At 72.5% G+C, this 55,185-nt stretch carries 56 protein-coding genes and 1 pseudogene (1 of these 57 running past the window's edge); 35 read left to right on the top strand and 22 right to left on the bottom strand.

Annotated features, from left to right (window positions below; translation table 11 throughout):
* The 7 genes from mshB to AC07F3_RS21340 all read left to right on the top strand — a co-directional run.
* Positions 1-598 carry the 3' portion of an N-acetyl-1-D-myo-inositol-2-amino-2-deoxy-alpha-D-glucopyranoside deacetylase gene (gene mshB / locus AC07F3_RS21370; RefSeq protein ID WP_479116047.1) on the top strand. 293 nt of this gene lie to the left of the window's left edge, so 598 of the gene's 891 nt are visible here — the last part of the coding sequence; its start codon lies beyond the left edge, outside the window; it ends in the stop codon at positions 596-598.
* A gap of 10 nt (positions 599-608) precedes the next feature.
* Positions 609-998: a DUF6113 family protein gene (locus tag AC07F3_RS21365; RefSeq protein ID WP_479116046.1), complete on the top strand. Its 390-nt coding sequence runs from the start codon at positions 609-611 to the stop codon at positions 996-998.
* 168 nt (positions 999-1,166) lie between these two features.
* Entirely contained in the window at positions 1,167-3,230 is a 2,064-nt protein-coding gene (locus AC07F3_RS21360) for a peptidoglycan binding domain-containing protein (protein ID WP_479116045.1), read from the top strand.
* 142 nt (positions 3,231-3,372) lie between these two features.
* Positions 3,373-4,308: an ABC transporter ATP-binding protein gene (locus tag AC07F3_RS21355; RefSeq protein ID WP_469835178.1), complete on the top strand. Its 936-nt coding sequence runs from the start codon at positions 3,373-3,375 to the stop codon at positions 4,306-4,308.
* Positions 4,305-5,045, top strand: coding sequence for an ABC transporter permease (locus tag AC07F3_RS21350; RefSeq protein ID WP_479116044.1), 741 nt, complete (start codon positions 4,305-4,307; stop codon positions 5,043-5,045). The genes AC07F3_RS21355 and AC07F3_RS21350 overlap by 4 nt, the downstream gene beginning before the upstream one ends.
* 5 nt (positions 5,046-5,050) lie before the next feature.
* Positions 5,051-6,247: a sensor histidine kinase gene (locus AC07F3_RS21345; RefSeq protein WP_479116272.1), complete on the top strand. Its 1,197-nt coding sequence runs from the start codon at positions 5,051-5,053 to the stop codon at positions 6,245-6,247.
* A gap of 63 nt (positions 6,248-6,310) precedes the next feature.
* A complete protein-coding gene (locus AC07F3_RS21340) occupies positions 6,311-6,949 on the top strand; it encodes a response regulator (protein WP_479116043.1) in 639 nt (212 codons plus the stop codon).
* Between the two features lie 61 nt (positions 6,950-7,010).
* Here AC07F3_RS21340 and AC07F3_RS21335 read toward each other — a convergent pair whose 3' ends face one another.
* The 4 genes from AC07F3_RS21335 to AC07F3_RS21320 form a co-directional block, all read right to left on the bottom strand.
* Positions 7,011-7,502: a hypothetical protein gene (locus AC07F3_RS21335; RefSeq protein ID WP_479116042.1), complete on the bottom strand. Its 492-nt coding sequence runs from the start codon at positions 7,500-7,502 to the stop codon at positions 7,011-7,013.
* Positions 7,503-7,654: 152 nt separating this feature from the next.
* A complete protein-coding gene (locus AC07F3_RS21330) occupies positions 7,655-8,305 on the bottom strand; it encodes a C39 family peptidase (protein WP_479116041.1) in 651 nt (216 codons plus the stop codon).
* Positions 8,306-8,337: 32 nt separating this feature from the next.
* Positions 8,338-9,168, bottom strand: a complete 831-nt coding sequence (locus AC07F3_RS21325) for a transglutaminase-like and tetratricopeptide repeat-containing protein (RefSeq protein ID WP_479116040.1) — start codon at positions 9,166-9,168, stop codon at positions 8,338-8,340.
* Positions 9,169-9,185: 17 nt separating this feature from the next.
* The gene (locus tag AC07F3_RS21320; RefSeq protein WP_479116039.1) at positions 9,186-10,181 is read right to left on the bottom strand and encodes a GNAT family N-acetyltransferase; all 996 of its coding nucleotides are present in this window, start codon (positions 10,179-10,181) and stop codon (positions 9,186-9,188) included.
* Positions 10,182-10,322: 141 nt separating this feature from the next.
* Here AC07F3_RS21320 and fdxA point away from each other — a divergent pair, with 141 nt between their 5' ends.
* Both fdxA and dapC read left to right on the top strand, forming a co-directional pair.
* The gene (gene fdxA, locus AC07F3_RS21315; RefSeq protein ID WP_018845645.1) at positions 10,323-10,643 is read left to right on the top strand and encodes a ferredoxin; all 321 of its coding nucleotides are present in this window, start codon (positions 10,323-10,325) and stop codon (positions 10,641-10,643) included.
* A gap of 106 nt (positions 10,644-10,749) precedes the next feature.
* Entirely contained in the window at positions 10,750-11,847 is a 1,098-nt protein-coding gene (dapC, locus tag AC07F3_RS21310; protein WP_479116038.1) for a succinyldiaminopimelate transaminase, read from the top strand.
* 86 nt (positions 11,848-11,933) lie between these two features.
* On the opposite strand, the gene AC07F3_RS21305 is transcribed toward dapC, so the two are convergent.
* Complete coding sequence (locus AC07F3_RS21305; RefSeq protein WP_479116037.1) at positions 11,934-12,386, bottom strand: ATP-binding protein; 453 nt, start codon at positions 12,384-12,386, stop codon at positions 11,934-11,936.
* 302 nt (positions 12,387-12,688) lie between these two features.
* Positions 12,689-13,657, bottom strand: a complete 969-nt coding sequence (locus tag AC07F3_RS21300; protein WP_479116271.1) for a VldE C-terminal domain-containing protein — start codon at positions 13,655-13,657, stop codon at positions 12,689-12,691.
* Positions 13,658-13,706: 49 nt separating this feature from the next.
* Between AC07F3_RS21300 and dapE the strand changes: the two genes are divergently transcribed.
* Both dapE and AC07F3_RS21290 read left to right on the top strand, forming a co-directional pair.
* Positions 13,707-14,786, top strand: coding sequence for a succinyl-diaminopimelate desuccinylase (gene dapE, locus AC07F3_RS21295; RefSeq protein WP_479116036.1), 1,080 nt, complete (start codon positions 13,707-13,709; stop codon positions 14,784-14,786).
* Positions 14,787-14,932: 146 nt separating this feature from the next.
* On the top strand, positions 14,933-15,694 hold the full coding sequence (locus tag AC07F3_RS21290; protein WP_479116035.1) for an LOG family protein: 762 nt from the start codon (positions 14,933-14,935) through the stop codon (positions 15,692-15,694).
* A 7-nt stretch (positions 15,695-15,701) separates the two neighbouring features.
* On the opposite strand, the gene folP is transcribed toward AC07F3_RS21290, so the two are convergent.
* Positions 15,702-16,586, bottom strand: a complete 885-nt coding sequence (folP, locus tag AC07F3_RS21285; protein ID WP_479116034.1) for a dihydropteroate synthase — start codon at positions 16,584-16,586, stop codon at positions 15,702-15,704.
* Positions 16,587-16,698: 112 nt separating this feature from the next.
* Between folP and AC07F3_RS21280 the strand changes: the two genes are divergently transcribed.
* On the top strand, positions 16,699-17,109 hold the full coding sequence (locus AC07F3_RS21280; protein WP_479116033.1) for a cell division protein DivIVA: 411 nt from the start codon (positions 16,699-16,701) through the stop codon (positions 17,107-17,109).
* Entirely contained in the window at positions 17,106-17,681 is a 576-nt protein-coding gene (locus AC07F3_RS21275) for a DNA-3-methyladenine glycosylase I (protein WP_479116032.1), read from the top strand. Before AC07F3_RS21280 ends, AC07F3_RS21275 begins: the two co-directional genes overlap by 4 nt.
* 32 nt (positions 17,682-17,713) lie before the next feature.
* On the opposite strand, the gene chcB is transcribed toward AC07F3_RS21275, so the two are convergent.
* On the bottom strand, positions 17,714-18,514 hold the full coding sequence (gene chcB / locus AC07F3_RS21270) for a 2-cyclohexenylcarbonyl CoA isomerase (RefSeq protein ID WP_479116031.1): 801 nt from the start codon (positions 18,512-18,514) through the stop codon (positions 17,714-17,716).
* Between the two features lie 319 nt (positions 18,515-18,833).
* On the opposite strand from chcB, the gene AC07F3_RS21265 reads away from it, so the two are divergent.
* On the top strand, positions 18,834-19,001 hold the full coding sequence (locus AC07F3_RS21265; RefSeq protein WP_003966491.1) for a DUF3117 domain-containing protein: 168 nt from the start codon (positions 18,834-18,836) through the stop codon (positions 18,999-19,001).
* A 156-nt stretch (positions 19,002-19,157) separates the two neighbouring features.
* Here the strand turns inward: AC07F3_RS21265 and AC07F3_RS21260 are convergent, their stop codons facing one another.
* Complete coding sequence (locus AC07F3_RS21260) at positions 19,158-19,823, bottom strand: O-methyltransferase (RefSeq protein WP_114038909.1); 666 nt, start codon at positions 19,821-19,823, stop codon at positions 19,158-19,160.
* Positions 19,824-19,986: 163 nt separating this feature from the next.
* On the opposite strand from AC07F3_RS21260, the gene sigE reads away from it, so the two are divergent.
* From sigE to AC07F3_RS21235, 5 genes are all read left to right on the top strand, one after another.
* Positions 19,987-20,763, top strand: a complete 777-nt coding sequence (gene sigE / locus AC07F3_RS21255; protein WP_479116030.1) for an RNA polymerase sigma factor SigE — start codon at positions 19,987-19,989, stop codon at positions 20,761-20,763.
* Positions 20,760-21,752 carry an anti-sigma factor family protein gene (locus tag AC07F3_RS21250; RefSeq protein WP_479116029.1) on the top strand — a complete coding sequence of 331 codons (993 nt, stop codon included), beginning with the start codon at positions 20,760-20,762 and terminating at the stop codon, positions 21,750-21,752. Before sigE ends, AC07F3_RS21250 begins: the two co-directional genes overlap by 4 nt.
* A 90-nt stretch (positions 21,753-21,842) precedes the next feature.
* Positions 21,843-23,846 carry a S1C family serine protease gene (locus tag AC07F3_RS21245; RefSeq protein WP_479116028.1) on the top strand — a complete coding sequence of 668 codons (2,004 nt, stop codon included), beginning with the start codon at positions 21,843-21,845 and terminating at the stop codon, positions 23,844-23,846.
* Between the two features lie 181 nt (positions 23,847-24,027).
* The gene (locus AC07F3_RS21240) at positions 24,028-24,477 is read left to right on the top strand and encodes a sec-independent translocase (RefSeq protein ID WP_479116027.1); all 450 of its coding nucleotides are present in this window, start codon (positions 24,028-24,030) and stop codon (positions 24,475-24,477) included.
* Positions 24,478-24,609: 132 nt separating this feature from the next.
* Entirely contained in the window at positions 24,610-25,296 is a 687-nt protein-coding gene (locus AC07F3_RS21235) for a hypothetical protein (protein ID WP_479116026.1), read from the top strand.
* Between the two features lie 140 nt (positions 25,297-25,436).
* Here AC07F3_RS21235 and AC07F3_RS21230 read toward each other — a convergent pair whose 3' ends face one another.
* Genes AC07F3_RS21230 through AC07F3_RS21220 form a run of 3 tightly spaced genes read right to left on the bottom strand, consistent with a single transcriptional unit; the run spans position 25,437 to position 28,454 of the window.
* A complete protein-coding gene (locus AC07F3_RS21230; protein ID WP_479116025.1) occupies positions 25,437-26,570 on the bottom strand; it encodes an Mrp/NBP35 family ATP-binding protein in 1,134 nt (377 codons plus the stop codon).
* A gap of 44 nt (positions 26,571-26,614) precedes the next feature.
* Positions 26,615-27,190, bottom strand: a complete 576-nt coding sequence (locus tag AC07F3_RS21225) for a DUF1003 domain-containing protein (protein WP_479116024.1) — start codon at positions 27,188-27,190, stop codon at positions 26,615-26,617.
* Positions 27,177-28,454, bottom strand: a complete 1,278-nt coding sequence (locus AC07F3_RS21220; RefSeq protein WP_469835142.1) for a magnesium transporter MgtE N-terminal domain-containing protein — start codon at positions 28,452-28,454, stop codon at positions 27,177-27,179. The genes AC07F3_RS21225 and AC07F3_RS21220 overlap by 14 nt, the downstream gene beginning before the upstream one ends.
* A 192-nt stretch (positions 28,455-28,646) precedes the next feature.
* On the opposite strand from AC07F3_RS21220, the gene AC07F3_RS21215 reads away from it, so the two are divergent.
* Positions 28,647-29,402, top strand: coding sequence for a hypothetical protein (locus tag AC07F3_RS21215; RefSeq protein ID WP_479116023.1), 756 nt, complete (start codon positions 28,647-28,649; stop codon positions 29,400-29,402).
* A 19-nt stretch (positions 29,403-29,421) separates the two neighbouring features.
* On the opposite strand, the gene AC07F3_RS21210 is transcribed toward AC07F3_RS21215, so the two are convergent.
* On the bottom strand, positions 29,422-29,931 hold the full coding sequence (locus AC07F3_RS21210; RefSeq protein ID WP_479116022.1) for a hypothetical protein: 510 nt from the start codon (positions 29,929-29,931) through the stop codon (positions 29,422-29,424).
* A gap of 68 nt (positions 29,932-29,999) precedes the next feature.
* On the opposite strand from AC07F3_RS21210, the gene AC07F3_RS21205 reads away from it, so the two are divergent.
* Positions 30,000-30,902 (top strand): DMT family transporter, encoded by a 903-nt coding sequence (locus AC07F3_RS21205; protein WP_479116021.1) that lies wholly within the window; start codon positions 30,000-30,002, stop codon positions 30,900-30,902.
* A gap of 4 nt (positions 30,903-30,906) precedes the next feature.
* On the opposite strand, the gene AC07F3_RS21200 is transcribed toward AC07F3_RS21205, so the two are convergent.
* A complete protein-coding gene (locus AC07F3_RS21200) occupies positions 30,907-32,031 on the bottom strand; it encodes a magnesium and cobalt transport protein CorA (protein WP_479116020.1) in 1,125 nt (374 codons plus the stop codon).
* Between the two features lie 476 nt (positions 32,032-32,507).
* On the opposite strand from AC07F3_RS21200, the gene AC07F3_RS21195 reads away from it, so the two are divergent.
* Positions 32,508-33,092, top strand: coding sequence for a suppressor of fused domain protein (locus AC07F3_RS21195; RefSeq protein ID WP_479116019.1), 585 nt, complete (start codon positions 32,508-32,510; stop codon positions 33,090-33,092).
* Positions 33,093-33,164: 72 nt separating this feature from the next.
* Here the strand turns inward: AC07F3_RS21195 and AC07F3_RS21190 are convergent.
* Positions 33,165-34,404 (bottom strand): annotated as a pseudogene (locus tag AC07F3_RS21190) (MFS transporter).
* Positions 34,405-34,635: 231 nt separating this feature from the next.
* On the opposite strand from AC07F3_RS21190, the gene AC07F3_RS21185 reads away from it, so the two are divergent.
* From AC07F3_RS21185 to AC07F3_RS21175, 3 genes are all read left to right on the top strand, one after another.
* A complete protein-coding gene (locus tag AC07F3_RS21185) occupies positions 34,636-35,274 on the top strand; it encodes a DUF6758 family protein (protein WP_114038896.1) in 639 nt (212 codons plus the stop codon).
* 94 nt (positions 35,275-35,368) lie between these two features.
* Complete coding sequence (locus tag AC07F3_RS21180) at positions 35,369-36,235, top strand: PHP domain-containing protein (RefSeq protein ID WP_479116018.1); 867 nt, start codon at positions 35,369-35,371, stop codon at positions 36,233-36,235.
* 163 nt (positions 36,236-36,398) lie between these two features.
* Entirely contained in the window at positions 36,399-37,004 is a 606-nt protein-coding gene (locus tag AC07F3_RS21175) for a MarC family protein (protein WP_479116017.1), read from the top strand.
* A 105-nt stretch (positions 37,005-37,109) separates the two neighbouring features.
* On the opposite strand, the gene AC07F3_RS21170 is transcribed toward AC07F3_RS21175, so the two are convergent.
* Complete coding sequence (locus AC07F3_RS21170) at positions 37,110-37,262, bottom strand: hypothetical protein (protein WP_479116016.1); 153 nt, start codon at positions 37,260-37,262, stop codon at positions 37,110-37,112.
* A 276-nt stretch (positions 37,263-37,538) separates the two neighbouring features.
* Between AC07F3_RS21170 and AC07F3_RS21165 the strand changes: the two genes are divergently transcribed.
* Complete coding sequence (locus AC07F3_RS21165; protein ID WP_479116015.1) at positions 37,539-38,468, top strand: NYN domain-containing protein; 930 nt, start codon at positions 37,539-37,541, stop codon at positions 38,466-38,468.
* Between the two features lie 436 nt (positions 38,469-38,904).
* On the opposite strand, the gene AC07F3_RS21160 is transcribed toward AC07F3_RS21165, so the two are convergent.
* Positions 38,905-39,768, bottom strand: coding sequence for an alpha/beta fold hydrolase (locus AC07F3_RS21160; RefSeq protein ID WP_479116014.1), 864 nt, complete (start codon positions 39,766-39,768; stop codon positions 38,905-38,907).
* A gap of 97 nt (positions 39,769-39,865) precedes the next feature.
* The gene (locus AC07F3_RS21155; RefSeq protein WP_479116270.1) at positions 39,866-42,205 is read right to left on the bottom strand and encodes a DEAD/DEAH box helicase; all 2,340 of its coding nucleotides are present in this window, start codon (positions 42,203-42,205) and stop codon (positions 39,866-39,868) included.
* Positions 42,206-42,587: 382 nt separating this feature from the next.
* Between AC07F3_RS21155 and AC07F3_RS21150 the strand changes: the two genes are divergently transcribed.
* Positions 42,588-43,349 carry a ferritin-like fold-containing protein gene (locus AC07F3_RS21150; protein ID WP_114038988.1) on the top strand — a complete coding sequence of 254 codons (762 nt, stop codon included), beginning with the start codon at positions 42,588-42,590 and terminating at the stop codon, positions 43,347-43,349.
* Between the two features lie 22 nt (positions 43,350-43,371).
* Here AC07F3_RS21150 and AC07F3_RS21145 read toward each other — a convergent pair whose 3' ends face one another.
* A complete protein-coding gene (locus tag AC07F3_RS21145; RefSeq protein ID WP_479116269.1) occupies positions 43,372-43,635 on the bottom strand; it encodes a hypothetical protein in 264 nt (87 codons plus the stop codon).
* 270 nt (positions 43,636-43,905) lie between these two features.
* Here AC07F3_RS21145 and AC07F3_RS21140 point away from each other — a divergent pair, with 270 nt between their 5' ends.
* Positions 43,906-45,066: an acyltransferase family protein gene (locus tag AC07F3_RS21140; RefSeq protein WP_479116013.1), complete on the top strand. Its 1,161-nt coding sequence runs from the start codon at positions 43,906-43,908 to the stop codon at positions 45,064-45,066.
* Positions 45,067-45,137: 71 nt separating this feature from the next.
* On the opposite strand, the gene AC07F3_RS21135 is transcribed toward AC07F3_RS21140, so the two are convergent.
* The 3 genes from AC07F3_RS21135 to AC07F3_RS21125 all read right to left on the bottom strand — a co-directional run bounded on the left by AC07F3_RS21135 (position 45,138) and on the right by AC07F3_RS21125 (position 46,524).
* A complete protein-coding gene (locus AC07F3_RS21135; RefSeq protein WP_114038890.1) occupies positions 45,138-45,365 on the bottom strand; it encodes a DUF3107 domain-containing protein in 228 nt (75 codons plus the stop codon).
* A gap of 150 nt (positions 45,366-45,515) precedes the next feature.
* On the bottom strand, positions 45,516-46,157 hold the full coding sequence (locus tag AC07F3_RS21130) for a TetR/AcrR family transcriptional regulator (protein WP_114038889.1): 642 nt from the start codon (positions 46,155-46,157) through the stop codon (positions 45,516-45,518).
* A 145-nt stretch (positions 46,158-46,302) separates the two neighbouring features.
* The gene (locus tag AC07F3_RS21125; RefSeq protein WP_479116012.1) at positions 46,303-46,524 is read right to left on the bottom strand and encodes a hypothetical protein; all 222 of its coding nucleotides are present in this window, start codon (positions 46,522-46,524) and stop codon (positions 46,303-46,305) included.
* Positions 46,525-46,659: 135 nt separating this feature from the next.
* Between AC07F3_RS21125 and AC07F3_RS21120 the strand changes: the two genes are divergently transcribed.
* The 7 genes from AC07F3_RS21120 to AC07F3_RS21090 all read left to right on the top strand — a co-directional run bounded on the left by AC07F3_RS21120 (position 46,660) and on the right by AC07F3_RS21090 (position 54,975).
* Positions 46,660-47,646 (top strand): alpha/beta fold hydrolase, encoded by a 987-nt coding sequence (locus tag AC07F3_RS21120; RefSeq protein WP_479116011.1) that lies wholly within the window; start codon positions 46,660-46,662, stop codon positions 47,644-47,646.
* An 8-nt stretch (positions 47,647-47,654) separates the two neighbouring features.
* Positions 47,655-48,899 (top strand): DUF3152 domain-containing protein, encoded by a 1,245-nt coding sequence (locus AC07F3_RS21115; protein ID WP_479116010.1) that lies wholly within the window; start codon positions 47,655-47,657, stop codon positions 48,897-48,899.
* An 88-nt stretch (positions 48,900-48,987) separates the two neighbouring features.
* On the top strand, positions 48,988-49,083 hold the full coding sequence (locus tag AC07F3_RS21110; RefSeq protein WP_317617795.1) for an Ms4533A family Cys-rich leader peptide: 96 nt from the start codon (positions 48,988-48,990) through the stop codon (positions 49,081-49,083).
* A 168-nt stretch (positions 49,084-49,251) separates the two neighbouring features.
* The gene (locus AC07F3_RS21105; RefSeq protein WP_479116009.1) at positions 49,252-50,982 is read left to right on the top strand and encodes an ABC transporter substrate-binding protein; all 1,731 of its coding nucleotides are present in this window, start codon (positions 49,252-49,254) and stop codon (positions 50,980-50,982) included.
* A gap of 2 nt (positions 50,983-50,984) precedes the next feature.
* A complete protein-coding gene (locus AC07F3_RS21100) occupies positions 50,985-51,971 on the top strand; it encodes an ABC transporter permease (RefSeq protein ID WP_479116008.1) in 987 nt (328 codons plus the stop codon).
* A gap of 5 nt (positions 51,972-51,976) precedes the next feature.
* The gene (locus tag AC07F3_RS21095; RefSeq protein WP_479116268.1) at positions 51,977-52,966 is read left to right on the top strand and encodes an ABC transporter permease; all 990 of its coding nucleotides are present in this window, start codon (positions 51,977-51,979) and stop codon (positions 52,964-52,966) included.
* Complete coding sequence (locus AC07F3_RS21090) at positions 52,963-54,975, top strand: dipeptide ABC transporter ATP-binding protein (RefSeq protein ID WP_479116007.1); 2,013 nt, start codon at positions 52,963-52,965, stop codon at positions 54,973-54,975. The genes AC07F3_RS21095 and AC07F3_RS21090 overlap by 4 nt, the downstream gene beginning before the upstream one ends.
* Positions 54,976-55,185: the final 210 nt, after the last annotated feature.

Genomic DNA, 55,185 nt, shown 5'->3' with positions numbered 1-55,185 from the left:
CGGGATGATGGGCGTCGAGCAGAACCACCGGCCGGGCGCCTTCTGGAACACCGACGTGGACGAGGCGGCGGCGTACCTCGTAGAGGTGATCCGTTCGCTGCGCCCGCAGGTCCTGGTCACCTACGACCCCGACGGCGGCTACGGCCACCCCGACCACATCCAGGCCCACCGGGTCGCCACCCGTGCCGCCGAACTCGCGGCCGAGCCCGGCTACCGCCCCGACCTGGGCGAGCCGCACGCCATCGCGAAGACGTACTGGAACCGCGTGCCCCGGCCGGTCGTCGAGCGCGCCTTCGCCGAGCTGCGCGCCGCCGAGCCGGACTTCCCCGGCATCGCGGCTATCGACGACGTACCGGGCGTCGTGGACGAGCGGGACATCACGGCCGAGATCGACGGCAGCTCCTACGCGGCCGCGAAAAGCGCCGCGATGCGCGCCCACGAGACCCAGATCGCCGTCAAGGGGCCCTGCTTCGCCCTCTCCAACGACCTGGCCCAGCCGATCTTCACCACCGAGTACTACCAGTTGGCGACGGGTGTCCCGGGGGTTTCGACCGGGCAGCGCGAGCACGACCTGTTTGAAGGTGTGGCAAGTGAGTAGTCGTACGTCCATGGATGACGCACCCACGGGCGGGACCGCCACCCGCATCGGGCTGTACCTGCTGCTCGTCGTGGTCGGCGCGCTCGTCGGCGTGGCCGGGGCCCTGGTGCAGGCGGCCTGGTTCCCGGGCGGCCTCGTGCTCTCCCTCGCGGGCGCGGCCGGGCTCTTCTCCGTCGGTGCGCAACTGGCGGGCGGCCGGGGCGGGGTGGGGGCGCCCGCGGCCGGCTGGCTGGTCGCCGTCATCCTGCTGACCACCTCGCGCCCCGAGGGCGACTTCGTGTTCGGCGCAGGAATGGGGTCCTACGTCTTCCTGCTCGGCGGCATGGTCGCCGCTGTGATCTGCGCCACGATCGGTGGATTCGCCCCACCCGGCGGTCCGTCCGCCCGACTTGGCAAGTGACGTGCTCGGGCGCGACGACGCAGTAGTGGGGGACGGGGCGCGCCTTCTCCGGCCCGCCCCGTACGGAACGACGGCGGCCAGTATGGTGGTGCGCGCCGCCGAGCCGCCCGTACAGAGGGACCACAAGAACGAGACCGGGTGGCGGAGCCAATCGGGAGAGAACCAGCCTTGAGTCGTGAAACTGACAGTTCGTCCTCCGGCCGCCAGGGACGGGGTGCCGCCGGGTACCCCTCGGGCACCCCGCCGTACGGAACCCCGTCGTCCGCGGGTCAGGACGCTCCTGAAGCCGCCGCCGAGCCGGACGAGCCGAAGACCGAGACCACGCTGACGACGCGGATCCGGATCAACATCCCCGGCTCGCGCCCCATCCCGCCGGTCGTGATGCGGACGCCGATGAGCGACACCGCCAAGGCGGCGGACGCGGCGGACGCGGGCGAGCGCACCGGTTCGGTGCCCAGGCCCGAGGCGCCCGAGGCGGAGTCCGAGGAGCCGGCCGCCGACGAGCGGCCCACCAGCGACTGGTTCGCCCCGCGCAAGTCCCCGGCGGCGCCCGCCCCTTCGGCGACCCCGCCGGCCGGCACCCCGCGGCCCGACCTTCCGTACTTCTCCGACGGTCCGGGCGTCAACGGCTCCGGCCGCACGGACGTCCCGAACGGACCGGACGCGGCCCCGGGCCCGCCCTCCGGCCCGACCACCGGCCCCGTCACCGGGAACGTCGCGCTGCCCGTGCGGCCCGTCGGCCGGAGCACGGGCATGGGTCAGGGCGCCGGGCTCGGCCAGAGCGCCCGTGCCGCGGAGACCTCGGACTTCGGCGTGCCCCACGGTCAACTCCCCGTCCAGGGGCCCGAGTCGGGCCGCGGCCCGGGCGAGGGTCCGGGCCAGGGGGCCGACGGGGGGTTCGGCGACGCTCCGCGTCCCGGGCAGGACCCGGCCCGGGGCGGCGGTCACCCCTTCGCCCCCGGCGGGCAGGGCCCGGTGCCCGTCCTGTCGGACGACACGGCGATCCTGACTCCGCAGGCCCCGGCGCCGAGCCCGCTCACCCACTCCGTGGGCAACCCGCTGGCGAACCCGGCCGTCAACCCGGCGGCCCCGGCCGGCCACGTCTCCGGCGACACCCTCACCAGCGGCATCCCGGTCGTTCCGCCGGAGCACCGGGGCGCGTCGTTCCCGGGCGGTCCGGCCGGCCCGGTGCTCACGCCGCCGCCGGGCGCCGACCCCGACGAGGCCGAGGCCCCGGCCCCGCCCCAGCGCACGAGCACGCCCGCGGCGGCCGCCAAGCCCGCCAGGAAGGGCCGCTCCAAGCTGGCCCTGCTCGGCGGCGGCCTGATCGTCCTGGTCGGCGTCGCCTACGGCGCCGGTCTCGTCCTGAACCACTCCGAGGTCCCCAAGGGCACCACCGTCCTCGGCGTCGACATCGGCGGCGGCACCAAGGAGTCGGCCGTCTCCAAGCTCGACCAGACGCTCGGCAAGCGCGCCAACCAGCCGCTGCACCTCACGGTCGACGGCAAGCAGGAGCAGCTGAAGCCCGAGATCGCGGGCCTCTCGCTGGACAGCCAGGCCACCGTGCGCGCGGCGGCGGGCAGCGACTACAACCCGGTGTCCGTCATCGGCTCGCTCTTCGGCGGCAAGCGGGTCGCCGAACCCGTGATCCCGGTCGACGAGGAGAAGCTCGGCGTCGCGCTGACCGACCTCGCCGGGGCGTCGGGCTCGGCGACCGAGGGCACCATCAAGTTCGTACCGGGCAAGGCGGTCGCGGAGCCCGGCAAGGCGGGCAAGTCGCTCGACGTGAACCGCTCGATGATCTCGGTCAAGGACGCGTACCGGACCATGGTGCAGACCGGCAAGGCGGACCCGGTGTCGCTGCCGGTGTCGGTCCGCCAGCCCACCGTCAGCCAGGCCGAGATCGACCGGGCGATGAAGGAGTTCGCGCAGCCCGCGATGTCCGGGATCGTCACGATCAAGGCGGGCGGCAAGTCGCTCCCCTTCGGTCCCTCGAAGTCGCTCCCCAAGATCCTCTCGATGAAGCCGATCGACGGGAAGCTGGTCGAGGTCTACGACAAGAAGGCGATCACCGAGCTGATCGGCAGCACCTTCAAGGGCGTCATGATCACCAAGGGCGACGGCCAGAAGCACGAGGTGTCGGCCGACGACGTGGCCCACGCCATGCAGACCGCGCTGCGCGGCAAGACCCCCGCCGAGCGCACGGTCACGATCGACCTGAACCCCAGCTGACCCGGTCGAGCCGGTCCGCCACCGCCCCCGCACCCCTCGTGGCCCGGGGGCGGTGTCATGCCCGCACCCATGACATACGTCATGCTGGAGTCACGACGCACGCCACTGCCGGGGTGCCGGGGCCCTGGGCGAGTCTTGACCCATGACGCAGACAGCCCCTCCCGCCGAGCGGACCGCACAGTCCGTGGTGAGCTTCGAGAACGTGAACAAGAGCTACGGCGACGTCCGTGCCGTGGCCGACCTGTCGCTGCGGCTGTACCCCGGCGAGACGGTCGCCCTGCTCGGCCCCAACGGCGCCGGCAAGTCCTCCACGCTCGACCTGCTGCTCGGACTGCGCAACGCCGACTCCGGCACGGTCAGCCTCTTCGGCATGACGCCCTCGCAGGCCATCAACGCGGGCAAGGTCGGGGCGATGCTCCAGAGCGGCGGCCTGATGGAGGACGTCACCGTGCGCGAGCTCGTCAAGCTCGGCTGCGACCTGCACCCCCAGCCGTACCCGGTGGCCGAGGTCATGGACCGGGCGGGGATCACGCAGATCGCCGACCGCAGGGTCAACAAGCTCTCCGGCGGCCAGGAGCAGCGCGTCCGCTTCGCGCTCGCCACGGCGGGGGCCAACGACCTGATCGTCCTCGACGAGCCGACCACCGGCATGGACGTGACCGCCCGCCAGGCGTTCTGGGCGACGATGCGCGAACAGGCGGCCCAGGGGCGCACGGTCCTGTTCGCCACGCACTACCTGGAGGAGGCGGACGCGATCGCCGACCGGGTGCTCGTCCTGCACAAGGGCAAGCTCCTCGCCGACGGCACCGCGGCCGAGATCAAGGCCAAGGCGGGCGCCCGCCGGGTCAGCTTCGACCTGGAGGGCACGATCGACGAGGCCGCCCTGCGCGAGCTGCCCTTCCTGTCCACCATCGACATCTCGGGCCGCACCGTCCGCATCCAGTCGCACGACGCCGACGCCACGATGCACGCGGTGTACGGGCTCGGCCTCTACCCGCGCAACCTCGAAGTCGCGGGCCTCGGCCTGGAGCAGGCCTTCGTCGCCATCACCTCGGCCGAGGAGGCCAACGCAGCATGAACACTCTGATCAAACTCGAAATCACCCGCACCCTGCGGAACAAGAAGTTCATGTTCTTCTCGGTGATCTACCCCTCGGCGCTCTACCTGCTCTTCGCGGCCTCGCAGAACAGCACGGACAAGGTCAAGGGCACCGACCTCACCTTCCCCGCCCTGTACATGGTCTCGATGGCCTCCTTCGGCGCGATCACCGCCGTCCTCATGGGCAACAGCGAGAAGATCGCCAAGGAGCGCGAGAAGGGCTGGGTGCGCCAGCTGCGCCTGACCACCCTGCCGGGCCGCGGCTACGTCCTGGCGAAGATCGCCAGCGCGGCCGTGGTGACCCTGCCGTGCATCGTGGTGGTCTTCCTCGTCGCGGCCGTCACCAAGGGCGTGCGGTTCGAGGCCTGGCAGTGGGGTGCGCTGACCGTCGCCATCTGGGCGGGTTCGCTCTGCTTCGCGGCCCTCGGCGTCGCGATCGGCTACATCGCCAGCGGTGACGCGGTCCGCCCGATCACGATGATCATCTACTTCGGCATGTCGATCCTGGGCGGCCTGTGGATGCCCAGCACCGTCTTCCCGCAGTGGCTGCAGAACATCGCGGAGTGGCTGCCCACGCACGCGTACGCTGCCCTGGGACAGGCCATCGAGCTGGGCGACGCCCCGCACGGCAAGGACCTCGCCATCCTCGTCGTCTACTTCCTGCTCTTCGCGGGCGGCGCGGCATGGCTGTACCGGAAGGACACCCTGAAGGCGTGAGTCCCGTGAACCAGGGGCACCCGGCGGCGCGGATCGGGATGAGTCCCGAGACGCGCCGCCAGATGCTGCAGAAGCTGATGTGGGTCGGTATCTGGCTGGCCTTCATGGGCGCCCCCGTCGGCGACCTGCTCGACGGCCACCACACCACCGTGCCCACGGTGCTCGGCTGGCTCGGCCTGGCGAGCTTCGTGAGCGTCTACCTGGCCCTGGTCCTGCGCCACACGGCCCGGCCCCTGGCCACCACCACGGTCTACGGCCTGCTGGGCTTCCAGGCGGCGCTGGCGGTCTCGCTCTCGCTGACCCTCGGCTCATCGTGGCTGGTGCTCTTCGTGTACGTGTCCGTCTCGTGCGGGGCCACGCTGCCGATGGCGCTGGCGAGTTGGGCGATCCTGGCGTCGACCGCCACCATGACCCTGATCGGGGTCCGCGTCACCCACGTCGGCGACGTCGTGCCGGGCCTGGTCATCCCCGCGTTCCTGGGCGGCTTCGCCATGACCGGCGTACGCCATCTGATCCGTACCTCGGTGGAGCTGCGCGAGGCCCGAGCCACCGTGGCCCAACTGGCCGCGAACGAGGAGCGGTTGAGGATGGCCCGCGATCTGCACGACCTGCTCGGCCACTCCCTGTCCCTCATCACGCTGAAGAGCGAGCTGGCCGGGCGGATGCTGCCGGGCCATCCCGACCAGGCGGCGCGGCAGGTGGCCGACATCGAGCAGGTGAGCCGACAGGCCCTGGTCGACGTGCGGGCCGCCGTGAGCGGCTACCGCAGGGCCACGCTGCCCGCCGAACTCGCGGGCGCCCGCACCGCGTTGAGCGCCGCGGGCATCCAGGTGGACGTGCCGTCCGAGGTGCCCGAGGGGCTGCCCGCAGCGGAGGAGGAGGTGCTCGCCTGGGTCCTGCGCGAGGCCGCCACCAACGTCGTACGGCACAGCGGCGCCCGGCACTGCACGGTCACCGTCGGCGAACGCCAGACCCTGGACGGCCGCTTCCTCGAACTGCGGGTCCAGGACGACGGAACGACCCGCCCCGGCGCTCCGGCCCCGGTCGCGGGCAACGGCCTGACGGGGCTCGCGGAGCGCCTGGAGAAGGTGTCCGGGGTCCTGGAGACCGACGCCGGGCGCAAGGGCTTCGCGCTGACCGCCCGCATCCCGCTGCCACCTGAGGGCGCGCCCGGCCGGGATGGGAGCGGTCTCGGCCTCTGACCAGCGAGAACGGCGTCGTACGACGGTTTTTGGACAGGGCGTGGCGCTGCATACTCTTGACGCATGAGTGAACTTGCGGGGGAGTCCCCACAACGGCGGCTGAGGATTCTCCTCGCCGAGGACCAGTCCATGGTCCGCGAGGCCCTCGCCGCCCTGCTCGGCCTGGAGCCGGACATGGAGGTGGTGGCGCAGGCGGCCCGGGGGGACGAGGTGCTCGCGGCGGCCCGCGCCCACGCGGTGGACGTGGCGCTGCTCGACATCGAGATGCCGGGCATGACCGGCATCGAGGCGGCGGCGCGGCTGCACCGCGAGCTGCCGGACGTGAAGATCGTGATCCTGACGACCTTCGGGCGGCCCGGATATCTGCGCAGCGCCATGGAGTCGGGCGCGGACGCGTTCCTCGTGAAGGACGCGCCGGCGGCCCAACTGGCCACGGCGGTGCGCAAGGTGCTCGCGGGTGAGCGGGTCATCGACCCGACGCTGGCCGCCGCCGCCCTCGCCGAGGGGGCGAACCCGCTGACCGAGCGCGAGCGCGACGTGCTGCGGGCGGCGCAGGACGGCGCGACCAACGCCGAACTGGCCGCGGCCCTCTGCCTCTCCCAGGGCACGGTCCGCAACTACCTCTCCATGGCGATCCAGAAGCTGGCCGCCCGCAACCGGGCGGAGGCGGTCCGCATCGCCCGCGAGAAGGGGTGGCTGTAGTCGCGGAACCCCGTGATCCACGACCTGACCGCGGGGTTTGCGTCGCTTGGTGGGGCGGGGCTCAGCAGCTCACCAGGAGCAGGGTCAGGGCCGAGCAGACGTGGACCGCGGAGTTGTTGCCCGGGTCCGGGTCGGCGGGGGTCAGGTCGACCAGGGCGGCCGTGACCGGGAGGCTGCCGCTCATCGTCAGGAGCCCGGCGTGCAGCGTCAGTTTCCGCGTGACGGTGGCGCCGGACGGGATCGCGCCCAGCGCGCAGACCGCGGTCCGGTTCGTCCGGTCGAGGGTGCAGCCGGACGCGGAGGGCGCGGTGAACCCGGCCGGGTAGCTGAACCACACGCGCGCGGCGCTGACGGCCGCGGGGCCGTTGTTGGTGACGCTCGCGGTGAAGGTGGCCGCGTTGATGCCGAGCCCCTTGGGGGAGGCGTCCAGGGTCACGGAGAGGTCGGCCCGCGCGGGGTCGGCGCCGGCCGGGGCGGCCAGGCCGAGGGTGGCGAGGAGGGGGAGGAGCAGGGCGGTGGCGAGACGGGCGGCTATGGGTCTCGGACGGGACAAGGCGACTCCTGGCGAGGTGGGCCGACATGGTGGCGCCCTCAACAGGCCGTCTCGTACGGCCTGTTGAGGGCGCGTCAACAGATTGTGACGGCTGCTCGCCGTTCCGGCAGGGTTTTCCGGGCCGGGGCGGGGATTGGCCGGATGTGGCCGCTTCAGTGTCCGGGACGCCCCGTTCCCGGGCCCAGGGCGACGCCCCGCCCCGCGTAGAACCGCTCCAGGTCCGCCCACCCGATGCGGGCGAACTCCTGCGAGCGGCCCTGGAAGCCGGACGGGTTGTGGAAGACCAGCGCCTCCTCGGTCGCCCCCACCGCCAGGACCAGATGACCGCCCCGGCGCTCCGGAGCGGGGGCGAGTTCGCGGATCGAGGGGTGGACGGACAGCATCAGCAGGTGCCCGGACGCGATCAGCCTGGGGAGCTCGGCGAGGGGCAGGTGCGGTCTGGCCGCGGCCCGCAGGCCCCACCGTTCGTGGGCGTAGTGCGCGAACGGGGCGTAGATCAGGCCGTCCAGGCCGTCGCCGCGGCGGACGTACGCCCCGGCCGCCACGCACTCCGCCGCGAGCTCCATCGCCGTGGGGGCCGAGCCCTGCCAGTACTCCAGCGCCATCCGCAGGCAGGCCACCCCGCACAGCCGCCACGACCACCAGGCGTACTCCTCGGGGGTCTCGGCCCCGTACTTGCGCCACAGCGGGTCCTCGGCCGCGTCGAGCGAGCCGCGGACGATCGCCTCCACCAGCTCGGGGGAGGCCCATTGGGCGTGGTACGGGACGGGGTGGACGGCCGACGGCCGGTGGGTCTCGCTCATGACAGGAACCCTAGGCGGGCCCGGACACCGGATCAGTTCAGCATCGCCCGGGCCGCTCGCGCCCGGCGCCGGATCGATTCCGCGGTGGCCGGCTCCACCGCCTCCACCACGTCCGCGTACTGGTCGAGTTCGGCGGCGCCGGTCAGGAAGTCGCCGCGCTGGACCAGGAGTTGGGCCCGCTCGAAGCGCAGCCGGGCCGGATGCGAGGGGAGCAGCAGGGCGAGCTCCACGGCCCACAGGGCGACGTCGCTGCGCTCGGGGCGGGCGGCCGCCCAGGCGCGGATGTTGTTCAGGACGCGCACCACGATGTCCAGCGGGGCGGCCGGGCTCAGCATCGACTCCTCCAGCGGTGCGCCGGTCGCCCCGGCCACCAGGAGCTCCGCGTCGGCGCCGGTCAGCAGCCGGCCCCCGTCGAAGGGGTCGGCGAGCACCCGGTCGCGGTGCGGGCCGAAGCCCACCACGAAGTGGCCGGGCAGGGCCACTCCGTACACCGGGGCCCCGGCCCGGCGCGCCACCTCGATCCAGACGACCGACAGCAGGATCGGCAGGCCCCGCCGGCGCCGCAGCACCTCGGGCAGCAGGGACGACTCCAGGCGCTGGTAGTCGGCCGGGCTGCCCCGGAAGCCGCAGGCGCTACCGAGCAGTTCGGCCGTCGCCAGGGCCCAGGCGCGGGAGCCGGTGAGGCCGAAGGGGAGGAGCCCGGCCAGGCGGTCCAGCTCGATGTGGGCGGCGTCGATGCCCCGCCGCCCGAGCGCGGGGTCGGCCACCGCTCCCAGGAGCAGGCAGAGCGTCGCCACGTCGGGGCGCTCCGAGCGGGCCTCGTCGGCGAACTCCTGCCGCCAGTCGGTGACTTCCGGATCCATGTCGGCCTCGTACCCGGTCAGTGGGACCGGAAGTGGTGGTAGCTGTGGTGCGTCGCGAAGCCCTGGCCCTCGTAGAGCGCGCGGGCTCCCTCGTTGTCCGCCTCCACCTGGAGCCAGGCCGCCGAGGCGCCCTCGTCCAGGGCCCGGCGGGCCAGCGCGGTCATCACGGCCGTCGCGAGGCCCTGGCGGCGCCGGGCCGGGTCCACCTCGACCGCCATGAAGCCCGCCCAGCGGCCGTCGACCACGCACCGGCCGATCGCCGCGGGCACCGGCCCGTCGCCGGGCACCGAGGCGAACCACACCGAGGGGCCGCTGCCCAGGACCCTCAGCACGTGTTCGCCCGGGGTCTCCGAGCGCTGGTAGCGGCTCAGCCACGCCTCGTCGACCGCGCGGTCCAGGCGGACCCGGGACACGTCGGCGTCGAGGTCGGCGATGGGCGCGAGCCCGGCGATCCGTACCTCGGCGCTCACCTCGCGCTCCCAGCCCGCCCGGTCGAGATCGGCGCAGAGCCGTTCCTGGGTGTCCGCCGCGCCCGTCGCGGCCTGGATGTAGGCGGGCAGGCCGCGGGCCGCGTACCAGGCGCGCACCCGGCCGAGGGCGTCCGGCAGGGGCAGGCCCGGGTCGCCCAGCGGCAGGACCGAGTTCGCCCGGCGGGTGAAGCCGCCCGCCGCGCGCAGGGTCCATCCGCCGAGCCGTTCGCTCTCCACCGGCTGCCAGGCGCGCGCGAGGACGGGCGCGAGTTCCTCGAAGGAGGCGGCCGGGCCGCGGCGGCGGGCCGGGGCGGCCGGGACGACCTTGCCGGCCACCAGCGTGGACTCGTCGATGCGGACCGTCTCACCGCTCTTTCGTGTGATCGACAACACACCGTCGTCCCAGGATGTGAGGACGCCGACCGTGTCCGAGAACAGGGAGCCTGGAGTTCCACTGGAGCTCAGGCGCCGGACTGATACGCGTTTGCCCGTATCCGCAGCCGTGATTCGGACCTCAAGCCGTCCGCCGGTGGTGAATTCCACAGGTCTCTCCGCCCCTCCTGTTCGGATCGTGCCCCGAACCGGAGATACTAGGCGCGGGCATCGACGACGCCGCGCTCCCGCGCGCCACGTGGACGGAGCCGCAGATCGGCCCGCCGCGCCCTATCGAGGAGGAACGACAGCGTGACCTACGTCATCGCGCAGCCTTGTGTCGACGTCAAGGACAAGGCGTGTATCGAAGAGTGCCCGGTCGACTGCATCTACGAGGGCTCCCGGTCCTTGTACATCCACCCGGATGAATGCGTCGACTGTGGCGCCTGCGAGCCGGTGTGCCCGGTCGAGGCGATCTTCTACGAGGACGACACCCCGGACGAGTGGAAGGACTACTACAAGGCGAACGTGGAGTTCTTCGACGAGCTCGGTTCGCCCGGTGGCGCGTCCAAGCTCGGCCTGATCGAGCGGGACCACCCCTTCATCGCAGCGCTGCCGCCGCAGAACGGCTGATCGCGCTTCCCCGGTCCCCGTACGGCTCAGCTGCCGTACGGGGCCGCGGTGTTTCCCGGTCCGGCGCTCCCGCAGCACCGTACGTACGAGAAAGTGAGCCCCCTTCGTGAGCGCAGTCTCCTCGCGCCTTCCCGTCTTCCCCTGGGACAAGCTGGAGCCGTACAAGGCGACGGCCGCGGCCCACCCGGACGGCATCGTGGACCTCTCCGTCGGCACGCCCGTCGACCCGGTCCCCGAGCTCGTCCAGGAGGCCCTGAAGGGGGCGGCGGACTCGCCGGGCTATCCCACGGTGTGGGGCACGCCCGCGCTGCGCGACGCGATCAAGGGGTGGCTGGAGAAGCGGCTCGGGGCGCGCTCGGTCGAGCACACGAACATCCTGCCCGTGATGGGCTCCAAGGAGCTGGTGGCCTGGCTGCCCACCCAGCTCGGCCTGGGCGCCGGAGACCAGGTGGCCTACCCGCGGCTGGCCTACCCGACCTACGAGGTCGGCGCGCGGCTGTGCGGCGCGGAGCCGGTCGTCTACGACGACCCGACCGAGCTCGACCCCACGAACCTGAAGCTGCTCTGGCTCAACTCGCCGTCCAACCCGACCGGCCGGGTCCTCGCCAAGGACGAGCTCGTACGGATCGTGGCGTGGGCCCGCGAGCACGGCGTGCTGGTCTTCTCCGACGAGTGCTACCTGGAGCTGGGCTGGGAGGCCGAGCCGGTCTCGGTGCTGCACCCGGACGTGTGCGGCGGCACCTTCGAGGGCCTCGTCGCCGTCCACTCGCTGTCCAAGCGCTCGAACCTGGCCGGCTACCGGGCCGCGTTCATCGCCGGCGACGCGGGCGTGCTCGGCGAGCTGCTCCAGATCCGCAAGCACGGCGGCATGATGACCGCGGCCCCCGTGCAGGCGGCCGTCGTGGCCGCGCTGGGCGACGACGCGCACGTGCAGGAGCAGCGGGCGCGGTACGCGGCGCGGCGGTCCGCGCTGCGCGAGGCCCTGGAGAAGCGCGGCTTCCGCATCGAGCACAGCGAGGCCAGCCTCTACCTGTGGGCGACCCGCGACGAGGGCTGCTGGGAGACCGTGGCGAGCCTGGCCGAACTGGGCATCCTGGTGGCGCCCGGGGACTTCTACGGCGAGGCGGGCGAGCGGTTCGTACGGGTCGCGTTCACGGCGACCGACGAGCGCGTCGAGGCGGCCGTCAAGCGGCTCGGGCAGTAGCCCGCGCGAGGCAGGCGTCCGCGCACGCGGAAGGGGCCCGGGGAGGCTGTACTCCCCGGGCCCCTTCGCATCACCTGCGCCCTCGGTCAGCCACCGATCGGCAGGCCCTTCAGCGGGAGCTGGTCGGTGCTCGGCAGACCCTGGGTGGGCAGGCCGCCGGTCGGCAGGCCGCCCCGGGTGGCGGTCTGGGCGGTCGAACCGAGGATGTCGCCCGCGCTGCCCGCCGCGTCACCGGCCGCCTTCTGCGCGGCCGGGGTGGCCACCTTGCCCGCCTGTCCGACCGTCTTGCCCGCCGCCGGCACGGCCTTCTTGACGGTGGCCGCCCCGGTGTCGCCCGCCAGGCCGGTGGCCTTCTGGGTCACCCCGTCGACGGCGTTGCTGACCGAGCTGGGGTCCATCTGGGTGAAGCCGCCGAGGTTCGGCGCGGCCTGGGGGAGTTCCACGGCGCTTGCGGAGCCGGCCGCACCGACCACGGGCGCTGCACCTGCCGCGATGAGCAGCGCGGCGCGGGCGATCCGACGGGTCAGGGGGAGGGACATGATGCTCCTTCAGACGGGTTGGAAATGTGTCGCTGTCCGGCGTTCGGACGCTGTGACAACCGCCGTGAGGGGAGGAGAGGTTGCGGTGGGCCGGTGTAAAGAGTTTGCAATGCGTCGCATTATCTACTCTGGATAAAAACGGGCAAATGATCGCGCGCCGAATTGCATGACGACCCGTCAGATCCCTTTGTTTCCAAGGGGGTTGACGATTCTTCGGATCGACGTCCGGACGCGGGTGCGAAAGGGGTGCGCCAGGGGAGGCGGGGTACCCCGGTCGAGTGCCCGGCCGAACGGGCGGCCGGTTACGGCGCGAGGGTGATTCGTACCTCTTGCGTACCGTCGCTCGCGGATCCGGCGCCCGGACCCCGCCCGGTGGAGGCGGGGACGGCGGCGGAAGCGGGGGGCCTGGACCAGCCCTTGGCCGAGTCGTCCGCGCTCCAGACCCGGCCCGCGTACGAGACCTGCGCGATGTGCAGCGAGGAGGCCCGGGCCACCGCCCAGTGCGCCAGCGCCCAGCCGCGCTGCTCCCGGTCGGCGCCCGCCGCGGCCGTGCCCTCGGTGACGCGCACCGGCACGGCGACCTCGTGGCCCGCGCCGGGCGGCTGCTCGGCGGGCACCACGCCCTCGCCGAACGCCTTCGTCAGGCCCTCCCGGACCTGCGCCGGGTCGCCCGGCTGGACGTTCTTGGCCACCGTGCAGGTCAGCGAGGCGGAATCGCGGCCGGTCAGCGAGGCCGTCAGGACCGCCGCGTCCGGCTCGTGCTTGGCGTACGCCTGCGGGAAGCCGCTGCGCTGCACCTTCTGCGCGGCCACGGTCAGCGGGAGCCGCGAGTAGCCCGGGACCTCGGCCAGGTGCTTGTAGAACTTCCCGGCCGAGTAGACCGGATCCATGATCTGCTCGGCGGTGCCCCAGCCCTGCGAGGGCCGCTGCTGGAACAGGCCGAGCGAGTCCCGGTCGCCGTGGTTCAGGTTGCGCAGGCCCGACTCCTGGAGCGCGGTGGCCAGCGCGATCGTCACCGCCCGCTCGGGCATGCCGTGCGCGATGCCGACGGCGCTGATCGTCGCCGCGTTCTCCGCCTGCTCCGGACTCATCCGGAAGGAGGCGTCGCCCGACCCCGCCACGCATCTGGGCGCACCGGGACCGCCGCTCACGTACTGCACCACCAGATATCCGGCGAGCGCGAGCAGCACGGCGAGGGCCGCCCCGATCCGGAGGAGGCGGCCGCGTCGGGAGGGGCGCGGGAGGTCGATGGGCTCGGACACGGTGCCCACCGTACTGGAGCGCGAAGGGACCCTCAGCGGGGGCGTTAGGGTCGGGGCCATGGCCGATAGCACCCTGGACCTCACCGCGGACGCGCCCTCGCTGACCGCCCAGCTCGTCGACTTCGCCTCCGTGAGCGGCGAGGAGGAGCCGCTGGCGGACGCCATCGAGCGCGAACTGCGCAAGCTGGCCCACCTCACCGTCGACCGCCACGGCAACAACGTGGTGGCGCGCACGAACCTGGGCCGGGCCGAGCGGATCATCCTGGCCGGCCACATCGACACCGTGCCGATCGCCGACAACGTGCCCTCCCGGCTCGACGGCGACGGCGTGCTGTGGGGCTGCGGGACGAGTGACATGAAGTCGGGCGTGGCGGTGCAGCTGCGGATCGCGCAGACCGTGACCGCCCCCAACCGGGACCTGACCTTCGTGTTCTACGACAACGAGGAGGTCGCGGCCCACCTCAACGGCCTGGGCAAGGTCGCCGAGGCCCACCCCGAGTGGCTCGCGGGCGACTTCGCGGTGCTGCTCGAACCCTCCGACACCGAGGTCGAGGGCGGCTGCCAGGGCACCCTGCGGGTGCTGCTGAGGACCAGCGGCGAGCGCGCCCACTCCGCGCGCAGCTGGATGGGCTCCAACGCCATCCACGCGGCCGCGCCCATCCTCGCGAAGCTGGCCTCCTACGAGCCGCGCCGCCCGGTGATCGACGGCCTGGAGTACCACGAGGGCCTCAACGCCGTACGCGTCGAGGGGGGCGTGGCCGGCAACGTGATCCCGGACGCGTGCACGGTCGTCGTCAACTACCGCTACGCGCCCGACCGCACCGCCGAGGAGGCCGTCGCCCACGTCCGCGAGGTCTTCGCTGACTGCGACATCGCCGAGTTCGTCGTCGACGACCACTCGGGGGCCGCGCTGCCCGGGCTCTCGCACCCGGCCGCCGCGGCCTTCATGGCGGCGGTCGGCGGCACCGCGCGGCCCAAGTTCGGCTGGACCGACGTCTCGCGCTTCGGCGACCTCGGCATCCCCGCCGTCAACTACGGCCCCGGCGACGCGCTCCTGGCCCACAAGCGGGACGAACACGTCGTCGTCGAGCGGATCACGCGGTGCGAGACGCGGCTGCGGGCCTGGCTGACCGACTGAGCCCGGTCCTCTTCCGGCCGGCCGCCCTCCATTCCTTCATTCAAGGCTTCGGTAGCGGGGTGGCCTGCCTGAATTCCGCCATTCGTAATGTTCGCCGACCTACCCTGGCGGAGCACGCGCAACATCGTCAGCGGAGGGAGCACGGTATGGCCAACCCCGAGGGAACCCCGTTTCCGGCGGAGCAGCGGCTGGAACAGCGGCTCGGACCGGTGCTGCGCCGCCGCGATCAGGTCCAGCCCGGCACCACCGACCAGCGCCTCCTCGACACCGAGGGCGACTCGCAGTGGGTGCACACCGACCCCTGGCGGGTCATGCGCATCCAGTCGGAGTTCGTCGAGGGCTTCGGCGCGCTCGCCGAACTGCCCAGCGCCATCAGCGTGTTCGGCTCGGCCCGCACCCCGGCGGGCTCACCCGAGTACGAGGCGGGCGTCCGGATCGGCCGGGCCCTGGTCGACGCGGGCTTCGCGGTGATCACCGGCGGCGGCCCGGGCGCCATGGAGGCCGCGAACCGGGGCGCGCGGGAGGGCAACGGCATCTCCGTCGGCCTCGGCATCGAGCTCCCCTTCGAGCAGGGGCTCAACCCGCACGTCGACATCGGGATCAACTTCCGGTACTTCTTCGTGCGCAAGACCATGTTCGTCAAGTACGCCCAGGGCTTCGTCGTGCTGCCGGGCGGCCTCGGCACCCTGGACGAGCTGTTCGAGGCCCTGACGCTGGTCCAGACCCGCAAGGTCACCCGCTTCCCGATCGTGCTGTTCGGCAGCGAGTACTGGGGCGGCCTCGTGGACTGGCTGCGCGACACGGTGATCGCCCAGGGCAAGGCCTCCGAGGGCGACCTCCTGCTCTTCCACGTCACCGACGACGTGGACGAGGCGGTCGCCCTGGTCACCAAGGAGACCGGGCACTGAGCGCGCCCTAGGCGAGTCCCCGGCGGGCCACCGCCGGGGGACGGTGGCCCGCGATGGACGCCACCATGTCGAGGACCTGACGGGTCTCGGCCACCTCGTGGACGCGGTACACCCGCGCACCCAGCCACGCGGAGACCGCCGTCGTCGCCAGCGTCCCGATGACGCGCTCCTTCACCGGCCGGTCGAGGGTCTCGCCCACGAAGTCCTTGTTGGACAGCGAGACCAGGACCGGCCACCCGGTGCCGGTCATCTCCTCCAGGCGCCGCGTCGCCTCCAGGCTGTGCCGCGTGTTCTTCCCGAAGTCGTGCCCGGGGTCGATCATGATCCCGTCGGGCCGCACGCCCAGCTCCACGGCCCGCTCGGCGAGCCCCACGGTGACCCGCAGGATGTCCGCCATCACGTCGTCGTACGCGATCCGGTGCGGCCGGGTGCGGGGCTCGACGCCGCCCGCGTGGGTGCACACCAGACCGGCGCCGTACCGCGCCGCCACCTCGGCGAGCTTCGGATCGAAGCCGCCCCACGCGTCGTTGAGGACGTCCGCGCCGGCCTCGCAGACCGCCGCGCCCACGTCGTGCCGCCAGGTGTCCACGCTGATGACGACGTCCGGGAACCGCTTGCGGACCTCGGCCACGAAGCCGACCGTGCGCCGGGCCTCCTCCTCGGCCGTGACCTCCTCGCCGGGGCCCGCCTTGACCCCGCCGATGTCGATGATGGCCGCGCCCTCGGCGACCGCCTGCTCCACGCGGGCGAGCGCGGGCTCGTCGTGGAACGTGGCCCCCTGGTCGTAGAAGGAGTCGGGGGTCCGGTTCACGATGGCCATGATCACCGGCTCGTGCGCGGTGAATTCGCGTCGGCCAAGCCGCAGCGTGCCGCGGTCCGTTCCGCTGTGCATCCCCTGTGTCCTTTGCTGTGGGTCGGCCGTTGTCCGCCTGCGACCCTAACTGTCAGTGCCGCATGGCACGATCGGTCCCGAACAGTTTCCGGCGTCGGGAAGAGGCTCGCTCGTGTTCTGGTTCTTGCTGATCGCGATGGTCGTCGTGGTCGCCGCCGTGACCCTCGCCGTGGTGGGCGGAGGTGGTGACGACGGCGCGGTGCTGCCGGACACCGAGCCGGAGCACCTGGTGGACCCGCTGCCCGAGCACCGCCCGGTGGCCCGGGCCGACGTGGAGGCGCTGCGCATCCCGGTGGTGCTGCGGGGCTACCGGATGGCCGACGTCGACGACGTGCTGAGCAGACTCGGCGCGGAGCTCGCCGAGCGGGACGCGCGGATCGCGGAGCTCCAGGCGGCGGCGGTCGCGGCGAGCCGGGACCGCGCGGCGTCCACGGAGCGGATCACGACCGGGCCCGAAGTCCAGCAGGGGCTCGGCACATCCGGCCCCGCGGCCGGGCCGACCGACGAGGAGCCCCGGCGATGAGCGGCGCGATCCCCGGCCCCGACGGCCGGCTGCGCTGCCCCTGGGGCCTGTCCGCCGAGGAGTACGTGGCGTACCACGACACCGAGTGGGGCCGCCCGGTGCACGGCGACGACGCGCTGTACGAACGGCTCTGCCTGGAGGCCTTCCAGTCGGGGCTCTCCTGGATCACGATCCTGCGCCGCCGCGAGGGCTTCCGGCGGGCCTTCGCGGGCTTCAGGATCGCGGCGGTGGCGGAGTTCACCGACGCCGACAAGGAGCGGCTGCTCGGCGACGTGGGCATCATCCGCAACCGGCTCAAGATCGAGGCGACGGTCGCCAACGCCCAGGCGCTCGCCACCTGGTCGCCCGGCGAGCTCGACGCGCTCATCTGGTCGTACGCCCCGGCGGCCCGCCCGGCGCCCCGCACCCTCTCCGACGTCCCGGCCGTCACCGACGAGTCGACGGCCCTGTCCAAGGCCCTGAAGAAGCGCGGCCTGCGCTTCGTCGGCCCGACGACGGCGTACGCCCTGATGCAGGCGTGCGGCCTGGTCGACGACCACCTCGTGGACTGCGTGGCGCGGGGCGGCGCCTGAGAGCCGGGCTCTCCCGCGGCCGCCCCGCCCGCTCAGCGGCCGACGTACGTCGGCTTCTCCTTGGCGAGGAAGGCGGCCACCGCGATGGCGTGGTCCTCGGAGGCGCCCGCCCTGGTCTGGAGCTCGTCCTCCTTCTCCAGCGCCTCGGCGAGGGTGTGCCCCGCGCCGTAGGCCAGCGACTCCTTGAGCGCGCCGTACGCCACGGTCGGGCCCGCGGCGAGGGTCCGGGCCACCGCGAGGGCCTCGGCGGCCAGCTCGGCGGCCGGTACGACCTTGTTGACCAGCCCGATCTCGTACGCCTCCTGGGCGGAGATCGAGCGCGGGAACAGCAGCAGGTCGGCGGCGCGGGACTGGCCGATCAGCCGCGGCAGCGTCCACGAGACGCCCGAGTCGGCGGTCAGGGCCACCCCGGCGAACGACGTGTTGAACGCCGCCGTGTCCGCCACCACCCGGTAGTCCGCGGCCAGCGCGAACCCGAGCCCGGCGCCCGCGGCCACCCCGTTGACGCCGGCCACCACGGGCTTGGGCATCTCGGTGAGCGCCTTCAGGATCGGGTTGTAGTGCTCCCGCACCGTGCTCATCGTCTGACCGGAGCCCGTCTCGCGGTCCGCCGCCAGCGACTCCACGTGCTCCTTGAGGTCCTGCCCGACGCAGAACGCCCGGCCCGTCGCGGTGAGCAGCACGGCCCGTACCGCCGGGTCCCCGGCCGCGGAGCGCACCGCCTCGCGGAGCGCGACCTTGGCCTGCGTGTCCATGGCGTTCATGGCCTCGGGCCGGTTGATCGTGATGGTCGCGAGCCCGTCGCTGACCTCGTACAGCACGGTGTCCGCCATGTGGGATCCCCTCCGTCGCGGATGCTTCTCGATCGTCGTGTCCGCTCAGCATGGCGGAGATCACCGGCGGTGGGCATGTGACCTGCGTCAAACAATCCGGCTACCGGGAGGAACCCGCGGCGGCGAAGTATCGCAGGCGGATCCCCGAATTGAGTGGTTTTGATCGAGCGCGTTGCCCAAGCGATGCGGACCGATGTTGGTCATCGGGTCCTGCGATGCGGGATAATGACCTGGAAGCAATGTGTTCGATGCCGTGACGCGTGCCCAATCCCGGGGGCCGTCGGCTGACGATGAGCTGGTTTCAGGAAGGGGAACGAGCATGGCGGCCATGAAGCCGCGGACGGGCGACGGCCCGCTCGAGGTGACCAAGGAGGGGCGGGGCATTGTCATGCGCGTTCCGCTCGAAGGCGGCGGTCGGCTTGTCGTCGAGCTGACTCCGGACGAGGCCGATGCCCTGGGCGATGCCCTGAAGAAGGTCGTCGGCTGACTCAGCGGGTCCGACCCAGACTCTTCACCGCCCCGGTTCGGTATGCACCTGTGTGCATGCCGTGCCGGGGCGGTGTCGTGTGTGCGGGCCGTCCGGCGGCGGCGTCCCCCTGAGGGCGGCCGGTCGGCTCGGGCGACGATCGTGCGGCGGCGGCCCTCAGCCGCGGCGCACCGCGCAGAGCAGTCCGTCGCCCACCGGCAGCAGGGACTCCACCAGCTCCGTGCTCTCGCGCACCGCGCGCAGCAGTTCGCGCAGCCGCAGCACCTCGGCCGGCTGCACCCCCGAGTCGACCGTGCGGCCGTCCGCGAAGACACCCTCGAAGCAGACGATTCCGCCGGGCCGCAGCAGGCGCAACGATTCAGCGAGCACGTCGAGGGACTCCATGCGGTCGCCGTCGCAGAAGACCAGGTCGTACCCGCCGTCCGCGAGCCGGGGCAGGACGTCCAGGGCGGGGCCGGGGATGAACCGCGCCCGGTTGGCCGCGAAACCCGCGGCGCGGAACGCCTGCTTGGCGAACTGCTGGCGGTCGGGCTCCGGGTCGACGGTGGTCAACACGCCGTCCGGGCGCAGCCCTTGCAGCAGGTAGATGCCGGAGACGCCGGTTCCGGTGCCGATCTCCGCGACCGCCTTCGCGTCCGCCGTGGCAGCGAGCAGCCGCAGCGCGGCGCCTGTCCCCGGGGACACCGAACGCAGGCCTGCCTCCCGGGCCCGGTCACGGGCCCAGCGCAGCGCGTCGTCCTCGGCGACAAAGGCGTCGGCGAACGCCCAGCTCGTCTGCCGGTTGGCGGTAATGGCCCTCTCCTGTCCCCTTGGTTGGCGCAACGGTGACTGTATCCGCTGGAGTCGGGAACCCGCAGATGGGACCGCGCGTTAAGGAGGCCAGGGGACAGCGGGGGAGCACATGGGCGAGTTCGGGGAAGAGGGCCGGAAGCCGGTCCCAAATGCACGTAAAGATTCTTATCCGGAGCTAACGGGCGAGGTGGCTATGGTAGGGGCTCCACTGGACACCACCAGAGCCGACAGGGGAGGTGCGGCTGCGCCTGTGGATCGGGGAGGAGTGCTGCGGCGTCTTCTCAGGTCGGCGGGTGAGCCGAAATCCGTGACCAACATTGCTGACCGTTCCCGCGCTACCAGCTCCGCTACCACCGCGACCTTCGCCGACGCGGATTCCCAGGCGTGGACTCCCCCTTCGTGGGAGGAGATCGTCAGCACGCACAGCGGCCGGGTCTACCGCCTCGCCTACCGCCTGACGGGAAACCAGCACGATGCCGAGGACCTCACCCAGGAGGTCTTCGTCCGCGTCTTCCGCTCCCTGTCGACGTACACGCCGGGCACCTTCGAGGGCTGGCTGCACCGCATCACCACCAACCTCTTCCTGGACATGGTCCGCCGCCGCCAGCGCATCCGCTTCGACGCGCTGGGCGACGACGCGGCGGAGCGGCTGCCCAGCCGCGAGCCCAACCCCCAACAGGTCTTCAACGACGCCCACTTCGATGCCGACGTGCAGCAGGCGCTCGACACGCTGGCTCCCGAGTTCCGCGCCGCCGTCGTCCTCTGCGACATCGAGGGCCTCTCCTACGAGGAGATCGCGGCCACTCTCGGAGTGAAGCTCGGCACCGTCCGCAGCCGGATCCACCGCGGCCGTTCGCATCTGCGCAAGGCCCTCCAGCACCGTTCGCCCGAGGCCCGCGCCGAGCAGCAGCGCGCCCTCGCGGGGGTGGCGCCGGGAGCGCTCGGGGTGGCCGGAGAGGGGATGGCGTGAGTGGTTCGAGTCCCACCCCGGCGGAGCAGCACCTCGGGGACCGGCTCGCCGCCCTGGTCGACGGTGAGCTGAACCACGACGCCCGCGAGCGTGTCCTGTCCCATCTGGCGACCTGCGCCAAGTGCAAGGCGGAGGCCGACGCCCAGCGCAACCTGAAGAACGTCTTCGCCCAGGCGGCCCCGCCGCCGCCCTCGGAGGGCTTCCTGGCCCGGCTCCAGGGGTTGCCCGCCGGTACCGGGGGTGACGACGACGGCTCCGGGGGACCGTTCGGCGGGGGGCGCCAGGCCGACGGGTTCTTCGAAGGATTCGGGGTGCTGACCCCCAGTGCGGGCGGCCCCCGGGACCCGCGCGTTCCCCGCTCGGGCGGCTTCGGCTACGTCCCGGTCGGTTCCCATGCCGCTGTGCTGCCCGACGGGCTCGGCGGCGGCTTCCGCATCCACGAGGTGGGCCGGTCCGAGCAGGACCGCCCGGGCCCGGGGTGGCGGGGCCGCAGATTCGCGTTCGCCGCAGCGAGCGCCGTGTCCTTGGCCGCGATCGCGCTGGGCGGCACCCTGCCGCTGAGCTCGACGTCCGGAGCCCGGGCCGCGAGCGGGGGCAGCAACGTGGTTCCGCTGCGGTCCAACAGCCCTGCGCCGAGCGGCAGTTCGGCCGAGGACCGGCGCCGCGGTGGCGCCGCGGCCGGATTCCTTTCGGCCATGGCCGCCCAGCCCACGGCGCCCACGGCTCCGGTCTCGCCGGGCCCGCGCGGCCTGGGCGGGATGCCCGCGCAGAACGGGCCCGTCCAGCCGCTGGGCGGCGCCTTTCCGGCCGCCCGCCTGAACGGCTCGTCCCTGCCCCCGTTGATACGCCCCGCCGTGGCGACGCTCCCGCTCACCACGACGGACCTCACGGCCGCGGTGTTCGCCGTCGTCCCCTCCGTGATCCCGAAGGCGCCGGTGCGGTCGGCGGCTCCGGTGGCGTCCGGGCTCCCGCTGACGGCCCGACGCTGACCGCGCCCTGCCGCCGCCTCCGGCGACCTGGTTGAATCCGGGGGAGGGGTGCTCATGGGAGCACGCAGGGCAGCCAGTTGCGGGGAGAGCATGAACGAGCAGAAGCCCACCGGGCCGAAGCCCAAGTGGTGGAGCCGTCCGCAGGCAGGCCGCCCCAGCGACACCGGACCCGCGCCGACGGCCCCACCCGCCGAACTCCCGGACGAAACCTACGACTTGGCCCCGCCGACCCCGCCCGCCGGAGCGCCGCAGCCGACCACGGCGGCCGAGACGCCCCCGGTGCCGCCGCAGCCGACCCCGCCCGCCGGGGCGCACCCCGCGCATCAGGAGTCGGCCTCGTCGGCGCAGGACGCCGGGCCGGTCACCGACGCGCGCCCGGCATCCCCGGTGTCGCCGCAGTCGGCCCTACCCGCTGATGCGCACCCCGCGCATCAGGAGTCGGCCTTGTCGGCGCAGGACTTCGGGCCGGTCGCCGACGCGCCCCCGGTGTCGCCGCAGCCCGGGGCCGAGGTGCACCCCGCGTCCCCGGAGGCAGCTCCGCTGGCGCAGGACGCCGGGCCGGTCGACGACGCGCGTCCCGCGTCCCCGGAGGCGGCCCCGTCCGTCCAGGGCACGGGTCCTGTCGCCGAAGCGGAGGGCATACGGCCGGAGCACGGCACCGCCCCGGCCGCTGCTTCCGGCGTTCCCAGGCCGGGGCCCCTGCACGCCCCCGATCCCTACGGCACACCTCCCTACGGTGGGCCGGGGCCCTGGGCGCCCGCGCCTCCCGTGCAGCGGCCGGTGCCGACGCCGCCGGGCGGCACCCCGCTGCCCCAGCAGCCCGGCTACGCGGCCCCGCAGGCCGCCGACGCGCCCGCGCCCGCGCCGCAGGCCTCGTACGCCGCGCCTCCCGCCCCCGCGGGGCCGCCCGCCTCCCAGTGGTTGCAGTACGACCCCTGGAGCGCGCCCGGTGAGCCGCTCAGCAGGCCCGGGCAGCCTGAGCCGAGGAAGTGGCGGCGCGGCGCGCTGCTGGTCGGCGCTGTGCTGCTCGCCCTGGTCGCCGGGGGGATCGGCGGTGGCGTGGGCGCGTACGTCGAGCGCAACGGCGGCATCACCGACGTACGGTTGCCGCAGGCCGGCAAGGAGCCGCTGGGCCGGGCGCCGGACAGCGTCGCCGGGATCGCCGCGAGCGCGCTGCCGAGCGTGGTCACCATCCACGTCACCGGGTCCACCGAGTCCGGCACCGGCACCGGCTTCGTCCTCGACAACGCCGGGCACATCCTGACCAACAACCACGTCGTCCAGCCCGCCGGGAGCTCGGGGAAGATCTCGGTGACCTTCAGCGGGGGCGAGAGCGCGCCCGCGCAGGTGGTCGGCCGGGACAGCGGGTACGACCTCGCCGTCGTCAAGGTCGACGGGGTCTCGGGCATGAAGCCGCTGCCGCTCGGCAACTCGGACAACGTCCTGGTCGGCGATCCGGTGGTGGCCATCGGCGCGCCCTTCGACCTCTCCAACACGGTGACCTCGGGCATCATCAGCGCCAAGGAGCGCCCGATCACCGCCGGGGGCGAGAGCGGTGACGGCAGCGACGTCAGCTATGTCGACGCGCTCCAGACCGACGCCCCCATAAACCCGGGCAACTCCGGCGGCCCGCTCGTCGACTCCAAGGCCCGCGTCATCGGGATCAACAGCGCCATCAGGTCGGCCGGGAGCGGCAGCGCGGAGGGCGGCGGCGGCCAGGCGGGCTCGATCGGCCTGGGCTTCGCCATACCGGTCAACCAGGCCAAGCGGGTCGCCGAGGAGCTGATCAACACGGGCAGGGCCACCCACCCGGTGATCGGTGTCACGCTCGACATGAAGTTCACCGGCGACGGCGCCCGCGTCGGCGACAAGGCGAGCGACGGCAAGCCGTCCGTCACGCCCGACGGGCCCGGCGCCAAGGCGGGCGTCAAACCGCAGGACGTGATCACCAAGGTGGACGGCCAGCGGGTGCACAGCGGCGAGGAGTTGATAGTGAAGATCCGCGCCCACCGCCCGGGCGACCAGCTCAAGCTGACCGTGCAGCGGGACGGCAAGCAGCAGGACCTCACGCTGACGCTCGGCTCCGCGTCCTGACCGCCCGGTCCGGGGCCGCGCGGGACCGGCGGCCCCAGCGGCCCCGTACCGATGCCCAAAGGTCACCCCGCGGGTACCGCCGCGACAGTTCGGCCGGGTACCGTGGAGCGGTCCATGACTGGACGCGGAGCTGAGTATCAAGCGCCGAGATCGCGAGCACTGAGAACACGAGGAGCAGCGGGTGTTCAACGACATCGGGCCCATGGAGCTGGTCACACTCGTGGTCCTCGCTGTGCTCATCTTCGGCCCGGACAAGCTGCCCAAGCTGATCCAGGACGTCTCGAACATGATCCGCAAGGTGCGGAGCTTCTCCGAGAGCGCCAAGCAGGACATCCGGGCGGAGCTCGGTCCGGAGTTCAAGGACTTCGAGTTCGAGGACCTCAACCCCAAGACGTTCGTCCGCAAGCAGCTCATGGACAACGACGACCTGGGGCTCAAGGAGATCCGCAACAGCTTCGACCTCCGCAAGGACATGGAAGAGGTCGCGGACGCCGTGCACGGCCGCGAATCGGCCGCCACCACCGCCGCCAACGGCTCGGTGAACGGCTCGGGGGCCACCCCCGACCTGCTGAAGAAGCGCGAGCAGCTGGCGCCGGGTGAGCGCCCCCCGTTCGACGCCGACGCCACCTGATACACGCCAATCCCACATGCGCTTTTCCGGCGAGCCGCGCCGAGGTGGCTATCCTCCATCTGTCCGGCAGCCAGGACGCCCGAGGGGGGCGGGCCGCTCCGGACGCTACTGATCTAGGAGGCGGCCGGGCAGATGGAGACGACAAGCCGGGTAGCGGGGCAGTCCCCTCAAGGGGCGCCCGAGGGCACCCAGTCCACACCGGAGGGAGTGCCGGCGGCCCGGCGTACGGTCGACGGCTATCTGCGCGCGCCCTTCCCCTGGTACGGCCTCGACGAGGCGTTCACCGGGCCGCGCTGGCTGATGCAGGTGGCGCTGGCCGCCGACGGCACCGTCCAGCACGGCTCGATCGGCCACGGCGACGAGCCGTCGATACGGCCCGAGGCGGCGGCGAAGACCGGGGCCGACCGGGACCGGTTCGCGGTGGTCGTGAGCATCCCGGCGAACCCGGTGCGCCGCAGCGGCGACGGCACGGGCGTCCTGGAGGCCACCTCGGTCTCCTCGGCGGCCTGGCTCGCGGGCTCGGGGCTGCTGGCCTTCACCTGGCCCGCGCAGATGGACCACGTGCGGCGCGGCGAGTGGCTGGACCAGCAGACCGAGACGGCATGGGAGCTCGCCGACGACCTGGACGGCTCCGACTGGTCGACCCTCTCGCTCCCCGTCGACGGCGTGCCGACCGACTTCCACTACCGCGAGTCCGAGTTCGGCTGGATCCTGGCCGGCTCGGCGCAGGGCGGCGTGCACCTGGGAGCGTACGGGCGCGGCCTGAGCGCGTACGGGCTCGGCTTCTCGGTGGTCAAGGACATCGCCTCGTACGCGTGAGGGCGGACGGGCGGCCGCGCGAAGCATCCGGCCCCGGCCGACGGCGGTATGCGCGGCCCATGACGGCGGCGTAAGCCGATGCGCACACGCGTAAGGGGCGCCCGCAGTGGCGGGCGCCCCTTACGCGTGCTGTGGGCGGGCTAGAACTTGTTGCGCGGGGTGATCCCGAGCGACATGCCCGACAGGCCGCGGGCGCGGCCGCCCAGCTTGCCCGCGATGGCGCGCAGGGCCGCGCCGGCGGGGGAGTCCGGGTTGGACAGGACGACCGGGCGGCCGTCGTCGCCGCCCTCGCGCAGGCGGACGTCGATCGGGATGGAGCCCAGCACCGGCACGGTGGCGCCGGTCGTCTTCGTCAGACCGTCGGCGACCTTCTGGCCGCCGCCCGTGCCGAACACGTCGACCATCTCGTCGCAGTGCGGGCAGGGCAGCCCGGCCATGTTCTCGACCACGCCGACGATCTTCTGGTGGGTCTGCACGGCGATGGACCCGGCGCGCTCGGCGACCTCGGCCGCGGCCTGCTGCGGGGTGGTCACGACGAGGATCTCGGCGTTGGGGACCAGCTGCGCAACCGAGATCGCGATGTCGCCGGTGCCCGGCGGCAGGTCGAGCAGCAGCACGTCCAGGTCGCCCCAGTACACGTCGGCGAGGAACTGCTGGAGGGCGCGGTGCAGCATGGGGCCGCGCCACACGACGGGCGCGTTGCCCGGCGTGAACATGCCGATGGAGATGACCTTCACGCCGTTCGCGGACGGCGGCATGATCATGTTCTCGACCTGGGTGGGCTTGCCGTCGGCGCCCAGCATGCGGGGCACGGAGTGGCCGTAGATGTCGGCGTCCACGACACCGACCTTCAGCCCGTCCGCCGCCATCGCGGCCGCCAGGTTCACCGTCACCGAGGACTTGCCGACGCCGCCCTTGCCGGAGGCGACCGCGTAGACGCGGGTCAGCGACCCGGGCTTGGCGAAGGGCACCTCGCGCTCGGCGGTGCCCCCGCGCAGCGAGGCCGCGAGCTCCTTGCGCTGCTCGTCGCTCATCACGTCGAGCGTCACGTCGACGCGGCTGACGCCCTCGACCCGCTCGACCGCGTCCGTCACGTTCTTGGTGATGGTCTCGCGCATCGGGCAGCCGGAGACGGTCAGGTACACCGTGACGGCGACCGCCCCGTCCGTGCCGATCTCGACCGATTTGACCATGCCGAGTTCAGTGATCGGTCGGTGGATCTCGGGGTCGTTCACCGTCGCCAGTGCCTCAAGCACCGCGTCTTCCGTAGCCATACGGTCGATGGTACGGCGCCTACCGCACCGTACGGAAAGCCCTGTCAGCGGTCGCCTTCGTCACGTCCGTAGGAGCGCTCCGGCGGGAATAGGTTCCGCCGCTCCTCCATCTCCTTGACCAGGTCCTGGAGTTCGGAGCGGATCCAGTCGCGGGTGGCCACCTCGCCGAGGCCCATCCTGAGCGCCGCGATTTCCCGGGTGAGGTACTCGGTGTCGGCGATGGACCGCTCGTTCTGCTTGCGGTCCTGCTCGTGGGTGACGCGGTCGCGGTCGTCCTGCCGGTTCTGCGCCAGCAGGATCAGCGGGGCCGCGTACGAGGCCTGGAGCGACAGGGCGAGCGTGAGGAAGATGAACGGGTAGTTGTCGAAGCGCAGATTGCTCGGCGCGAAGATGTTCCAGGCGACCCACAGGATGATGATCAGGGTCATCCAGACGATGAACCGCCCGGTGCCCAGGAAACGGGCGATCCGCTCGCTGAACCGGCCGAACGCCTCGGGGTCCCACTCCGGGAGCAGCCTCACGCGCGGCGCGCGCGGCTGGTCGAGCCGGGTGCGGCCGCGCGGCAGCGCGCTCGCGCCGCTCGCCCGGGTGCGCTCCTCCGTCCGGTCAGTGCCGCCCATCCGGTACCCCCTCCGGCCCGTGGAACTCCGTCTCGCGCCAGTCGTCCGGCAGCAGGTGGTCGAGCACGTCGTCGACGGTCACGGCGCCGAGCAGCGAGCCGCTCTCGTCCACCACGGGCGCGGCGACCATGTTGTACGCCGCGAGGAAGCTGGTCACCGACGGCAGCGAGGCGTTCGGCGGCAGCGGCTTCAGATCGCTGTCCACCACCGAGGAGACCAGCGCGAACGGCGGCTCCCGCAGCAGCCGCTGGAAGTGCACCGTGCCCAGGTACTTGCCGGTCGGCGTCTCGTCCGGCGGCCGGCACACGTACACCTGGGCGGCGAGCGCGGGGGAGAGGTCCTGCTGGCGCACCCGGGCCAGGGCGTCGGCGACCGTGGCGTCCGGACGCAGCACGATCGGCTCGGTGGTCATCAGACCGCCCGCGGTGCGCTCCTCGTACGACAGGAGGCGGCGCACGTCGGCCGCGTCGTCCGGCTGCATCAGCGTGAGCAGCCGCTCCTTGTCCTCCTCGGGCAGCTCGGAGAGCAGGTCGGCGGCGTCGTCCGGGTCCATCGCCTCCAGGACGTCGGCGGCCCGCTCGTCCTTCAGCTTGCCGAGGATCTCCACCTGGTCGTCGTCGGGCAGCTCCTCCAGGACGTCGGCCAGCCGGTCGTCGTCCAGGGCCGCGGCCACCTCGGCACGCCGTTTGGGCGACAGGTGGTGCATCACGTTGGCCAGGTCGGCGGGGCGCAGCTGCTCGAAGGTGGCGACCAGGTTCTCGGCGCCCTGGCCGTGCTCCTCCAGGGAGAACCCGGTGACGGCCGACCACTCGACGGTCAGCGTCTCGCCCTTGCGGCGCAGCGCGCCCGACTTGCCCCGGCGGACGAAGACCTTGTCGATCTCCCAGTCGCGGCGGGCCGGAAGCTGCTGGATGGCGACGTCGAGGACGGTCACCTGCTCGCCGTCCTCGACGAGGGTGACCCGGCGGTCGAGCAGCTCGCCGAGCACGAGGCGCTCGGTGGGGCGCTGCTCGAAGCGGCGCAGGTTGACGACGCCGGTCGTGATGACCTGGCCCGACTCCACCCCGGTGACCCGGGTCATGGGCAGGAAGATCAGCCTGCGGCCGGCCACCTCGACGACGATGCCGAGCAGCCGGGGAGGCCTGCGGCCGACCCGCAACATCGCCACCAGGTCCCGCACCCGGCCGACCTGGTCGCCGTTGGGGTCGAAGACGGCGACGCCGGAGAGGTGCGAGACGAAGACCCGGGGGGCGCCTGCCGCCATCCGAGCGCCTCCTTCTGATCAGGGTTGCTCCGCACCACCGACATCGGCGCGGGACAAGGGTTTCAGGCTAGCCGCCGCCGAGGAGGTACGCCCTTGCGGGGCGTCCGTCCGGCGCTCTGCCGAGCAGCCTAGACACTGCGGGTAGGGTGCGGACTGCCGACCCCCTACATCCGTGTGAGAGGCAGTGCGCCGGTGACCTCATCCCTCCTGCCCGTGCGGGTACGGGCCCGTCGGGCCGCTCTGCCCGTCGCGCTGTGCGCGGGGCTCGCCGCGGCACTCACCGCCTGCGGTTCGGACCCGGACGAGGGGACCAACGGCGTCGGCAAACTGTCCGCGACCGAGATCGAGAACAAGGCGCGCACCGCGGCCGACGGGGCCGACGCGGTGCGGCTGTCGGGGACGCTGGTCAGCAAGGGCGGCTCGTACAAGATCGACATGAAGCTGAAGGGCAGCGGCGGTACGGGCACGGTCACCTCGCAGAAGAGCACCTTCGGGCTGCTGCGGGTGGGGGACGACCTGTTCCTCAAGGCCGACGCGGGGTTCTGGTCGCACAGCGACTCCGGCGGCTCGGGCGGCGCGGCCTCGGCGGCGGGCAAGCTCGACGACAAGTACGTCAAGGTGCCCTCGGGGGATCCGGCCTACCAGCAACTGCGCGGGTTCACCGAGAAGTCGGTGCTGCTCAAGGGCATGCTCGGGCTCCAGGGCGCACTGTCCAAGGGCGACCGGTCCGAGGTCGGCAAGGTCCGTACGGTACGGATCGCGGCGGGCAGGGACGGCGAGGGCGGCACCCTCGACGTCGCCCTCCAGGGCACGCCCTACCCGCTGCGTTTCGAGCGGGCCGGCGGGGCGGGCGTCCTCGAACTGGCCGACTGGAACAAGGACTTCCCGCTCGCGCCCCCGGCCAAGGGCGACACCGTGGACTACGGCCAGCAGCTCCCCAAGACCTGACCCGGGGCGCGGCCGCGCTTCAGCGCCGCTTGCGCCGGAACAGCAGGCTGGGCAGGGCCGCGGGCACCGGGTGCCGTGTCGTGGCCGGGGTCGCCACCGGGGGCGCGGCCAGCGATCCTTCGGGGGCCGCGCCGAGCGGGCCGGCCGGGGTCAGGCGCAGCAGCCGGCACTCGCGCGCCCAGCGCGCGGGCATCGCCTCGCCGTCCGGGGCGTTGAGGCGCTTGCCCTTCAGCTCGGCGACCGCCGCCTCCCACGCCTCGCCGCCCGCGGGGATCTCGGAGACCGCGGCGGTCCACGCCACCAGGCGCCCGCCCTTGTCCTTGGAGCGGACCGTCACCTGCGCGGTGCCACCGTCCACGAGCCCGTCGAGCGGCTGCTCGCCCGGGCCGCCGCCCACGACGTGGGCGGCGCCGTCGAGCCACACGTGCCACAGGGCCCGCTCGGCCACCCCGGTGCCGCGCACCCAGATGAGCCCGGACTTCTTGGTGGCCTCCTCGACAAGGGCCTGGTCGAGCAACGTCTGCGTCATGCCACCACCCTAGAGGCCCCGGGGAATAGTCAGTTCCGTAATTCGCGCATGCCCCTTACGCTGCGGCCGTGACCACTGCCACCTCGCCCGCGCCCGCCGTCGCGGCCGTTCCCCGCGTCGACGTCGCGCTGCTCGTCGTCGCCCTCGCCAGCGTCTCGCTGTCCGCGCCGCTGATCGCGGCCACCGCCGCGCCCGCGCTGGCCATCGCCTTCTGGCGCAACGCCCTCGCGGTCGGCGCGCTGACCCCGGTGGCCTGGTTCAGGCACCGGGCCCGGCTGCGCGCGCTCACCCGCCGCGAGGTGGGGCTCACCCTCGGCGCGGGCGGTCTGCTCGCGCTGCACTTCGGGCTGTGGCTGCCGAGCCTGAGCATGACGTCGGTCGCCTCGTCGACGGCGCTGTGCACCACCACCCCGATATGGACGACGATCGCGCTGCGCCTGCGCGGCCACCGCACGCCGGGCCTGGTGTGGGCGGGCACCCTGGCCGCCTGCACCGGCGTCGTCCTGCTCACCGGCGTCGACCTCACCCTGTCGCCGCGCGCCCTGGCGGGCGACGCGCTCGCGCTCGGCGGCGGCATCGCGGCCGCCGGGTACGTGCTGCTCGGCGCCGAGGTCCGCAAGAGCGTCGCCACCGTCCCGTACACCTACCTCTGCTACGGAACGGCCGCCGCCGGGCTCCTGGTGGCGGCGCTCGTCAGCGGGGCCGAACTCACCGCGTACGACGGGACGACCTGGCTGAAGCTGGCGGTGCTCACGCTCGCCGCCCAGCTGCTCGGCCACTCGCTGCTCAACCGGGTGGTGGCGAGCCTCGGCCCGTCCGTCACCGCCACGGCGATCCTGCTCGAAACCCCCGGCGCCGCGCTCATCGCCGCGCTCTGGCTCGGTCAGCGGCCCCCGGTGCTCGCCTACCCGGCGCTGGTCGTGATCCTGGCCGGGCTCGCCCTGGTGGTGCGGGCGAACCGGGCCGAGTGAGCCCTCAGAGCCAGCCGTTGCGCTTCAGGATGCGGTGGATGCCGAGGCAGACCACGGCCACCATGCCCATCGAGATCGGGTAGCCGTACTTCCAGTGCAGCTCGGGCATGTTGTCGAAGTTCATGCCGTACACACCGCACACCATCGTCGGTACGGCGATGATCGCCGCCCAGGACGTGATCTTGCGCATGTCCTCGTTCTGGGCGACGGAGGCCTGGGCGAGGTTGGCCTGGAGGATGGAGTTGAGCAGCTCGTCGAAGCCGACGACCTGCTCCTGCACCCGGGCGAGGTGGTCGGCGACGTCCCGGAAGTACTTCTGGATGTCGGGGTCCACCAGCCGCATCGGCCGCTCGCTGAGCAGCTGCATGGGACGCAGGAGCGGCGAGACCGCGCGCTTGAACTCCAGTACCTCGCGCTTGAGTTGGTAGATCCGGCCCGCGTCCACACCGCGCGGGCTGCCCTTGGCCGGCGCCGAGAACACCTCGATCTCGACCTCGTCGATGTCGTCCTGCACCGCGTCCACGACCGCGAGGTAGCCGTCGACGACCTGGTCGGCGATGGCGTGCAGGACGGCGGAGGGCCCCTTGGCCAGGAGCTCCGGGTCGTCCTGGAGGCGCTTGCGCAGCGCGCGCAGCGAGCCCTGGCCGCCGTGCCGGACGGTGATGACGAAGTCCCGCCCGGTGAAGCACATCACCTCGCCGGTCTCCACGACCTCGCTGGTCGCGGTGAGCTCGGCGTGCTCGACGTAGTGGATGGTCTTGAAGACGGTGAACAGGGTGTCGTCGTAGCGCTCCAGCTTCGGCCGCTGGTGGGCGTGGACGGCGTCCTCCACGGCGAGCGGGTGCAGCCCGAACTCGGCCGCGATACCGGCGAATTCGGCCTCGGTCGGCTCGTGCAGGCCGATCCACACGAACCCCCCGCCCTCGCGCGCCCGCCGCATGGCCTCCCGGGGCGTCAGGCAGCCGGTGTCCTCGCCCAACCGCACGCGCCGCCCGTCGCGGTAGACCGCGCAGTCGACGACGGCGCTGCTGGCCGAGGGGTCGCGGGTGGTGTCGTAGCCGTTGTACGGGGCGCTGGTCTTGCGCAGCGCGGGGCGGACCACGGCACGCAGGTCACGGATCATCGACATGGCAGGACTCCTTCACGGAGGGGCCGTCGGGGGCGTGACGCTCTGGAACTGCCCGAGAACCTGGAACAGGGGACGTGCTGCGACGAAAGGAGCCAAGGGGACGAATCGGCCCCGAACGGCATCGATCGCACACGTTCGCACAGCGGGCGGCACCACAGGGGCACGCGAGACGGCGTTCGCTACTGAAACGGACGGACGACGTGAGGTGCTCTTCCGTTGGGCGAGACGCCTTGAGACGCGGGTGTTTTCCGGGCCGGGGGCCGGGTAGGGAGGGTCTCAGATCACCGGGAACAACGCAGGCGCGCGGAAGAGCGGTTGGTACTGCCAGGCCGACTTCGATCCATCGCAGCCCCACCTCCTCCAGCCGGTCCCCCGTGGGGAACTTCCTGCTGTCCCGAACAGCGGCCAAGACTATCAGCCCACTCTTGCGTCAAGCCCCGGCTTTGCCGCTTGCATACGCCTTCTATGCTCGCCCCATGGTTGATGTTCTTGCGCTCGTCGAGGCCCGTCTGCACACCGCGCTCGGTGAGCCGGACGCGCGCGCCGCGGTCACCTTCCTCGGTACCGACCGCATCGAGGTGCTGCGGTTCTCCGAGGGTGACATCGTCCGGTACGCGACTCTCGGCATGTCCGCTCAGCCGATGGCCGACCCCACCTCCGCGCTCGCCGACCCGGTGAAGGGCCCGCGGGCCGAGCTGGTCCTGTCCGTGCGCGCCGGGCTCGCCGACACCGACAAGGCGCTCCGTCCGCTCGCCGTGCTGGCCGCCTCCCCGCAGGTGGAGGGCCTCGTGGTGGCCCCCGGGGCCTCGCTCGACACCGGCGAACCGCTGTGGCCGGGCGCCCCGTTCACCTCGGTCCTGGTCGCCGAGCCGGGCGGCCTGGTCGAGGACCTGGAGCTCGACGCCCCGATGGACCCGGTCCGCTTCCTGCCGCTGCTGCCGATGACCACCAACGAGGCCGCCTGGAAGCGGGTCCGCGGCGCCGAGGCGCTGCACGAGCGTTGGCTGTCCGGCGGCACCGACCTGCGCGATCCGCTGCGCAGGTCCGTGGCGCTCGACTAGCACGGCCTCGGCGCCCCCGGTGTCGGTCTGACCCGAACCAGGGGCGCGTACAAGGGAGTTGGCGGCCCGGGCCTAGTCGGCGAAGGCCGACACCCCGTCCTCGGTGGCGTGCGCGGGCTGGAGCTCGACCGCCTCGTGGACGAGCGAGGCGCGGCGGACCCACACGATCACCGCGCCGAGCACCGCCGCCACGGCCGCGACCACGAACGGGACGTGGATGTCGCTCCACTCCTCGATCTTCGGCGCGAAGTAGGGGGCCGCGGCCGCCGCGAACCAGCGCACGAAGTTGTAGCCCGCGCTCGCCACCGGCCGGGGCGCGTCCGATACGCCGAGGGCCAGCTCGGTGTACACGGTGTTGTTGAGGCCGATGAACGAGCCGGAGGCGATGGTCGCGGCGACCGCCGTGGTGTGATTGCCGTAGCCCAGCACGAGCAGGTCCGCGGCGAGCAGCACGAGCGATCCGCCGAGCACCTTCAGCGAGCCGAACCGCTCCTGGAGCCGGGGCGCGACGAGCACCGAGAACACCGCGAGCAGCACGCCCCAGGCGAAGAAGACGCCGCCCGACTTGTACGGCGACATGTTCAGCACGAACGGGGTGAAGGCGAGCACCGTGAAGAACGCGTAGTTGTAGAAGAAGGCGGACGCCGCGCCGAGGCGAGGCCGCCGTGGCCCAGCGCCCTGAGCGGGTCGAGCAGCGAGGTCCTGCGGGCGGGCCTGGGCTGTTCCTTGAGGAACGCCGTGATCGCGACGAAGCCGATCGCCATGAGGGCGGCGGTGCCGAAGAAGGGGTAGCGCCACTTCATGTCGCCGAGGATCGCGCCGAGCAGCGGGCCGCACGCCATGCCGAGGCCGAGCGCGGACTCGTACAGCAGGATCGCCGCGGCGCTGCCGCCCGCCGCCGCGCCGACGATGACGGCGAGCGCGGTGGAGACGAACAGCGCGTTGCCGAGCCCCCAGCCCGCCCGGAAGCCGACGAGTTCGCCGACCGAGTTCGAGGTGCCCGCGAGCGCCGCGAAGACGACCACCAGGGCGAGCCCCGCGAGCAGCGTCTTCTTGCCGCCGATCCGGCTGGAGACGAAGCCGGTGACGAGCATCGCGACCGCGGTGATCAGGAAGTACGAGGTGAAGAGCAGGGACACCTGGCTGGGGTGGCGTCCAGGCCCTTGGCGATGGACGGCAGGATCGGGTCGACCAGGCCGATGCCCATGAAGGCGACGACGGACGCGCCCGCGGTCGCCCAGACCGCCTTGGGCTGACGCAGCAGGCCGCCGGCTCCTGCGCCGTCGTCGAGGGGGTCCTTTCCTTGCCGCATGGCTGCTCCCGTTTCCCGGTGGATGACTGTGGCACCAGATCGTTGCGTGATACACACAATAACTTAGCCAGGCTAATGAATGCAAGATGAAACTACTTTTCCGGAGGGCGTTCCATCGGCCTTCCGGGCCCGCGCCGCATGCCGTCCCCGGCCGCGGACGACGGGCGGGGCGCACTCCGGACGGGTGATCGTCCTTGACGGGGCGACGACCGGGGAGGACCGTGGGGCTCTATGAGGGGCGAACCCAGTTGCCCGAAGTGCGGAGGCCGGGTCAGGGCGCCCGGTCTCTTTGCCGACACCTGGCAGTGCGACGTGCACGGCCCCGTGTATCCGCTGCAACCGGTGGTTCCGCCCAGTGTCGAGGCCCTGGAGGTCGTCGTGCGCCGGGCGCAGGTGCCGGTGTGGATGCCCTGGCCGCTGCCGGTCGGCTGGCTGTTCACGGGCGTGGGGTACGCGGGTGACGACCGCAGCGGCGGCCGCGCGACCGCGGTGGCCTGCTCCGGCCCCGGCCCGCTCGGCGGCATCGGGGAGCTGATCCTGGTCGCGGAGGAGCTGGGCGTGGGGCTCGGCGCGCGGTACGCGGGCATCGACGGGCCCGACCCCGGCCCGTTCATGAGCGTCGACAAACCCCCGCACACCAAGGTCCTCGCGGCCGGCCGGCCCACCCCGCTGTGGCACGTCACCCGGACCCCGGACGACCGCGCCGTCTTCGCGGGGGAGGCGCGCGGGCTGTGGCTGTGGGCGATCGTGTGGCCCGAGCAGTCCGGACTGCTCATGTACGACGAGCTCGTCCTGACCGATCTGCGCGACGCGGGCGCCGAGGTGGAACTGGTGCCCTGCGGCGCGCTCACCCCCCGCATCCTGTCCTGATCGGGGCCCCGGCCGGGGACGGACGGGGAAGAGCGTCCGGCCGGTTATCCTTGACCGTCCCCTGATCCGCCCCTTATGCCCTGGAGTACGCGTCGTGCGCATCGATCTGCACACCCACTCCACGGCTTCGGACGGTACGGACACCCCGGCCGAGCTGGTCCGCAACGCGGCCGCCGCCGGGCTCGACGTCGTCGCGCTGACCGACCACGACACCACCCGCGGGTACGCCGAGGCCGTCGCCGCGCTGCCCGCCGGGCTCACCCTGGTCACCGGCGCCGAACTCTCCTGCCGCATCGACGGCATCGGCCTGCACATGCTGGCCTACCTCTTCGACCCCGAGGAGCCCGAGCTCCTGCGCGAGCGCGAGCTGGTGCGGGACGACCGGGTGCCGCGCGCCCGGGGCATGGTCACCAAGCTCCGGGAACTCGGCGTGCCCGTCACCTGGGAGCAGGTCGCCCGCATCGCGGGCGACGGCTCGGTCGGCCGCCCCCACGTCGCCGAGGCGCTCGTCGAACTCGGCGTCGTCGGCTCCGTCTCCGACGCCTTCGTGCCCGACTGGCTCGCCGACGGCGGCCGCGCCTACGTCGGCAAGCACGAGCTCGACCCGTTCGACGCGATCCGGCTCGTCAAGGCGGCGGGCGGCGTCACCGTCTTCGCCCACCCGCTCGCCCACCGGCGCGGCCGGGTCGTGCCCGAGTCCGCGATAGCCGAACTGGCCGCCGCCGGCCTCGACGGCATCGAGGTCGACCACACCGACCACGACGCCCCCACCCGCGCGCGGCTGCGCGCGCTCGCGGCCGACCTGGGGCTGCTGACCACGGGCTCCAGCGACTACCACGGCAGCCGCAAGCCCGTACGGCTCGGGCAGTGCACGACCGATCCCGAGATCTACGGCGAGATCACCCGCCGCGCCACGGGGGCCTTCCCCGTGCCGGGTGCGGGCGGAGACGGCCGCTCGTAGGGGGAGCCCGCCTCTCCCGATCACCCGGGGGCCCCGCCCCCGCATCCCCGCTCCCCGAACGCCGCACGGGCCTGTCCGCGCGGCGCAGGGGGCCGGTCCCGGCTGACCCGCGCAGCAGCGGCCCAGCTCACTTCCGTACGTCCCTCACCTCGCAAGGCTCACCGTGTTCGACGCTGCCGTCTTCGGCTCCCTCTTCCTCACCCTGTTCGTCATCATGGATCCCCCCGGGATCACGCCGATCTTCCTCGCGCTGACCGCGGGCCGTGCCGCCAAGGTCCAGCGCAGGATGGCCTGGCAGGCCGCCGCCGTCGCGCTCGGAGTGATCACGCTCTTCGGCCTCGTCGGCCACCAGATCCTCAGCTATCTGCACATCGACGTCCCCGCGCTGATGATCGCGGGAGGTCTGCTGCTGCTCCTGATCGCGCTCGACCTGCTCACCGGCAAGACCGACGAGCCGAAGCAGACCAAGGACGTCAACGTCGCGCTGGTGCCGCTCGGCATGCCGCTGCTCGCCGGGCCCGGCGCGATCGTCCAGGTGATCCTCGCCGTCCAGAACCACGACACGGTGTCCGGGCAGGTCTCGGTCTGGGCGGCGATCATCGCCATCCACCTCGTGCTGTACGTGACCATGCGGTACTCGCTGCTGATCATCCGCGTCATCAAGGACGGCGGCGTCGTCCTGGTCACCCGGCTCGCGGGCATGATGCTCTCGGCCCTCGCGGTGCAGCAGATCATCAACGGCATCACCCAGGTGATCCACGCCAACTGAGGCCCCGGCACGCCGAAGCGCCCCCGTACCCATCGGTACGGGGGCGCTTCACATACGGCACCCGCGGCCGTTCGACCGGCTCGCGGGGGCACTCCTTCTAACGCGTTACGAGGCCGCGGAGACGGCCGGGCGGATGTAGATGCGCTGACCCATTGCGGCGGCCTGCTGCACAATCCGGTTGACGGAGGCGGCGTCCACGACGGTGCTGTCAACGGCCGTACCGTCGACGTCGTCCAGGCGCATGATTTCGAAGCGCATGGCTTCTCCCTTCGTCTGATCCTCCTGCTAGGAGAACTACTGGTGCGGGGGGCTGGGAAACAGCCTGCGCCCGCGAGGCGTCGGGGTGGTTGCCCACCCGTTAAGTGTGGATTGCGTGGCTCCTGTGCAACGCGTTCCGTAGGGATCAACGGGTTGCCTCCAGCAAACATTCCCTACGCTAAGGAAATTTTTCGATTCGCTAAGGATCGGCCACCCACGGCGACCGGACGTGCCCGGTTGTGCCCCGTGCGTCACGACGCGGACAATGGAAAGCGTATGGACGACTCCCAGGAATCCCAGTCGGCGCAGACGCCCCACGACCTCGCCGCCCAGCTGGACCGCAAGCTGGACCGCGCCAACGAGCTGCTCCAGCGCATGCTCGCCGAAGTCGCGAAGACGCCCTCCACCCACGCGATCTTCGTCGACGCGGGTTACGTCTACGCCGCCGCCGGCCTCCTCGTCACCGGCACCGAGGACCGCCGCTCCTTCGACCTCGACGCCGAGGGGCTCATCGAGGCCTTCATCGACAAGGCGCGCACGATCTTCGCGGACAGCCGGTTGCTCCGCGTCTACTGGTACGACGGCGCCCGCCGCCGCATCCACACCCCCGAACAGCAGTCGATCGCCGAGCTCCCCGACGTCAAGGTCCGGCTCGGCAACCTCAACGCCAACAACCAGCAGAAGGGCGTCGACTCCCTGATCCGCTCCGACCTGGAGTCACTGGCCCGCCACCGCGCCATCAGCGACGCGGCGCTGATCGGCGGCGACGAGGACCTCGTCTCGGCGGTCGAGGCCGCGCAGGGGTACGGCGCGCGCGTCCACCTCTGGGGCATCGAGGCCGCCGAGGGGCGCAACCAGGCCGAGCCGCTGCTCTGGGAGGTCGACAGCCAGCGCACCTTCGACCTGGACTTCTGCAAGCCGTACGTCACGCGGCGGCCGGTCACGATGTACGAGCACGAGGGGCCGGCGCCGAGCCGGGAGGACGTGCGGTTCGTCGGGGCGCGGATCGCCGCGACGTGGCTCTCCGAGCGGGGGCGGGCCGCGCTCGCCGATCTGCTGCCCGGCCACCCCTATCTGCCCGGGTCCGTCGACCAGGACCTCCTCATCGAGGCGGAGCGGCTTCTCCAGTACTCCTTGCGCGGGCACGCGGATCTGCGGCGGTCCCTGCGCGACGGGTTCTGGCAGCACTTGCAGTCCCAGTACTGAGGCTCTGCGCCCTTCCCGCCCGCACTTTTTGGGGTCGGGCTGTGGTTGGTCGGCTGACGGTCGTCCGTGGTTGCTCGCGCAGTTCCCCGCGCCCCTTTGGGGGTTACCTGGGGGTTGATCGTGTGCGGGTTGTGGGCGGTTGTTCGCGCAGTTCCCCGCGCCCCTTGGGGTGGTCTGGTGGTTTTGTTGGCTGGCGGTTGTCGGTGGTTGTTCGCGCAGTTCCTCGCGCCCCCTTGGAGGAGGCGGTCGCTGTGGGTGCGGGGCTTCGGAGCCCCCTAGGGGCGCGGGGAACTGCGCGATCAGCCACGCACGGTCCGCAGGTTCGAAGCCGAGTCGCGGGAGCGGAGCCGCATGGTCCGCGGGGAGCAGCCGAGTCGGGAGCGGGGCCGCATGGTCCGCGGGGAGTAGCCGAGTCGGGGGCGGAGCCGCGGGGTGGTCAGGGGGTGTCCAAGGGGGACCAGAACTTGGTCAGGGCTTCGGCGAGTTCCGCCGGGTGGGACACATTGGGCGAGTGATCCGCGCCCAGGATCACCGTGTGCCGCGCGTCCACGCTGCGCGCGAGATGCGCCAGCTCGCCCACCGTCCACACCGTCTCACCCGACCCGTACGCCACGTGAAGCGGCAACGGCAGCGCCGCGAGCCCCTCGGTGCGGTCCGGCTCGATCCTCAACTGCCGCCCGGTGGCGATGAGTTGGGCGGGGCGCGTGCTGAACCAGCGCCGCTGGAGGAACGCCACGATCTCGGGCGGATCGGCGACGTACGTCGGGTCCCTGCCGTCCAGCCACTGCGTGACCGCCCACACCCACGACGGCGGCAGCACGGGCAGCGCCGCCCGGAGCATCCGGATCTTCGTGCGCTGCTCGGGCCCGACCCGGCCGGGGCCGGAGGCCAGCAGCGTCAGGGAGCGGAACGCCGAGGGGTCGAGCCGCGCGGCGGACCGGGCCACGAAGCCGCCGAAGGAGTGCCCGACGAGATGGACGGGGCCGTCGCCGAGCGCGGCGACCTGCGCGAGCACGTCGCCCCCGAGGGTGCGCGGGGTGTACCCGGAGACGCGCCGCGGCCCCGGGCTCTCGAACTGCCCGCGCCCGTCGACCGCCACGGCCCGGTACCCGGCGTCGGCGAGCGGGTCGAGGAGGGCGAGGAAGTCCTCCTTGCTGCCGGTGTACCCCGGCACGAGCAGCGCCGTGCCGCGCGCCCGTCCCTCGGGCCGCGAATCGAGAACGGCGAACTCCTGGCGCGGGGTGCGCAGTCGGTACGCCCGGGTGCGCGGCGGGAGGTCGAGGGAGCGCGGCTTACTCATGAGGCGAGCGTATCCGTCCCGCACACGAGCACCCGGGGCGAGCACGCGAACGGCCCGGCACCCCCGTGGGGGACCGGGCCGTTTCAGGCGGTGCGGATCACGCCTCGGGCGCGACCGCGGCCTTCTTCGCGCGGGTGCGGCGGGGCTTGGCCGGGGTTTCGGTCTCGACGGCCTCGGCCGTGTCGACGACGGCCTCGGCGGCCTTCTTGCGGGTGCGGCGCGGCTTGACCGGTGCCTCGGTCTCGGTCTCGACGACTGCCTCGGGGGCGGTTTCGGCGACCTTCTTGGCGCGGGTGCGGCGCGGCGCGGTGGAGGCCTCGGTCGCCTCGGGGGCGTCGGTCACCTTCTTGGCGCGGGTGCGGCGGGGCTTGGCCGGGGTTTCGGTCTCGACGGCCTCGACCGTGTCGACGACGGCCTCGGCGGCCTTCTTGCGCGTGCGGCGCGCCTTCACCGGTGCCTCGGCCTCGGCCTCGACGGCCTCGACCACCGGCTCGGCGACCTTCTTGGCGCGGGTGCGGCGGGGCTTGGCCGGGGTTTCGGTCTCGACGGCCTCGACCGTGTCGACGACGGCCTCGGCGGCCTTCTTGCGGGTGCGGCGCGCCTTCACCGGGGCCTCGGACTCGGCGACCGGGGCGGCCGGAGCCGCGGCGACGTCGCTGATCGCGGCGGCGGCCTTGGCCTGAGCGGCCCTGGCCAGCTCCAGCGCGGCCGACTCCGGCGTCACGAAACCGACCTCGGCCGACTCGCTCGCCTTGCGCACCCGACGGCGGCGCGGCTTCGCCTCGACCGCCTCCACGACGGGCGCGGCGACCGGCGCGGAACGCCGACGGGGCGCGGCCTTGACCACGGGCTCGGCGACCGGAGCCGCCTCGGCCACGGGCGCGGCCTCGACCACCGGGGCGGCAGCGGCCTGCGGCACCACCGACGGCGCACCCACGCGGGTACGACGGCGGCGACGCGGCGTGCGCGGCTCGGTCACGGTCTCGACGGCTTCGGCGGCCGGGGCCGCGGCCGCGGCCGGAGCGGCCGGGGTCTCGGCGGCGTCCAGCTGCGAGCCGCCCCGGGTACGGCGACGCTGACGCGGCGTCCGCGTACGGGCCGGGCGCTCCTCGGTGACGACGGGAGCCGCGGCGGCGGACCTGCGCCCGCGCCCACCGGTCTCGCCCAGGTCCTCGACCTCTTCGGCCGCGAGGCCCGCGCGGGTGCGCTCGCCCCGGGGCAGCACGCCCTTGGTGCCCGCCGGGATGTTGAGCTCCTCGAACAGGTGCGGCGAGGTGGAGTACGTCTCGACCGGGTCCGGGAACTTCAGGTCGAGTGCCTTGTTGATCAGCTGCCAGCGCGGGATGTCGTCCCAGTCGACCAGCGTGATCGCGATGCCCTTGTTGCCCGCGCGGCCGGTGCGGCCGATGCGGTGGAGGTAGGTCTTCTCCTCCTCCGGCGACTGGTAGTTGATGACGTGCGTCACGCCCTCGACGTCGATGCCGCGCGCGGCGACGTCGGTGCAGACCAGCACGTCGACCTTGCCGTTGCGGAAGGCGCGCAGCGCCTGCTCGCGGGCGCCCTGGCCGAGGTCGCCGTGGACCGCGCCGGAGGCGAAGCCGCGCTTGGCGAGCTGCTCGGCGATGTCCGCGGCGGTCCGCTTCGTACGGCAGAAGATCATCGCGAGCCCGCGGCCCTCGGCCTGCAGGATGCGCGCGACCATCTCCGGCTTGTCCATGGAGTGGGCGCGGTAGACGAACTGCTGGGTGTTCGCGACCGTCGTGCCCTCGTCGTCCGGCGACGTGGCGCGGATGTGCGTCGGCTGCGACATGTAGCGGCGGGCGAGGCCGATGACGGCGCCCGGCATGGTCGCGGAGAACAGCATGGTCTGCCGCTTGGGCGGAAGCAGCTGGATGATCTTCTCGACGTCCGGCAGGAAGCCGAGGTCGAGCATCTCGTCGGCCTCGTCGAGGACGAGCGCCTTGACGTGGGAGAGGTCGAGCTTCTTCTGCCCGGCGAGGTCGAGCAGGCGGCCCGGGGTGCCGACGATCACGTCGACGCCCTTCTTGAGCGCCTCGACCTGGGGCTCGTACGCCCGGCCGCCGTAGATGGCGAGCACGCGGACGTTGCGGACCTTGCCCGCGGTGAGGAGGTCGTTGGTGACCTGCTGGCACAGCTCGCGCGTCGGTACGACGACGAGGGCCTGCGGGGTGTTGGTGAGCCGGTCGGCCGCCGCCCGGCCCGCCTCGACGTCGGCGGGGACGGTGACGCGCTCCAGGATCGGCAGACCGAAACCGAGCGTCTTGCCGGTGCCGGTCTTGGCCTGCCCGATGATGTCGGTGCCGGAGAGCGCGACGGGGAGCGTCAGCTCCTGGATGGGGAAGGGGGACACGATGCCGACGGCTTCAAGGGCTTCGGCGGTCTCGGGAAGGATCCCGAGCTCTCGGAACGTAGTCAGGGTGCTGCCTCTTCTGTGAGACGCGGTACGGAGGCGAACGCGGCGGGTCTTACCGTGCCCATTTCGTCCGGCGGGATCAGAGTTCGATCGTGTTGCCGGGTGGCGCGGGACCACTGCCGTCGCTCAAGCGCTCGTGCCGCTGAGGGATCCCTCTTCAGTGGCACGTACTGATACGTGCCCGGTGGAGGGCTGTCGGGTCGGAGCCGACCGGAGCAACCGACCGGGCATCCTCATTCGTGCGGCCCGTCGAAATACTCGGCGGGCGCATTACCACTGTACCCCGGATTCGCGCATGTGTGTCGGGAGAATTCGCGGGTCCGGTGCGACGGGTGTGAGCCACGAGGCCCTTACGGCCCGTCCCGGGCGGGCTATTGTGCGGTTCATGGAGACGTCTGACAACGCCACTGCAACCGAAGAATCCACCCCGGAGCCCGAGCGCACCGGGATCGCGGCCCAGGACTGGGCGGCCGCCTCCGCGGTTCCCCAGTACCGCGCCGCGGTGGTGGACCTCCTCGGCGCCCTCGCCTACGGCGAGCTCGCGGCCTTCGAGCGGCTCGCCGACGACGCGAAGCTGGCGCCCTCGCTGGCGGACAAGGCGGAGCTGGCGAAGATGGCTTCCGCGGAGTTCCACCACTTCGAGCGGCTGCGGGACCGGCTCGCGCAGATCGACGCGGAGCCCACGGCCGCGATGGAGCCCTTCGCCAAGGCCCTGGACGACTTCCACCACCAGACCGCGCCGTCGGACTGGCTGGAGGGCCTGGTCAAGGCGTACGTCGGCGACTCGATCGCGAGCGACTTCTACCGCGAGGTCGCCAACCACCTGGATTCCGACACCCGTTCCCTGGTCCTGTCGGTCCTCGACGACACCGGGCACGGCAACTTCGCGGTGGAGAAGGTGCGCGCCGCGATCGAGGCGGACCCGCGGGTGGGCGGACGGCTCGCGCTGTGGGCGCGCCGCCTGATGGGCGAGGCGCTCTCGCAGGCCCAGCGGGTGGTCGCCGAGCGCGACGCGCTGTCGACGATGCTGGTCGGCGGGGTGGACGGGGTGGCCGCGGGCTTCGACCTCGCGGCGGTGGGCGAGATGTTCACGCGCATCACCAAGGCTCACACCAAGCGCATGGCGGCGCTGGGCCTCGCGGCCTAGCGGGACCGTACCGACGCGCCGCCTACGCCGCTGACCGGTGCAGGCGGCGCGTCGGTCGCAGCAGCAGCGAGAGCAGCACCGAGGCGACGAAGGTGGCGCCGAGCACCGTGGTCACGCCGTGGCCCGGGCCGATCGCCGAGTGGGTCAGGAAGGCGCCGAAGAGCCCGGCGAGCGGGCCGACGGCCAGGACGACGCGGCGGTCGGGGAGCCGGTGCGGCAGCCGGGCCGCGGCGGCCCACGCGAGGGCGAAACCCAGCAGGACGGAGCCAAGGGCTTCCAGCAGCATGTACGTCGCCTCCCAGGGTGCGGCCAGGGCGGAACCGGTCACAGCCGTCCTACCCGAGGCTTGCGGAACGCAACCCTCCCCTCACTGGGAGGAAGCAACGCAGGCGTGTCCTCGAACGGACATGCTTTTCCTGTGCGTACCGTCACACCTGGTGTCAACCGATGCCGTGCGAGCAGAAGCCGCACGTATGTTCCGCACAGGTGACTCCGAGCTGGTGCTGGGGGTTTCCCGCTTCGCCCAGCCGCCGCCCCGCGGCACGGAGGTCCCCCCATGTCCCAGCGTCGGCCGGTGCCCAGACTCGCGGCGTTGGACGGGCTCCGGCTCGTCGCCGCGCTGCTGGTGGTCTGCTACCACTACCTCGCGCTGAGCAGACCCTGGGGACACGACCCGTCGACGATCTTCCCGGGGCTGCACCACATCGCCGAGTTCGGCTGGCTCGGGGTCGAGGTGTTCTTCCTGGTCAGCGGGTTCGTGATCGGCATGAGCGTGTGGGGGCGCTCGCTCGGGGACTTCGCGGTCTCGCGGATCTCCCGGCTGTTTCCGGCCTACTGGGTCGCCGTGCCGCTCACCGCGCTGGTGGTGAAGACATGGCCGGAAGTCAGCTCGGTGCGGGGCTGGGACGACGTCATCGTCAACCTGACGATGGTGCAGGCGGGCAACAACACCAGGAACATCGACGACGTGTACTGGACGCTCTTCGTGGAGCTCAAGTTCTACGTCCTGATGGCCGTCGTCGTTCTGTGCGGCGTCACTTACCGCAATCTGCTGATCTTCTGCGGCGCCTGGACGGTGGCCGCGGCGCTGGCGCCCAGCCTCGGCTCGCCCGTCCTCACCGCCTTCGCGATGCCGCAGTACGCGCCGTTCTTCATCGCGGGCATCGCCTTCCACCTGATGCGCCGCTTCGGCCCCAACGCGCTGCTGTGGGGCGTCGTCGGGTTCCAGCTGCTGCTGGCCCAGCGCTACATCCACTACCGGATCGCCAGCAACCTCGGCCATGTGGCGGCCGACCATCTGCCGACCTGGCCGGTGCGTCTTGTCATCCTCGTCGGGTTCGCGACGGTCGGCGCGATCGCGCTCGGGGCCTTCGACCGGATCCAGTGGAAGTGGCTCTCCACGGCCGGCGCGCTCACCTATCCGCTGTACCTGATCCACATGTTCATCGGCATGACCCTCATCCACCACTTCCGGGGCCGCCTCCCGGCCCCCGTACTCGTGGGCTCGGTGGTCGCGCTGATGATGGCCACCGCCTGGCTCATCCACCGCTTCGTGGAACGCCCCGCGGGCACGTGGATCCGCGACTCCATGAAGCGCGGCATCGCCGACGTACGCCTGAACTCCCCGGACCGCCGCCCCGCCCGGCCGCGTCCGGTGCCGGCCGCCGCGGCCGCCGCCGAGGAGAGCCGTCCGCTGCACGGGGCGGGGGTCGGCTGAGCGGGGTGCGGGCAGCGAGAAGGGGTGCCACCAGTGCTCACTGGTGGCACCCCTTCTCGGGTGTCCGTGTACTACAGCGCGCCGAAGCCCACGCGGCGGACCGCAGGCTCGCCGATCTCCACGTACGCGATCTTGTCGGCCGGTACCAGGACCTTGCGGCCCTTCTCGTCCGTGAGGCTGAGCAGCTGCGCCTTGCCGGCGAGGGCGGCGGCTACCGCGCTCTCGACCTCTTCGGCGGACTGCCCGCTCTCCAGAACGATCTCCCGGGGCGCGTGCTGCACGCCGATCTTGACCTCCACGGCTATGTCCCTCCGACCTCGTGCGGTGCGCGGTCAGCCGCGCCGTACGCTGCACACACTAGCCCGGGGCGACGACCTCGAAGCGCCGGTGGTGCACGCCAGGAGCGAACAGGATCGGGGAATGAGTGCCCGGCGGACGCTCCCGCGGGCTCAGTGGCCCTCGGTACCGTGCAGCGGGAAGCCCGCGATGCCGCGCCAGGCGAGCGAGGTGAGCAGCGCCACCGCCTTGTCGCGGGGGATGGTCGACTCGCTGGACAGCCAGTAGCGGGCCACTACCTGGGAGACGCCGCCGAGGCCCACGGCGAGCAGCATCGACTCGTCCTTGGACAGGCCGGTGTCCTCGGCGATGACGTCCGAGATGGCCTCGGCGCACTGGAGGCTGACCCGGTCCACGCGCTCGCGCACGGCCGGCTCGTTGGTCAGGTCCGACTCGAAGACCAGCCGGAACGCGCCGCCCTCGTCCTCGACGTACGCGAAGTAGGCGTCCATCGTCGCGGCGACGCGGAGCTTGTTGTCCGAGGTCGAGGCCAGCGCGGTGCGCACCGCGTGGAGCAGGGACTCGCAGTGCTGGTCGAGGAGGGCCAGGTAGAGCTCCAGCTTGCCGGGGAAGTGCTGGTAGAGCACCGGCTTGGAGACGCCCGCGCGCTCGGCGATGTCGTCCATCGCGGCCGCGTGGTAGCCCTGCGCGACGAAAACCTCCTGGGCCGCACCCAGAAGCTGATTGCGGCGGGCCCGGCGCGGCAGGCGCGTGCCTCGCGGGCGCGCCGCCTCGGTCTGCTCGATGGCTGTCACGCCGCCTCCCAAAGTTGTTCCGGTGCGCGTTGCACACGCGCCGCCATCGTACTTTTGGGTAACCCGGCTGTGCGCGGTGCGAACGCAGAATTTCACGGACCGGACGCGGTGGGTAGCCGGAGATACCCACGGTAAACCGAACAAATCATCGGTAGTCGTCCTCGTCCAGGGCGACCACGCGTGCCTGTTCGACGGCGTCGGCCTCGTTGGCGACGTCCGGGTCGACGCGGCTCAGCGGCTCGTCGTGGTCCTGCCGCACGTCCTTGTGCTGCTCGGCCGCGTCCGCCTCGTTGGTCTCCCCGGACAGTTCCGCGGTCTCGTCGTCTACTTCCTGGAAGGTTTCCGGATCGCTGGGATCGACGGACATGACTGCTCCCTTTTCGTCCACTTCGAGTGATTCGGGGGCTTCCTTATGAGCCTAGGAGTTCCCCGCGCAAGCCGCTATACGGCCTGTGACTGCGAACACATGAACCACGGTGTGATCGTCTCGTAACATTGCCGCATGTCTTCGACCGAGCTGCCGGAAACCCTCGCCGCCGCCTCCCTGGCGCCCCGGGTGGGAGCCGTCAGGGTCGCGGAGGGCGAGGAGCTGCGTTCCGTGAGCCTGCCCGGTCTCTCCCTGACCATTCGCTCGCGCCCCGGTACGCGACCCGGTCTGGAGCCCGCGCTCTACGTCCACGGGCTCGGCGGGTCCTCGCAGAACTGGTCGTCGCTGATGCCGCTGCTCGCCGACCGCCTGGAGGGTGAGGCCGTCGACCTGCCCGGCTTCGGCGACTCCCCGCCGCCGGACGACGGCAACTACTCCGTCACCGGCCACGCCCGCGCGGTGATCCGGCTGCTCGACGCGGCGGGCCGCGGGCCGGTCCACCTCATCGGCAACTCGCTGGGCGGCGCCGTCTCGACCCGCGTCGCGGCCGTACGCCCCGACCTGGTGCGCACCCTGACCCTCATCTCGCCCGCGCTCCCGGAGCTCCGCGTCCAGCGCAGCGCCTGGCCGACCGCGCTGGTCGCGCTGCCGGGCGTGGCCCCGCTGTTCGCCCGCCTCAGTCGGGACTGGACCGCCGAGGACCGCACCCGGGGCGTGATGGCGCTCTGCTACGGCGACCCCGGCCGGGTGAGCCCCGAGGGCTTCGAGGCCGCGGTCCACGAGATGGAGCGGCGCCTTCAACTGCCGTACTTCTGGGACGCGATGGCCCGCTCGGCGCGCGGCATCGTGGACGCGTACACGCTGGGCGGCCAGCACGGGCTGTGGCGGCAGGCGGAGCGGGTGCTCGCGCCGACGCTGCTCGTGTACGGGCAGCGCGACCAGCTGGTCTCGTACCGGATGGCCCGGCGGGCGGCGGCCGCCTTCCGCGACTCGCGCCTGCTCACCCTGCCCGAGGCCGGGCACGTGGCGATGATGGAGTACCCCGAGACGGTCGCCAAGGCCGTGCGGGAACTGCTCGACGAGAGCGCCGACCGCGGCGCCGACCGAGGAAACAGGAGCTGATCCGGGGCGTGGGACGACACAGCCGACCCGAGGAACCCACCGGCGCGACGCCGATGCCCGAAGCGCCCCAGGTCCCGCAGGCCGGGCAGGCCGTCACCACCGGCGGCGGCCGGCGCAGACGGCAGGCCCCGGGGGACGGCCCCGCCCAGCACCACGGCGCGGGCACCCCCGCCTTCGGCACCCCGCAGGTGCGCGGCGGACACCCCCAGCACCCCGGTGACGGGCCGCCCGGCGAGGCCTCGGTCCGCTACGGCGACTGGCACGGCAAGCCCCGCGCCGTCCAGCAGAATCCTTACGGCGCCGCGGCCCGCATACCGGGTCCGCGCCGCGCGTACACCGAGGCCTTCGACGGGCCTCCCGCGCACGACACCGCTCCGACGCCGCTGCGGGAGGAGCCGGGGGCGCCCGGCCCCGAGACCGCGAGCAAGGGGTCCAAGGGATCCAAGGGGTCCAAGGGGCGGACGTTCACCGGGATCGCGGCCGCCGCGGTGACCACCGTGCTCGCGGTCGTCGTCGCCGGGCAGGTCACCTCGGACGGCAACAAGCACGCCGTCGCCGGACAGTCCGCGGGCGACAACGAGCGTTCCCAGGACGGGAGTTCGGCCTCCCGAGGCGGCGGGCGGTCCACCCCGCAGGCCGCGCCGGCGGTCGCCACGTACGAGCAGAGGATGGCCCAGCAGTTCCCGCTGGACCCCAAGCTCACCGCCTCCGGCACGTTCGACGCGGTGCCCGGGTTCGACGCGGCGCCCGGCAAGGGGCGCAAGTACCGCTATCAGGTGGAGGTCGAGAAGGGGCTCCCACTGGACGGCGGACTGTTCGCCGAGGCCGTGCAGAAGACCCTCAACGACGACCGCAGCTGGGGCCACGGCGGCACGATGACCTTCGAGCGGATCTCCTCCGGCAAGCCGGACTTCGTGATCACGCTCGCGAGCCCGGGGACCACCGGCGCCTGGTGCGCCAAGTCCGGCCTCGACACCACCGAGGACAACGTCTCCTGCGACTCCGCCGCCACCGACCGCGTGATGATCAACGCCTACCGGTGGGCGCAGGGCTCGGAGACCTACGGGGCGCAGGCGATGCTCGCGTACCGGCAGATGCTCATCAACCACGAGGTCGGCCACCGGCTCGGGCACAACCATGTGAGCTGCCGCACGCCCGGCGCGCTCGCCCCGGTGATGCAGCAGCAGACCAAGTCCCTGGACATCGACGGGATCAAGTGCCTGCCCAACCCGTGGGTGTATCCCCAGGGTTGAGGCCGACAGGGTGCGGCATGTCCAGGATGTGGGACGGCTGTCTCGTTCTCGATTGACAGTGAACAGCGGGTCGTCCATATTTCTCGGCATGTCGCACCGTCACGCCACCCCCGAACGCGCCGCCATCGAGCTGGCGCTCATCGGCGTGACCGGGCACAGCGTGGCCGACATTCTCTGTAGCTGACGCCGTCCCGAGCGCGTTCGACTCTTCCTTTTCCCTTTTTTGCGCCCGGGCATGTCCGTGCTTCCGCACGGTTTCCGCATGCGGGCGCAGCCACCCCCTTTTCCTTTTGGTGCTGTGGGCGCCCGTGTTTCCCGCCCTGCCCAGCAGTCACCGAGAGGTCTACTTCCGATGCGTCACACGTCCATTTCGTCGGGGAATGTCGTAAGAGCGGCCGCGATAGCCGTGGTTCTCGCCGTGGGCGCCGTCGCCTGCGGCCCCGAGGGCGGTGGCGCCGGGAACGCCGGGGCCGGCGCGTCCGGCACGCCCCACAAGGGCGGCGCGCTCAGCGTCCTCAACAACGAGGCGCAGACCGACTTCGACCCCGCGCGGCTCTACACCTCCGGCGGCGGAAACGTCCCCTCGCTGGTCTTCCGCACCTTGACCACCCGCAAGCGCGCGAACGGCGCCGAGGGCACCAAGGTGGTCCCCGACCTCGCGACCGACACCGGCCGGCCCAACGCGGACGCCACCGTGTGGACGTACACGCTCAAGGACGGGCTGAAGTACGAGGACGGCAGCCCCATCACCACCGCCGACATCAAGTACGGCATCGAGCGCTCCTTCGCTGCCGAACTCTCCGGCGGAGCACCGTACTTGAGGGACTGGCTGGTCGGCGGAGCCCAGTACCAGGGCCCCTACAAGGACGGCGGCAAGGGGCTCGCCTCCATCGAGACGCCCGATGCCAGGACCATCGTGTTCCACCTGAACAAGCCCGAGGGAGAGTTCCCCTTCCTCGCCACCCAGACGCAGTTCGCGCCGGTCCCCAAGGCCAAGGACAACGGCACCAAGTACGAGGAGCACCCCGTCTCGTCCGGCCCGTACAAGGTCGTCAAGAACGAGAACGACGGCGAGCACCTGGTCCTGGAGCGCAACCCCAACTGGTCCGCGGCCACCGACCCCGAGCGCAAGGCCTACCCCGACACCATCGACGTGCGCTCCGGGCTCGACCAGGCCGTCATCAACCAGCGGCTCTCCGCCTCGCAGGGCCCGGACGCGGCCGCCGTCACCACCGACACCAACCTCGGCCCGGCCGAGCTCGCCAAGGTCGGCGCGGACAAGCAGCTCGCCGCGCGGGTCGGCACCGGGCACTTCGGCTACACCAACTACATCGCCTTCAACCCGAACGTGAAGCCGTTCGACAACCCCAAGGTCCGCCAGGCCATCGCGTACGCCGTCGACCGCACCTCGGCCGTCAACGCGGTCGGCGGCTCCTCGCTCGCCGAGCCCGCGACCACCTTCCTGCCGAACCAGAAGGCCTTCGGGTACACCCCGTACGACCCCTTCCCGGCGGGCGCGTCCGGCAACGCGGCCAAGGCCAAGGAGCTCCTGAAGGAGGCGGGCTACGCCGACGGGCTCACCGTCACCCTCACCCACTCCAACGCCAAGGGCGGCCCCAAGGGGCCCGAGGTCGCCACCGCCCTCCAGGACGCCCTGAAGAAGGCGGGCATCACCGTCAAGCTCCAGGGTCTCGAAGGCAACGACTACAACGACACGGTCGCCAGCGTGAAGAAGGAGCCCGGCTTCTTCCTGCGCGGCTGGGGTGCCGACTGGCCCTCCGGCGGCCCGTTCCTCGCGCCCATCTTCGACGGCCGGCAGATCGTCCAGAACGGCGCCAACTTCAACACCGGCTTCCTGAACGACGCCTCCGTCAACAGCGAGATCGACGAGATCAACAAGCTGACCGACCTGACCGCGGCCGCGCCGCGCTGGGGCGCGCTCGACAAGAAGATCGGCGAGCAGGCGGTGGTCGTGCCGCTGTTCCACCCCGTCTACAAGCGGCTGGTCGGCAAGGACGTCAAGAACGTCGTCATCAGCGACTGGACCGGTGTGCTCGACATCTCGCAGGTAGCGGTCAAGTAGTCATGTCCGAAGCCCTGTTGACCACCACCGCGGCGGGCGCCGTCGTGCCCGCCCCCGGCGGCCGCCTCTTCTGGCGGCGGCTGCGCGCCCAGCGCGCGGTCACCGCCGCGGCGGCCGTCTTCGCCCTGCTCGTCCTGGTCGCGCTCGCGGCCCCGCTGCTCACCGCGCTGGAAGGCCAGGACCCCAACGCCTACCACCCCACGCTCGTCGACTCCGCCAGCGGCGGCGTGCCCATCGGCGCGTTCGGCGGGATCAGCGGCGAGCACTGGCTCGGCGTCGAACCGCAGACCGGCCGCGACCTGTTCGCCCGGATCGTCTACGGCGCCCGCGTCTCGCTCGGGGTCGCCTTCGTCGCCACCCTCATCCAGGTCGCGCTCGGCGTCGCCCTCGGTCTGTTCGCCGCGCTCGGCGGACGCTGGGCCGATCAGATCGTCAGCCGCGTCACCGACGTGGCCGCCGCCCTTCCGATGCTGGTCATCACCCTCGGCCTGCTCGCCGTGGCCCCCGCCTCGATCCCGCGGCCGGTCCTGATCACCCTGATCATCGCCGGGCTCGGCTGGTTCGGCACCTCGAAGATCGTGCGGGCGGGCGCCCTCGCGCTCAAGACGGTCGACCACGTCTCGGCGGCGCGGCTCAGCGGCTGGGGCACCTGGGCGATCGCCCGCCGCGAGCTGCTGCCCGCCCTGGCCGCACCCGTCATCACGTACGCCGTGCTCCTGGTGCCCTCCAACGTGGTCGCCGAGGCCGCGCTGTCCTTCCTCGGCGTCGGCATCAAGCCGCCCACGCCGTCCTGGGGCCAGATGCTCACGGACGCCAACACCTGGTACCAGGCGGCCCCGACCTACCTCCTGCTGCCCGCGGGCCTGCTCTTCGTCACGGTCCTCTCGCTGACGGTGATCGGCGAGGGAGTGCGCACGGCGCTGGACCCGAGAGCGGCGTCCAGGCTGCGGGTCGGGACGGCCAAGTCCCGTGAGGAGAAGGTAAGTTGACCGGACTGACAGGCTTTCTGCTGCGGCGGATCGCCGGAGCCGTCCTTGTGCTCCTCGCCCTCTCCGTCATCGTGTACGCCGTCTTCTACGTGGCACCCGGCAACGTCGCCCAGATCGTCTGCGGCGAACGCTGCTCCCCGCAGCAGGTGGCCCTGGTCCACGACAAGCTGGGCCTCGGCGACCCGCTGTACCTCCAGTACGCCCACTTCCTCCAGGGCATCTTCGCGGGACGCGACTTCTCCTCCGGCACGGGTGTGGTGCACTGCTCCGCGCCCTGCCTCGGCCAGTCCTACCGCACCGACGAGCAGGTCACCGACCTCATCCTCGGCAAGCTTCCGGTCACCGGATCGCTGGTCGTCGGCGCGTTCGCGCTGTGGCTCCTCATCGGGGTCGGCACCGGAGTGCTGTCCGCGTGGAAGCGCGGCGGGATGATTGAGCGGTTGCTGACCTGGCTGACGCTGGCGGGCACGTCGACCCCGGTCTTCGTCATCGGCCTGCTGCTGATCATCATCCTGTGCTCCACCCTCCAGTGGCTGCCGTTCCCGCAGTACGTCCCGTTCACGGACGATCCGCAGCAGTGGTTCTGGGGGCTGCTCCTGCCCTGGTTCTCGCTCGCCCTGATCGAATCGGCCAAGTACGCGCGCCTGACCCGCAGTTCGATGCTGGAGACGCTCGCCGAGGACCACGTGCGCACGTTCCGGGCGTACGGGCTGACCGAGCGGGCCATCGTCGGACGGCACGCCCTGCGCGGCGCGGTCGCCCCGGTGATCGCGCTCAGCGCGCTCGACGCGGGCACCATGTTCGGCAGCGCGGTGCTCACCGAGACGCTCTTCGGCATCCCTGGCATCGGCCAGCAGCTCGTCCAGTCGGTGCGCACGGTCGACCTGCCTGTGGTGGTCGGCGTGGTCCTGACCACCGGATTCTTCGTGGTGCTTGCCAATGCGGTCGCGGACGTCCTGTACGCGATGGCGGATCGACGGGTGGTGCTGTCATGACCGAGCCTCTGGTCGAGGTGACCGACCTCGGCATCTCCTTCGGCGCGGTACGGGCCGTCGACGGCCTCTCCTTCACGCTCCGGCCCGGCGCGGCGCTGGGCGTCGTCGGCGAGTCCGGCTCGGGCAAGAGCGCGTCCGCGTACGCGCTGCTCGGCCTGCACCGGGGGACCGGGGCGCGGGTCACGGGCTCGATCCGGGTCGCGGGGGTGGACGTCGGGTCCGCCTCCGACGCCGAACTCCGCGCTCTGCGGGGCGGGTTGGCGGCGATGGTCTTCCAGGACCCGCTGTCCTCGCTCGACCCGTACTACAGCATCGGCGACCAGATCGCCGAGGTGTACCGGGTGCACCGGGGCGGGTCCCGCCGGGCCGCCCGGGCCCGCGCGGTCTCGGTCCTCGACCGGGTCGGCATCCCGGACGCGGCCCGCAAGTCCCGCTCGCGCCCGCACGAGTTCAGCGGCGGCATGCGGCAGCGGGCGCTCATCGCGATGGCGCTCGCCTGTGAGCCGCGCCTGCTGATCGCGGACGAGCCGACGACGGCCCTGGACGTGACCGTCCAGGCCCAGATCCTGGACCTGCTCCACGACCTGCGCCGGTCGACGGGCCTCGGGCTGCTCCTCGTCACCCATGACGTGGGGGTCGCGGCGGAGAGCGTGGACGAGGTGCTGGTGATGCGGGCGGGCCGGGCGGTGGAACGAGGTTCCGTGGGCTCGGTCCTGGGCGAGCCCAGGGACCCCTACACCCGCGCCCTCCTGGCCGCGGTCCCCCGAATCCCCCCCAGCGCCCCGCCCCAGCCCCCGGTCGCCCCCGAGCGCTCGTCCTCAATCGCCGGACGGGCTGACGGTGTTGACCCTGCGGGGTCGCATGCTGCCGGGGGCGCGGGGAACTGCGCGAGCGACCACGCACGGTCTGCGGACGAAACGGCAAAGGCTGCTGGAGGTGCGGACCCCGCTGAGCCGCATGCTGATAGGGGCGCGGGGAACTGCGCGAGCAGCCACGCACGGTCTGCGGCCGAACCGGGAGCGCAGGGGGTCGCTGGGGCTTCGCCCCAGACCCTGGTCGCGCCTGAACGGCGCTCGTCCTCAAACGCCGGACGGGCTGAGGATGCCCACCCCGCCGGAGGCGGAAGGGGTGCTGAGGATGCCCACCCCGCCGGAGGTGGAAGCGGGGCTGAGGGGGGCCACCCCGTCGGGGTGGGGGATGTCGTGCTGCGGGCACGGGGGCTGCGGAAGACGTTCGGGCGGGGCCGCGCGGCCTTCGCCGCCGTCGACACCGTCGACCTCACCGTGCACCGGGGCGAAACCCTCGGCATCGTCGGCGAGAGCGGAAGCGGCAAGACCACCCTGGGCCGCATGCTGGTGGGCCTGTTGGAGCCCAGCGCCGGGCACGTCAGCCGCACCGGCACCGTGCAGATGGTGTTCCAGGACCCCGTCTCCTCCCTCAACCCCCGCCGCTCGATCGGCGAATCCGTGGCCGACCCGCTGCGGGCCGCCGGCCGCCGGGACGAGGCGGAGATCCGGGCCCGGGTCGGGGAGCTGCTCGAACGGGTCGGGCTCGACCCGGACCGGTACGACAGCTACCCGCACGAGTTCAGCGGCGGCCAGCGCCAGCGCGTGGGGATCGCCCGCGCGCTGGCCGCCGAGCCGACCCTGATCGTGTGCGACGAACCCGTATCGGCCCTGGACGTGACGACGCAGGCCCAAGTCACCGCGCTGCTGGCGGAGTTGCAGCGCGAACTCGGACTCGCGCTCGTCTTCGTCGCGCACGACCTCGCCGTGGTGCGGCAGGTCAGCGACCGGGTCGCCGTCATGCGGCAGGGCCGGATCGTGGAGGAGGGCGAGGTCGAGGCGGTGTACGGGGCGCCGAAGGACCCGTACACCCGGCAGCTGCTCGCGGCCGTGCCCGCACTGGATCCCGCGCTGGCCGCGGCCCGGCGCGCGGCCCGCCGGGAGCTGCGCGGGGGCGACACCCCCGAGGGCCGCCCGGGCCGCGAGGAAGTGGCCGTGGCATAGCCCTCCGTGACCGACTCGACCCGTAGCGCGACCGAACGCCACCGGGTTGGGAAAGTTACGTGCATTCACCCCTTCCGGTGGGGGGGGGGGGGGGGGGGAGGGGGGGGGGGGGGGAGGGGGGGGGGGGGGGTTTTCTTCGGTGCGGGGGGGGGGGGGGGTTGGTTCTCCCCCCCCCCCCCCCCCCCCCCCCCCCACCACGCTTACCAAGCT

Source organism: Streptomyces sp. NPDC045846, assembly GCF_056431605.1.
Note: the sequence above shows the minus strand (reverse complement) of the source record. Positions and strands in the feature narration are given on the sequence as shown.

Bases quoted from the DNA above. Each gene is read 5' to 3' on its own strand.
- AC07F3_RS21290 (WP_479116035.1), top strand. From the start codon at position 14,933: ATGGCCAACCCCGAGGGAACCCCGTTTCCGGCGGAGCAGCGGCTGGAA.
- AC07F3_RS21325 (WP_479116040.1), bottom strand. From the start codon at position 9,168: ATGGATCCGGAAGTCACCGACTGGCGGCAGGAGTTCGCCGACGAGGCC.
- AC07F3_RS21235 (WP_479116026.1), top strand. From the start codon at position 24,610: ATGGAGACGACAAGCCGGGTAGCGGGGCAGTCCCCTCAAGGGGCGCCC.
- AC07F3_RS21150 (WP_114038988.1), top strand. From the start codon at position 42,588: ATGGAGACGTCTGACAACGCCACTGCAACCGAAGAATCCACCCCGGAG.
- AC07F3_RS21365 (WP_479116046.1), top strand. From the start codon at position 609: ATGGATGACGCACCCACGGGCGGGACCGCCACCCGCATCGGGCTGTAC.
- AC07F3_RS21230 (WP_479116025.1), bottom strand. From the start codon at position 26,570: ATGGCTACGGAAGACGCGGTGCTTGAGGCACTGGCGACGGTGAACGAC.
- AC07F3_RS21090 (WP_479116007.1), top strand. From the start codon at position 52,963: ATGACCGAGCCTCTGGTCGAGGTGACCGACCTCGGCATCTCCTTCGGC.
- AC07F3_RS21100 (WP_479116008.1), top strand. From the start codon at position 50,985: ATGTCCGAAGCCCTGTTGACCACCACCGCGGCGGGCGCCGTCGTGCCC.
- AC07F3_RS21220 (WP_469835142.1), bottom strand. From the start codon at position 28,454: ATGGCGGCAGGCGCCCCCCGGGTCTTCGTCTCGCACCTCTCCGGCGTC.
- AC07F3_RS21160 (WP_479116014.1), bottom strand. From the start codon at position 39,768: ATGAGTAAGCCGCGCTCCCTCGACCTCCCGCCGCGCACCCGGGCGTAC.
- chcB (WP_479116031.1), bottom strand. From the start codon at position 18,514: ATGGCGGACACCGTGCTGTACGAGGTCAGCGACGGGCTCGCGACCATC.
- AC07F3_RS21265 (WP_003966491.1), top strand. From the start codon at position 18,834: ATGGCGGCCATGAAGCCGCGGACGGGCGACGGCCCGCTCGAGGTGACC.
- AC07F3_RS21245 (WP_479116028.1), top strand. From the start codon at position 21,843: ATGAACGAGCAGAAGCCCACCGGGCCGAAGCCCAAGTGGTGGAGCCGT.
- AC07F3_RS21110 (WP_317617795.1), top strand. From the start codon at position 48,988: ATGTCGCACCGTCACGCCACCCCCGAACGCGCCGCCATCGAGCTGGCG.
- AC07F3_RS21145 (WP_479116269.1), bottom strand. From the start codon at position 43,635: ATGCTGCTGGAAGCCCTTGGCTCCGTCCTGCTGGGTTTCGCCCTCGCG.
- AC07F3_RS21105 (WP_479116009.1), top strand. From the start codon at position 49,252: ATGCGTCACACGTCCATTTCGTCGGGGAATGTCGTAAGAGCGGCCGCG.
- AC07F3_RS21195 (WP_479116019.1), top strand. From the start codon at position 32,508: ATGGTTGATGTTCTTGCGCTCGTCGAGGCCCGTCTGCACACCGCGCTC.
- dapE (WP_479116036.1), top strand. From the start codon at position 13,707: ATGGCCGATAGCACCCTGGACCTCACCGCGGACGCGCCCTCGCTGACC.
- AC07F3_RS21210 (WP_479116022.1), bottom strand. From the start codon at position 29,931: ATGACGCAGACGTTGCTCGACCAGGCCCTTGTCGAGGAGGCCACCAAG.
- AC07F3_RS21355 (WP_469835178.1), top strand. From the start codon at position 3,373: ATGACGCAGACAGCCCCTCCCGCCGAGCGGACCGCACAGTCCGTGGTG.
- AC07F3_RS21140 (WP_479116013.1), top strand. From the start codon at position 43,906: ATGTCCCAGCGTCGGCCGGTGCCCAGACTCGCGGCGTTGGACGGGCTC.
- AC07F3_RS21225 (WP_479116024.1), bottom strand. From the start codon at position 27,190: ATGGGCGGCACTGACCGGACGGAGGAGCGCACCCGGGCGAGCGGCGCG.
- AC07F3_RS21330 (WP_479116041.1), bottom strand. From the start codon at position 8,305: ATGAGCGAGACCCACCGGCCGTCGGCCGTCCACCCCGTCCCGTACCAC.
- AC07F3_RS21125 (WP_479116012.1), bottom strand. From the start codon at position 46,524: ATGTCCGTCGATCCCAGCGATCCGGAAACCTTCCAGGAAGTAGACGAC.
- AC07F3_RS21200 (WP_479116020.1), bottom strand. From the start codon at position 32,031: ATGTCGATGATCCGTGACCTGCGTGCCGTGGTCCGCCCCGCGCTGCGC.
- AC07F3_RS21275 (WP_479116032.1), top strand. From the start codon at position 17,106: ATGAGCGGCGCGATCCCCGGCCCCGACGGCCGGCTGCGCTGCCCCTGG.
- AC07F3_RS21340 (WP_479116043.1), top strand. From the start codon at position 6,311: ATGAGTGAACTTGCGGGGGAGTCCCCACAACGGCGGCTGAGGATTCTC.
- sigE (WP_479116030.1), top strand. From the start codon at position 19,987: ATGGTAGGGGCTCCACTGGACACCACCAGAGCCGACAGGGGAGGTGCG.
- AC07F3_RS21350 (WP_479116044.1), top strand. From the start codon at position 4,305: ATGAACACTCTGATCAAACTCGAAATCACCCGCACCCTGCGGAACAAG.
- AC07F3_RS21170 (WP_479116016.1), bottom strand. From the start codon at position 37,262: ATGCGCTTCGAAATCATGCGCCTGGACGACGTCGACGGTACGGCCGTT.
- AC07F3_RS21185 (WP_114038896.1), top strand. From the start codon at position 34,636: ATGAGGGGCGAACCCAGTTGCCCGAAGTGCGGAGGCCGGGTCAGGGCG.
- AC07F3_RS21305 (WP_479116037.1), bottom strand. From the start codon at position 12,386: ATGTCCCTCCCCCTGACCCGTCGGATCGCCCGCGCCGCGCTGCTCATC.
- AC07F3_RS21120 (WP_479116011.1), top strand. From the start codon at position 46,660: ATGTCTTCGACCGAGCTGCCGGAAACCCTCGCCGCCGCCTCCCTGGCG.
- AC07F3_RS21165 (WP_479116015.1), top strand. From the start codon at position 37,539: ATGGACGACTCCCAGGAATCCCAGTCGGCGCAGACGCCCCACGACCTC.
- folP (WP_479116034.1), bottom strand. From the start codon at position 16,586: ATGCACAGCGGAACGGACCGCGGCACGCTGCGGCTTGGCCGACGCGAA.